This is a genomic window from Deltaproteobacteria bacterium (assembly GCA_003194485.1).
Lineage (GTDB): Bacteria > Desulfobacterota > Dissulfuribacteria > Dissulfuribacterales > UBA3076 > UBA3076.
Genome location: PQXD01000015.1, coordinates 15,413 through 58,427 on the forward strand (window position 1 = coordinate 15,413; position 43,015 = coordinate 58,427).

33 protein-coding genes and 2 pseudogenes are annotated in these 43,015 nt (G+C 51.7%); 20 read left to right on the top strand and 15 right to left on the bottom strand.

Features of this window, described 5'->3' with window-relative positions:
• From C4B57_08790 to C4B57_08825, 8 genes are all read left to right on the top strand, one after another.
• The coding region (locus C4B57_08790) for a hypothetical protein (protein PXF53788.1) at positions 1–1,044 on the top strand (1,044 nt) is incomplete at its 5' end.
• Positions 1,045–1,131: 87 nt separating this feature from the next.
• Positions 1,132–1,482, top strand: coding sequence for a hypothetical protein (locus C4B57_08795; GenBank protein ID PXF53789.1), 351 nt, complete (start codon positions 1,132–1,134; stop codon positions 1,480–1,482).
• Entirely contained in the window at positions 1,479–2,546 is a 1,068-nt protein-coding gene (locus C4B57_08800) for a hypothetical protein (GenBank protein PXF53790.1), read from the top strand. Before C4B57_08795 ends, C4B57_08800 begins: the two co-directional genes overlap by 4 nt.
• A complete protein-coding gene (locus C4B57_08805; protein ID PXF53791.1) occupies positions 2,539–4,515 on the top strand; it encodes a hypothetical protein in 1,977 nt (658 codons plus the stop codon). The genes C4B57_08800 and C4B57_08805 overlap by 8 nt, the downstream gene beginning before the upstream one ends.
• A gap of 117 nt (positions 4,516–4,632) precedes the next feature.
• A complete protein-coding gene (locus tag C4B57_08810) occupies positions 4,633–4,953 on the top strand; it encodes a F0F1 ATP synthase subunit C (protein PXF53792.1) in 321 nt (106 codons plus the stop codon).
• A gap of 120 nt (positions 4,954–5,073) precedes the next feature.
• Entirely contained in the window at positions 5,074–5,373 is a 300-nt protein-coding gene (locus C4B57_08815; GenBank protein PXF53793.1) for a Vacuolar H+transporting two-sector ATPase F subunit, read from the top strand.
• A 22-nt stretch (positions 5,374–5,395) separates the two neighbouring features.
• Positions 5,396–7,543 carry a ribonuclease R gene (rnr, locus tag C4B57_08820; protein ID PXF53794.1) on the top strand — a complete coding sequence of 716 codons (2,148 nt, stop codon included), beginning with the start codon at positions 5,396–5,398 and terminating at the stop codon, positions 7,541–7,543.
• Between the two features lie 28 nt (positions 7,544–7,571).
• On the top strand, positions 7,572–9,605 hold the full coding sequence (locus C4B57_08825; GenBank protein ID PXF53795.1) for a DNA ligase (NAD(+)) LigA: 2,034 nt from the start codon (positions 7,572–7,574) through the stop codon (positions 9,603–9,605).
• Here C4B57_08825 and C4B57_08830 read toward each other — a convergent pair.
• From C4B57_08830 to C4B57_08885, 12 genes and pseudogenes are all read right to left on the bottom strand, one after another.
• Entirely contained in the window at positions 9,602–10,573 is a 972-nt protein-coding gene (locus C4B57_08830; protein PXF53796.1) for a rhomboid family intramembrane serine protease, read from the bottom strand. The two genes, C4B57_08825 and C4B57_08830, sit on opposite strands and share 4 nt — an antisense overlap.
• 3 nt (positions 10,574–10,576) lie before the next feature.
• A complete protein-coding gene (locus C4B57_08835; GenBank protein PXF53797.1) occupies positions 10,577–11,233 on the bottom strand; it encodes a hypothetical protein in 657 nt (218 codons plus the stop codon).
• A gap of 132 nt (positions 11,234–11,365) precedes the next feature.
• Positions 11,366–11,584 (bottom strand): hypothetical protein, encoded by a 219-nt coding sequence (locus C4B57_08840; protein PXF53798.1) that lies wholly within the window; start codon positions 11,582–11,584, stop codon positions 11,366–11,368.
• Positions 11,581–13,014, bottom strand: coding sequence for an amidophosphoribosyltransferase (locus C4B57_08845; protein ID PXF53799.1), 1,434 nt, complete (start codon positions 13,012–13,014; stop codon positions 11,581–11,583). Before C4B57_08845 ends, C4B57_08840 begins: the two co-directional genes overlap by 4 nt.
• Positions 13,015–13,115: 101 nt before the next feature.
• Positions 13,116–13,622: pseudogene (gene carB, locus C4B57_08850) on the bottom strand (carbamoyl phosphate synthase large subunit).
• A gap of 84 nt (positions 13,623–13,706) precedes the next feature.
• Positions 13,707–14,372, bottom strand: a complete 666-nt coding sequence (locus C4B57_08855; protein ID PXF53800.1) for a TIGR00153 family protein — start codon at positions 14,370–14,372, stop codon at positions 13,707–13,709.
• Between the two features lie 41 nt (positions 14,373–14,413).
• Positions 14,414–15,670, bottom strand: coding sequence for a phosphate permease (locus C4B57_08860; protein ID PXF53801.1), 1,257 nt, complete (start codon positions 15,668–15,670; stop codon positions 14,414–14,416).
• A gap of 350 nt (positions 15,671–16,020) precedes the next feature.
• A complete protein-coding gene (locus C4B57_08865; GenBank protein PXF53802.1) occupies positions 16,021–16,800 on the bottom strand; it encodes an imidazole glycerol phosphate synthase subunit HisF in 780 nt (259 codons plus the stop codon).
• Entirely contained in the window at positions 16,790–17,428 is a 639-nt protein-coding gene (locus C4B57_08870; protein ID PXF53803.1) for an imidazole glycerol phosphate synthase subunit HisH, read from the bottom strand. The genes C4B57_08865 and C4B57_08870 overlap by 11 nt, the downstream gene beginning before the upstream one ends.
• 294 nt (positions 17,429–17,722) lie before the next feature.
• Complete coding sequence (locus C4B57_08875; GenBank protein PXF53804.1) at positions 17,723–20,056, bottom strand: 4Fe-4S ferredoxin; 2,334 nt, start codon at positions 20,054–20,056, stop codon at positions 17,723–17,725.
• A 244-nt stretch (positions 20,057–20,300) separates the two neighbouring features.
• Positions 20,301–21,956 carry a glutamate synthase gene (locus C4B57_08880; GenBank protein PXF53805.1) on the bottom strand — a complete coding sequence of 552 codons (1,656 nt, stop codon included), beginning with the start codon at positions 21,954–21,956 and terminating at the stop codon, positions 20,301–20,303.
• Positions 21,935–23,050: a glutamate synthase gene (locus tag C4B57_08885; GenBank protein PXF53806.1), complete on the bottom strand. Its 1,116-nt coding sequence runs from the start codon at positions 23,048–23,050 to the stop codon at positions 21,935–21,937. Before C4B57_08885 ends, C4B57_08880 begins: the two co-directional genes overlap by 22 nt.
• A gap of 370 nt (positions 23,051–23,420) precedes the next feature.
• Between C4B57_08885 and C4B57_08890 the strand changes: the two genes are divergently transcribed.
• From C4B57_08890 to C4B57_08945, 12 genes and pseudogenes are all read left to right on the top strand, one after another.
• On the top strand, positions 23,421–26,621 hold the full coding sequence (locus C4B57_08890) for a carbamoyl phosphate synthase large subunit (protein ID PXF53807.1): 3,201 nt from the start codon (positions 23,421–23,423) through the stop codon (positions 26,619–26,621).
• Between the two features lie 74 nt (positions 26,622–26,695).
• Positions 26,696–27,409 (top strand): histidine kinase, encoded by a 714-nt coding sequence (locus tag C4B57_08895; GenBank protein PXF53808.1) that lies wholly within the window; start codon positions 26,696–26,698, stop codon positions 27,407–27,409.
• A 214-nt stretch (positions 27,410–27,623) separates the two neighbouring features.
• The gene (locus C4B57_08900; protein PXF53809.1) at positions 27,624–29,189 is read left to right on the top strand and encodes an FMN-binding glutamate synthase family protein; all 1,566 of its coding nucleotides are present in this window, start codon (positions 27,624–27,626) and stop codon (positions 29,187–29,189) included.
• Positions 29,190–29,727: 538 nt separating this feature from the next.
• Positions 29,728–31,548, top strand: a complete 1,821-nt coding sequence (locus C4B57_08905) for an aldehyde ferredoxin oxidoreductase (protein ID PXF53810.1) — start codon at positions 29,728–29,730, stop codon at positions 31,546–31,548.
• Positions 31,548–31,922, top strand: coding sequence for a hypothetical protein (locus C4B57_08910; protein ID PXF53811.1), 375 nt, complete (start codon positions 31,548–31,550; stop codon positions 31,920–31,922). Before C4B57_08905 ends, C4B57_08910 begins: the two co-directional genes overlap by 1 nt.
• Before the next feature lie 14 nt (positions 31,923–31,936).
• Positions 31,937–32,131: a heterodisulfide reductase gene (locus tag C4B57_08915; GenBank protein ID PXF53812.1), complete on the top strand. Its 195-nt coding sequence runs from the start codon at positions 31,937–31,939 to the stop codon at positions 32,129–32,131.
• 48 nt (positions 32,132–32,179) lie between these two features.
• Positions 32,180–34,990, top strand: a complete 2,811-nt coding sequence (locus tag C4B57_08920) for a pyridine nucleotide-disulfide oxidoreductase (protein ID PXF53813.1) — start codon at positions 32,180–32,182, stop codon at positions 34,988–34,990.
• Between the two features lie 11 nt (positions 34,991–35,001).
• A pseudogene (locus C4B57_08925) lies at positions 35,002–35,763 on the top strand (hydrogenase iron-sulfur subunit).
• 111 nt (positions 35,764–35,874) lie between these two features.
• Positions 35,875–36,354, top strand: a complete 480-nt coding sequence (locus C4B57_08930) for a hypothetical protein (protein ID PXF53814.1) — start codon at positions 35,875–35,877, stop codon at positions 36,352–36,354.
• A gap of 2 nt (positions 36,355–36,356) precedes the next feature.
• Positions 36,357–36,842 carry an NAD(P)H-dependent oxidoreductase subunit E gene (locus C4B57_08935; GenBank protein ID PXF53815.1) on the top strand — a complete coding sequence of 162 codons (486 nt, stop codon included), beginning with the start codon at positions 36,357–36,359 and terminating at the stop codon, positions 36,840–36,842.
• Entirely contained in the window at positions 36,814–38,679 is a 1,866-nt protein-coding gene (locus C4B57_08940; protein ID PXF53816.1) for an NADH-quinone oxidoreductase subunit F, read from the top strand. Before C4B57_08935 ends, C4B57_08940 begins: the two co-directional genes overlap by 29 nt.
• Before the next feature lie 60 nt (positions 38,680–38,739).
• Complete coding sequence (locus C4B57_08945; protein ID PXF53817.1) at positions 38,740–39,465, top strand: (2Fe-2S)-binding protein; 726 nt, start codon at positions 38,740–38,742, stop codon at positions 39,463–39,465.
• 57 nt (positions 39,466–39,522) lie between these two features.
• Here the strand turns inward: C4B57_08945 and glnA are convergent, their stop codons facing one another.
• The 3 genes from glnA to C4B57_08960 form a co-directional block, all read right to left on the bottom strand.
• Positions 39,523–40,935: a type I glutamate--ammonia ligase gene (glnA, locus tag C4B57_08950; GenBank protein ID PXF53818.1), complete on the bottom strand. Its 1,413-nt coding sequence runs from the start codon at positions 40,933–40,935 to the stop codon at positions 39,523–39,525.
• 190 nt (positions 40,936–41,125) lie between these two features.
• Positions 41,126–41,464, bottom strand: a complete 339-nt coding sequence (locus C4B57_08955; protein ID PXF53819.1) for a transcriptional regulator — start codon at positions 41,462–41,464, stop codon at positions 41,126–41,128.
• A gap of 243 nt (positions 41,465–41,707) precedes the next feature.
• Entirely contained in the window at positions 41,708–42,307 is a 600-nt protein-coding gene (locus C4B57_08960; protein ID PXF53820.1) for a hypothetical protein, read from the bottom strand.
• Positions 42,308–43,015: the final 708 nt, after the last annotated feature.

Genomic DNA, 43,015 nt, shown 5'->3' on the forward strand with positions numbered 1-43,015 from the left:
CCTGGCTATGGTGGTATTTTTACCCATAGCTTGAGAAAAGACGATCACAGCTTGCCTCTGAAGGCTCAAAAGAGCCTCCTGTGCTGCGTCACAAAATTCGCCTGCGCTTATATGAAATATCCAGTGAAACCGGCAATAGGTGGATTCCTTACAGGTCTTATAGGCTATTTCATTCCTGCATCTTTATACACGGGTTATGGCATACTCCAGCAGGCCCTGAACGGCGAACTCCTTGTGGGCTTTCTGCTGGCAGTAGCTGCTGCGAAGATCCTGACAACTGCTTTCAGCATTGCATCCGGCGGAAGCGGCGGCGTATTCGGCCCTTCGGTGGTAATTGGAGGAGCCATTGGAGGGGCAACGGGCCTGTTCCTTGAGAAACTGTGGCCCAGTCTGGTACCAAATCCTGAGGCCTACATCATTGTGGGCATGGCCGGATTTTTTTCCTCTGCAGCCAGTACCCCCTTCTCCACGATAATAATGGTGAGCGAGATGACCGGGAACTACGGGCTCCTGCTCCCGGCGGTGTGGGTATCCACCCTTGCCTTTCTCCTTCGTGGCGAAAGAGGAATCTACGAGAAGCAGATCGCAACTCGATACGACTCCCCTGTACACCATGGAGACTTCATGCTGGGGGTCCTTGCCCGCCTGACGGTCCAAGAGGCCTTAAAGAGGTATAAGTCGTCTCAACCCGGATCTATAAACCAGGATACACCCATACCGGAGCTGATCAGGCATATTTCGGGATCTCCTCACTGTACCTTCCCGGTGGTGGACGACAAAGGCAGGTATCTGGGTGTAGTAACTGATATCAAGATAAGGAATGTAATTGCAGCAAGAGGGCTTGCATCAGACATAAAGGCCTCTGACCTCATGGAATCGAGAGGAACTGTCTATTTATGGGAATCACTCAGCACTGTCCTTACTCAAATGTCGGCCGAAGGATCGGACGAAGTGATAGTCCTTTCCGGCAACGGCGCCAAAAAGACTGTGGCGGGGGTATTGAGCCGTTCGGACATCCTCAGGATCTATGACGAGGCAATATAGGGGAGACGGCATAGAAATGCCGGGATCGGCAGCCGATTACAAATTGACATCCCGGCAACTGATTACTAATCTTTTTAAAAAAGTCTGATGAAACCGGAGATCGATCAAATAATATCCTGTGATGAGGCAGCCAGGGCCGCTGTTGAAAGTGCCAAAAAAGAGGCAGAGGATCTGATAACAAAGGCGAAACAAGACGCCGATACCTTACAATCCGGGATTGAAGCGAGACTTGATGAAGTGAGAAAGAACGAGATCGCTCCCATTCTTGAAGAAAGCCGGATACAGGCACGGAAGACTATGGCACAAGCAGAGAGTTATATCCAGGGGCTTAAAGAACGGGTGGCCCTCGGAAGGGCTCGGATACTCGAAGATTTTATTTCAGAGGCCCTCGGAGAGGCGTGGTCCCAAAAACGGAAATCCCACAAACAGCAATTATGATACTGGCCGCAGCCAGATATGCCTATCCGAACGCAAAAGTGAGGGCCCTTCGCAGCAAACAGCTTACTGCACAAGACCGCCACTTCCTTCTGGAGGCAAGAGATTTTTCTTCCTTCCTGGCATATCTTGCTACTACCCCGTATGGGCGTGAACTTCCAGACCTTGAAGATGAATTACCTGATCCAGGGGTGCTGGAGCGCCGACTGGCCCGGCCCCTTATGGAGGACTATGCCAAGGTTGCAAGGGCCTTGCGCGGGAAAAGGGAGCGGGAATCAGTCCTTGCCCTCTTTTCAAGATTTGAGTCGGAAAACCTCAAGGTCCTCTTGCGTGCAGTGTTTTCCGGCCTCGGAAAACAGGCTGTTTCCCACCTCCTGTATCCGCTGGGAACCCTGAGCACCTTACCATGGGATAACCTCTGGGCATGTGACAATTCGGCGGAGGTTGCAGATATGTTGATCCGTACACCCTTTGGAACAGCACTTAAGCACGCTGTTCCACAGTTTGAGGCCCAGGGAAGACTATTTCCCCTGGAAATGGCCCTGGACCTTTCCTGTTTTCAAAGACTCAAGCAGGCCGTCTCCGGCCTGAGGAGCAGATCTGACAGAAAAGCTGCAAAAGGGATCCTGGGACCCTATGTGGATATACTCAACATCTCGTGGACAATAAGACTCAAAATTCACTACGGGTTGAGTCCTGAAGAGACAGTCAACTACAGCCTCCCCGGAGGCGAGTTGCTCGGCCTTTCACAACTGCATCGCCTGGCACGGGCAGAGGACATCTCCTCATTTCTGGAACAGATTCCCCGTTCCCTTCAGAGAGAGATAGGAGAGGTCAGTGAGTGGGAGGATTTTCCCACGTATCTCGAGACGTGGTTTCTTCGTCTCCTTGCCCGACTCTTTATGGGACCATCATTTCATATAGGCATAGAGATAGCCTTTCTCCTGGAAAAGGAAATGGAACTTACAGCTCTCATTACCTTGATTGAGGCAAAGGCACAGGGACTCTCCCTTGATAAGGCAGTAAAAAAGCTGCCCAGGCAGTTTTCCGGGGCTGCTCATGTTTAGGCCCGTCAAGCTCACGAGGCTGACCATCCAGGCCCCTGAGGACCAGATCTCGGCAGTCATGGCCATCCTGGGAGACCTCCGCCTCCTTCACCTGATCAGGGTGGAAGAGACACACCTCGGTCACCTGGGTTATGTGGCCCATATTGATACACCTCTCCTTGAACACTATGACAGGCTGCTTGCCAGGGCAAACAGGCTGCTGAGAGATCTGGGGCCGGCAGGTCCTTCTCCAGGCATCAGAAAGGTCCCCCGACCGGACAAGGCCGTCTTTCGACTGGAGGAGGAACTTGCGCTCATAGAAAAAGAGGCATTGGAGCCCCTGGAGCGGAAAAAAAAGGCAAAAAACGCCATTTCCGAACATGAAGCCCTGATTGCCAGGTTGCATCTCCTGGCACCTATAAAGATAGACCTTGACCGCCTGTATAACCTGAGATACGTGACATGGAGAGCCGGGCTGATCTCTGAAGAGAATCTCGATAAGTTGGAACAGAGCCTTGTGGATACGTACCACGCTCTCATCCCAATCGGCCGTAAGGAACGAAGGGTAGTCCTGCTGGCCGTATCTCTGAAAGAAGATGAAGAGGTGCTCTTACGGGCCCTTAAGAGCGCCTTCTGTGACCCCCTGGAGCTGCCTCCCGGAATTCACGGTACTATAGAAAAGGTTCTGGATCGCTTATTCGCTGAGATCGAGTATTTAAAGACCGAGTTTGCCGGCCTTGATACCAAATGGGCAGAGCTTGCCCGGAAATACGGTACAAGGCTCAAACGTCTGCGCGAGGAGATACTGCTTGCCCGGCAGCTACTTAAGGCACAGGCCAAATTCGGACAGATCGATCACACATATCTCCTTACCGGATGGATACCGGTTGCACTCTTTGAGGAATTAAGGAAACGGATCATCAAGGCCACATCCGGCAAAGTCCTGGTGGACCAGGTGGAGCCGGAGGACATAAAAGAAGTCCGGTCCGGTATCCTTAAGATACCCATTCTTTTCAATAACCCCCTGCTTATCCGTCCCTTTGAACGGCTGACTACCCTGTACGGCACCCCCTCCTATGAAGAGGTGGAGCCCACGGTCTTTCTCGCAGTGAGCTTCCTTCTCCTCTTCGGGATGATGTTCGGGGACGTGGGGCACGGGGCCATACTTTGCGGCATAGGCTATTACGTATTCAGAAAGATGTACCGTTATACAGATTATGGAATTATACTCATGGAGTGTGGGGTGTCGTCCATGATTTTCGGTCTTCTTTACGGCAGTGTTTTTGGTATGGAAGACCTGATTCCTGCGCTCTGGATGCATCCCATGGAGGAGATCAACCGCTTTATGATGATGTCGGCCTTTCTTGGGATCGGTGTTATCAGCCTGGGACTGATCCTTAATCTCATAAACGTCATCCGTCAGCACCGTTACGGAGAACTCCTGTCGACATCCGGTCTGGCCGGCGCCTTGCTTTACTGGCTGGGTGCGGGCCTTGTTGTACGCTACCTCCTGTCGGGAGGGCTTAGTCCCTTTGAATTGATATTTGCCAAGGTGGCAGCAGGGACGCTGATCATCCTGATGATCCTCCAGAAGCCGATCAGGGCGGTGCTATTACGGTACCACAAGGACGAAAAATGGGGGCGCCTCCCGCCGGGTCTCGGGGGCACTATTTTGGAATCATTTATAGAAGTACTTGATGATCTTCTGAGATACCTTGCCAATACCGTTTCCTTTGTCCGTATCGCGGCCTTTGCCCTCACGCATGCAGGCCTCTTCATAGCGGTATTTTCCCTGGCGGACATGGTACAGAACGTCCGCGGCGGGGGTCTCTTCTACTGGGTGACCTTGATAATCGGCAACGTGTTCATAATAGCCCTTGAGGGCATGGTAGTATCCATACAGGCAATACGACTTGAGTACTATGAATTTTTCAGCAAATTTTTCCGGGGAGGGGGAAAGCCCTTCCGGCCCCTCCTTGAAAAGGAATGATGAATTTTGAATATTGAATTGTGAATGTTGAATTGTGGAAGAAAACAAAGATTCGTAACATTAATTCAAAATTCAGCATTCAAAATTCAACATTTCCAAATTAGGAGGCATCTACCTATGAGGATTAAAAGGCCCTTATTCTGGATATCAAGCTGGCTTTTGACCTTATTTCCGTGCATTGTATGGGCTCAGGAGGCCGTATCCGGGATCGGGACATCTGCAGAAGAGACAAAATGGGGGTATATCTCTGCCGCCATGGCCGTCGGGGCCTCATCAATCGCTGCCGGCATTGCTGTTGCGTTGGTGGGATCTGCCGCAATGGGGGCTGTCAGTGAAAGGCCTGAGATGGCGGGCCGCGCCTTGATTTTCGTGGGCCTGGCAGAGGGAATAGCAATCTATGGACTGATCGTGGCTATCATGATCCTGGGGAAGCTATAGGTGTCGAAACTGGAAACTCGAAATTAGGTAACGCATTTACATCATGGTATTTTTACCAATTTCGAATTTCGAGTTTCAAATTTTGACTTGTCGTGAAGGATGTCTGAGAGTGTTTAGAATATGCACATCCTGGTTATAGCGGATCATCTGACATGTATGGCCTTCTCTCTGGGAGGCATAGATACGCGGACGGTCAAGGCCAGGAAGGATGCCGTGGCTGCCTTGGAATACGCACAAAACAGCCCTGAGATCGGCCTGGTGTTGATCACCGAAAGGATAGCCGACTCCGTTCGCCCGGAGGTAAATGAGATAGTCTTCAAGCTCCACAAGCCCCTGGTGGTGGAGATCCCGGATACTGAAGGCCCCTTACCGGATCGACCCTCTGCCAGAGAACTTATGGTCTCATTAATGAGGACCTAAAAGGGTTATTATAAGTCTCCACATGTCAGAGAAACGCACATCAAGATCCGGCCGGAAATCCGGTAAGCCCTCCCCTCTTTCCCCCGAGCGTATTCTGACAGTGATGCGTAATGCCGGACGGCCCCTCTATCTCCGGGAAATAATACATCTCTCCCATCCGAGGCCTGAAGAAAAAAACAAGGCAAGAGCCATGGTGGCCAGCCTTGTTCGTAAAGGCGTATTAGTCCTGCTCAAGGGCAACAGATATGGCGTCGCCGATCTTATGAAACTGGTTACCGGAAGGCTGTCAGTCCACCCGGATGGTTTTGGTTTTGTGCGGCCTGATGCCGGAAATGGCCATGATGTATTCATCCCTGCGCGGGGTCTCAAGGGCGCCGTCCATGGTGATCATGTAGTTGCAAGGGTGGAAAAGACCGGCAGAAAGGGCGTTGAAGGGTCAATACTCAGAGTGCTTGAAAGGGGCGTGAAGCAGGTAGTGGGGACATTACACAGGGGCAAGAGCGTATCAACCGTACTTCCTGAAGAAAACAGGTTGTTCTATGAAATAATGATTCCCGATAGATATACAGCAAAGGCCGGAAACGGCCAGGTTGTATTGGCGGAAATTAAAAGCTTTCCTTCAGAGGGAAGGAACCCTGAAGGACGGATTATAGAAGTCCTGGGGGATCCTGATGATATGGGCGTACAGACCAAGATAGTCATACATAAGCGCGGTCTTCCGCACATCTTTCCGCCTGAAGCACTGGCTCAGGCCGAGGCCCTGCCCCGGGATGTCATGCCGGAAGATACCAGGGACCGCAAGGATCTCCGGGATATACCCCTGGTGACAATAGACGGGGAGCGTGCAAGGGACTTTGATGATGCCGTATTTGTCAATAAGACCCGCACAGGCTTTGTCCTCACCGTGGCTATTGCCGATGCAAGTCACTATGTGCCGGATGGCAGCCCTGTCGACCAGGCAGGCCTTGAACGAGGCACAAGTGTATATTTTCCCAATTCCGTAGTGCCAATGCTCCCGGAGACACTTTCCGATCACCTGTGCAGCCTGATTCCCGGAGAAGACCGCCTGGCAATTGCGGTCAGTATTTCTTTTGACAGGGAAGCAAACGTCAGGCGTACCAGTTTTTTCAAGGCCGTAATCAGAAGTCATTGCAGGTTTACATATAAAGAAGTGCGCTGCATACTGGTCGACAGAGACAGGGACCTGATAGCCAAAAACAGGAAACATATTAAGCACCTGGAATGGATGGCGGAGTTGGCGAGGGCCCTTTCCAAAAGACGCTGCCGGAGAGGAAGTATTGACTTTGATCTTCCGGAGTCTGAAATAGTCCTGGGCATCAGGGGGAATCTGGAAGAGATCGTCCGCAGGGAAAGAAGCATAGCCCATCGTATCATCGAAGAGTTCATGATAGCCGCAAACGAGGCCGTTGCTCTCTTTCTGACCAAAAAAGAAATACCTGCAATATATCGTGTTCATGAGCCACCAGACCGGGATAAGGTAAAGGAATTTGTAGACTTCGTTCAAAGCCTGGGAATGGATATCAAGTTACCCAAGAAAATAAGTCCGAAATGGTGTCAGAAAGTGCTCAAAGAGGCGTCAGGAAAGTCCCAGGAGTTCATGGTAAATACTGTACTGCTCAGGACTATGCAACAGGCAGTCTATTCATCTGAAAACACAGGACACTTTGGCCTGGCCTCACCTACTTATTTGCACTTCACATCGCCTATTCGCCGCTATCCCGACCTGATAGTCCACAGGATCCTGAAGGCCAACATGAAACGTCCGAGGAGGCGTCCGGTTTACACTGAAGAGCAGCTTGAGACCCTGGGACGGCATTGCTCCGTTCGGGAAAGAGAGGCTATGGAAGCAGAAAGAGAGATGTTTGACAGGCTGAAGGTCCGCTTCATGGCAGACAAAATCGGTGAAGTGTATGAGGGGATAATATCAGGTGTGATCTCCTTTGGCTTTTTCGTTGAGCTCAAGGACATGTTCATTTCCGGAGTCGTCCGCCTGGTAGACATAGTGGATGATTATTATACGCTCGATCAGGACAGGCAGTGCCTGGTTGGGCAAAGGACTCACAGGATCTTCCGCCTGGGCCAAACAGTGAACGTCAGGGTCAAGGCTGTCAATGTCGCCCGGATGCACATAAACTTCGAAGTCGTGTAACCGTTCACGGGTTCAAAGGTTGTCAAAAATGAGCCTATCTTCTGAAATACTAAAGCGCATAGAACAACTCAGGGAAGAGATCAATTACCATAATTACCTCTATTATGTCCTTGACCAGCCCGTCATAACCGATGCCGATTACGACGCCCTGATGCGCGAACTCAAGGAGATCGAAGACAAATATCCTGAAACCGTGACCCCTGATTCGCCTACACAGCGAATCGGTGCACCACCTTCAGAAAAATTTGCCAGCGTATCCCACAGTATCCCTATGCTCAGCCTGGACGATGCCTTCAGCCAGGAAGAGGTCCTGGAGTTTGATCAACGTGCAAAGAGACTCCTGCAGACCGACGAAGAGATTGAGTACACGGTTGAACCTAAGATGGACGGTCTTGCCGTGGAACTGGTTTACGAAAACGGAATGTTTGTTCTTGGATCAACACGCGGAGACGGCTACACAGGAGAAGACGTAACCGCGAACCTGCGGACCATTCGATCCTTGCCTCTCAGGCTCATCGAGAGGCACCTTTCTCCACCCGGCCGCCTTGAAGTGCGGGGCGAGGTCTTTATCAACAAAGACGCCTTCAAGCGTCTTAATAAGAAACGTATAGAAGACGGTGAGCCCCCGTTCGCCAATCCCAGGAACGCCGCGGCCGGCTCCCTTCGCCAGCTTGATCCGAACATTACCGCCGGCCGTCCCCTGAATATTTTTTGTTACGGGATCGGAATAGCGGAAGGCTGTAGTTTCGGAACGCAGTGGGAGGTGCTTTCGTCTCTCAGAAAATGGGGGCTAAGAGTCAACCCCATGGCGGAAAAGCAAAAAGGCATCCGTGGAGCAATACATTATCACCGGCAGATGAACAGAAAAAGGAAAGACCTTGATTATGAAATAGACGGAATAGTCATCAAGGTCAACGACCTTGATTTCCAGAAACGCCTTGGGGCAAAGGCCAAGAGTCCGCGCTGGGCCTTGGCCTATAAATTCGAGGCAGCCCAGGCCGTAACCAGAATTATCGAGATACAGCTCAGCGTTGGGCGTACCGGTGCCGTCACCCCTATAGCCCTGATGGAACCTGTAAAAGTGGGCGGAGTGATGGTAAGCCGTGCAACCCTCCACAACGAAGACGAGATACGCCGCAAGGATGTCAGGATAGGCGACTGGGTTATTGTCCGGAGGGCAGGAGACGTCATTCCTGAAGTGGTCAGGCCGCTGCCTGAGCGAAGGACCGGAAAGGAACAGGTATTTGTGATGCCGCAGACCTGCCCGGTCTGCGGTTCCAATCTGCGCCGCAAACCAGGAGAGGCCGTATGGCGGTGCCCGAATCCCGAATGCTTCCCCAGGCTTGTGAAGCAACTCACCCACTTTGCCAGTAAAGGGGCCATGGACATAGAAGGACTTGGTCCGAAGGTGGCTGAACAACTTATCAGTGCAGGGCTGGTCCGGAGCATTTCAGACCTTTATTCCATCAACCTGAGCGATCTCCTGTCCCTTGATCGTTTTGCTGAAAAATCAGCAGAAAACCTCCTCTCTGCAATAGAAACAAGCAAGGAGACAAGCTTTGCACGATTCTTCTATGCCCTGGGGATCAGACATGTTGGAGACGTCACCGCACAGCTCCTTGCAGACCACTTTGGATCAATGGAGGCGCTTAAGGATGCAAGCGAAGAAGAGCTCATGGCAGTAGAAGGAATAGGCCCTGAAGTGGCCTTCAGCATACGATCCTGGTTTGACGACAACAAGAACTTAAGGCTCACGGAGTCCTTGCTTGACGCCGGAATCAGGTTCACCGATCTCCGTGAGGCAAGGACCTCACCCCTAAAAGACAGGACCTTTGTCTTTACCGGGGGGCTATCTTCCCTCACCCGGGAACAGGCCAAGAACATTGTCCGGGACCTGGGCGGCCAGGTCGCTTCTGCAGTGGGCCGCAAGACGGATTATGTAGTTGCCGGGGGAAATCCCGGGTCTAAACTGCGGAAGGCGCTGGAACTGGGAATACCCGTCCTGAGCGAGGAGGAATTCCTGGCACTGGCCTACAAGAACCAGGAAATAAAAAAACCCTAATCCCTGATATGTACCTTCAGAAAAAGGTCACCATACCCGCCTTCCGGTACCTGCCGTCCCATCCCTTTCAGCCGGAGACTGCTCCCATCTGAGATGCCCTGGGGTACGGTCAGGACAAAGGTCCTTTTTTTATCGCCATCGGCAATATTGACCAGCTTTCGGGTCCCGGAACGGGCCTCACGCCCGCTGACCGTGATTGTATCGTAAAGGTTCGGGCCATCTCCTGTTCCGACTGGACGAATCACCTGCAGGCGCGGTGAAGCACGCTTCCTGGTCAGATCCCTGAACTTCTGTCCTGTGCGTGTTTCCGGCAGCAACTGAAAAAGCTTCAAAAAAATGATACCGGAAACAAATCCGCCGATATGTGCCCACCAGGCAATACCGCCGGCCTGGGCTGAAGAGGTCGTTGCGCTCAAAAACTGAAAGAGAAACCAGAACCCAAGAAACAGGAATGCCGGAATTTCCATAAAGTGGAGAAAGAAAAAGATGGGTACCAGGGTCAGGACCTTGGCCCTGGGGTAGAGTATGAAGTAGGCCCCCATCACGCCTGCGATGGCGCCGCTTGCTCCTATGGTCGGTATCTGAGATGTCCAGTTGAGAACCAGGTGCGATATCCCCGAAGCCAATCCGCACAACAAGTAAAACGCGAGATAGCGAAAGTGTCCGAGCCGGTCTTCTACGTTGTCGCCGAAGATATAAAGGAACCACATGTTACCCAAAATGTGAAAAAAACCGCCGTGTATAAACATAAAGGTAAAAAAAGGTATCACTTGCTGGACAGTTGTGAAGTAAACTGAAATTCGGGGCACGGAATAACGAGCAGGCACAAGCCCGTAAGTAAAAATGAATTCATCGATAGCCCGTCCCTGCGATTGCTCCACAAGAAAGGCCAGGATATTGAGCGCAATCAGGATGCTGTTGATGACTGGATAGGTCTCAGACCTGATGGTGTCCCGGATAGGTATCAAGGATTAAGGGCTCTCCTGCTTTCCCAATCTGGCCTTCACAAAAGGAAGTTGATATTCATAAATATGGGCTCCCTGGCTTGCGGCTCTTAAGACTCCCACCCCAAATCCTATTTCCTCGGAGATATATTCCATTAACAGTGCCAAACCTCCTAAATTGGTCGGCAGGCCGGCCCAAATGTCCCAACTGCGCCAAAAGGTTGCAACATCGAGACGGCCATCATGAACTTTCAGGTCTATCGCCCTGAGGCAGGCCGGGTCTTGAAGATCCAGATCCTCCGGCCGCCCGACAATGATGGAAGATTGATTCGTATTGGGAGTATCTTTGAGAATCTGTATAGCCTTGGCCAGCTGAACGTCTATCCGTGATGCATAGGTATAGGCCTCATTCTTTCCGGGCAGCTTGCCTCCCAGCAAATAGTCAATGAAATACTCTTTCACATATTCCATGGTGTTCGGGGGAGGCGCGGAACATCCCGGAGGAATAATTGGTATCATATCCTGAAGAGGGTGCATGATCTCCAGAGACAGCCAGGGAATCTGAAGCCGGTAATGTTCTTTCTCAAAGGATCCCCTCTCGATATCCTGGCGGTAGGCCTCGGATTCAAAATTGTACAGGATCTGATACCAGGCATCCGAAATGGTGGTTGCTTGCAGATGCATTATGTTTCCTTTTCCAAATCTATTTCACGCGGCGCAAGCGCTTGCGCTGCATGCAGGACTTTCAGCAGTAAATATTCGGTGAACCCGTTATATCCTGCCTTGAAGCGGTTACCTTTTTCCGGGTTTCAAAGCTCACTCATTGCAGACCGAAAGAGGCAGTGCAATCCGGCCCGCGATCGAAACCCTGCAAAAGGCAAACCGCTCCTGCGGCAGGGCACGGATGGCGACTTCCACAGTGGACCACGGGTTCACCGAATATTTACTTTCATCAATATAATAATATTTTTCCTTTTTATCTACAAAAGCCGTCGTCCAGACGGTCTCTTTCGCGCCTGATCTCTGCGGTTTCAATCTCTATCGTGACTTTGGGCGTGTCCGGGTCTCTCAAGCCCGAGCTTTCCAACAGATTCATTTACAGGGATCGGGTATTCCCCATTAAAACATGCCAGGCAGAAGCGCCGGGAGTCTCCACCGGCGGCCTTCAGCATTGATTTAATGTCCAGGTAATGAAGCCCGTCCAGTTCGAGGAATTTGCGGATCTCTTCCACGGATTGCTTGGCGGCTATCAGCTCGTCCGTGGTGGGAAAATCAATGCCATAGTAACAGGGAAAACGGGTGGGCGGGCAACTGACGAGCAAGATTATCTCCTTGGCTCCGGCTTCTCTTATCGCCTTGATCCTCGTCCTGGTAGTTGTACCCCTTATGACCGAATCCTCAATTATTACCACTTTTTTGCCCTTTATGGCCTCTTTTGCAGGATTCAGCTTGATCCTTACCTCGAAATCCCTCATGGACTGACTGGGCTGGATAAATGTGCGGCCGACATAGTGATTTCTTATTACGGCAAGCTCAAGAGGCAGTTTAGCGGCCTGGGCATAACCCACTGCAGCATAATTTCCGGAGTCCGGAAAGGGCATTACCAGGTCTGCATCTACCGTTGTCTCATCTTTAAGGGCGGCCCCAAGGGTCTTCCTGAACGTATAGACATTCTGCCCAAAGATGTTACTGTCAGGACGGGCGAAGTAGATAAACTCAAAGATGCAGTTTGCGCTCCTTTCCGCCTCAACCCCCTGGAATGATCTAAGCCCGTTGGAGTCTATCATCACGATTTCACCAGGTGCCACATCCCTGAGGTATTCGGCCTGAATGAGGTCCAGCGCACAGGTCTCAGAGGCCAGAACGTAAGAGCTATTCAGTCTGCCGATACACAGAGGGCGAAAACCGAGGGGATCCCTGAAGCCGATTAATTTTTTCTCCGTAGCCATGACAACTGAGTAGGCCCCCTTGATGAGCCTCATGGTGGTTGCTATGGCCTCATCCAGACCTCGATCCCTGGCCTTTGCCAACAAGTGAACGATTATCTCGCTGTCCATGGTGGTCTGGAAGATGGAACCGTGCCCTTCGAGCTCTTTCCGGATATAATAGGCATTCACAAGGTTTCCGTTGTGGGCCACGGCAAGAGTATGTCCGGCATGGTATACACAGAAGGGCTGGGCATTCTGCAAGACTGAAGAACCGGAAGTGGAATAGCGTACATGCCCTATGGCTATATGTCCTTTGAGATCCTTTAGCCTGGCCTCGTTGAATACTTCATTTACGAGGCCCATGGATTTATGCTCCTGCACTACTTTGCCGTCGGAGCAGAATATTCCGGCGCTTTCCTGCCCCCTGTGTTGCAGGGCATAGAGGCCGAAATATGTGAGCTTGGCTGCTTCGGGATGCCCGAACACCCCGAACACCCCGCATTCTTCACGCGGTGACCTTGATGGCAGAATTATCATATCATGCTCCTTGGCAGGATGCCGGCTGCTAGGCAGGCAAGAGTCCCCCCCGGATTGACGCAAAGATTGCGAAAAAGAACCCTTTCCGGCCAGGAACTAGCCCTGATAATCAGGGGATAACCGATTCTTTCCGCAACATCTCTTGCCTGATCCATGTCCCTTGCGATGCCGTTCTCAGGCACACGCAGGCCGATATGGCTCATGGCGTCACGGAATTGCTCCCTCTCTTCGGCCTTGCGAATAACCGGAATTGAGGCACCTATCATCTCCACCCCCAATTTTTCCAGGAGTCCGGTCCCGGCAACTTTCACTGCCGTGTTGAGACCTGTCTGGCCCCCGAGGGTCGGGAGAATGGCATGGGGCCTTTCCCGTTCGATTATCTTTGCCACAATCTCAGGTGTAATGGGCTCAATATAGGTGCGGTGGGCCGTTTCAGGGTCCGTCATGATCGTGGCGGGATTACTGTTTACGAGCACGACCTCATAGCCTTCTTCCATCAGGGCCTTGCATGCCTGGGTCCCTGAATAATCAAACTCGCACGCCTGTCCGATAATGATAGGACCCGAGCCGATAATCAGGATCTTGTTTATGTCTGTACGTCTCGGCATGATATGTGGGTTTGCGGGTTATAAAAATGGTGAACCCTGAACCTTTGAACCCCTGAACCCCTGAACCCCTGAACGGTTTACTTATCATTTTGCAATCATGGCCCGCATGCGGTCAGAGGCATTCTGCGCATGATCGGCAATAGCGCCTATATGCTCAACCAGCCTGACCAGGTGATATACTACCAGGGCATCTTTGATGGTGGTGAAAATCTTGAATTTCAGTTCCCGCTCCAGATGGTCGGCCTCTCTTTCATATTGGCGAATGTCCCGTATAAGGCTCTTCATCCTGATCCTTTGCTTTTCGGACCTGCTCTTGAAATACTCTCTGGCAAGGGTTACCAGTTCGGGTAATTTTTCAATGGGCGGAATCACGGCTTCGACCAGGTCATGAATATCTGCAGCCAACTCGGCCGGAATACCTTCGGGCCGAAAGGATAACCAGAACAGGGCCTCTTCTACCTCATCCAGGACCTTATCCTGCTCCCTCAGGTAGTCAAAGAACTCAAACTTATCCACAGGCATGAGGATGCCCCTGGGCAGATGGTTGCGGATATTGCGCTTGATATCATCGGCCTCGCTTTCCAGACGGGCTACCTGTTCTGTCAGGAGGTCGAACCGTTTGCATTCCTGACCGATATGACAAACAACGGCTTCCCTGAAAAGCCGGGTGCATTCTTTGACCTTGTCGGCGTGCTTTTGCAGATCTTCAAAAGGAGATCTGTGAAACAGCGAGCTGATTAATAAGCGCATAAAATATTCCTCCTCCAGGTACCCGTTTTACAATAATAGATTCATAATAAAAAGAGGGCGAGCACCTTGTATATAAGCATGGCCAGGACCATCGTAAAAGGCAGGGTCACTACCCATGAAAATCCTATGTTTTTCAGGATACGCAGATCGAGCGCCCCTATGCCCCGCATGAGCCCTACGCCCACCACTGATCCTACCAGCACGTGGGTGGTTGAAACCGGCAAACCAAGGCGGGAGCATATCAGAATGGTGGTGGCTGCTCCGAACTGGGCACAAAATCCCCGGATCGGCGTAATCTCCGTAATATTTTTTCCTATGGTCTCAAGGACGCGGGTACCAAATACATAAAGCCCCCCGCCCACAGCGATGCCGCCTATAAAAAGCATCCAGAACGGCACCTCCACCTGCAGGGCCACTGACTTGGTCTCGACCACGGAAAAGATGGCCGCAAGCGGGCCGACGGCATTTGCCACATCGTTGGCTCCATGGGCAAAGGCGACATAACAGGCCGCCAGTACCTGAAGCTGGGCAAAGAAACATTCGGCAGGGGAGAACCCCTGGGGATTGGGCCCCAGCTCACACTTAACATGTACCTGCCAGCGTACCCATTTCCGGCCGAACATGGCCGCCAGGGCCGCGCAAGGGATAGTGAGCAACACCGTATAGAAAAAACCTACGTCGAGGTGGAGATTCTTGAGGCCCTTAAATATAAAGGAAAGGATGAGCACCAACATCACAAAGAAGATCATGCCTGGTGCATAGTGAACCGCTGCTGCATATGGATCCCCGGCGGCCATGACCCTTTTTTCAAGAAAATAGTAAATGCCTCCTGCAATCAAGGCCCCTGCAACCGGTGAAATGACCCAACTGAGAGCAATACTGATGATCTTACCCCAGCTGACGGCGCCTGCGCCCACACTTATTATCCCAAAGCCGACCACAGCGCCCACGATGGCGTGTGTGGTGGAGACAGGCAGCCCAAAGTATGTAGCCAGATGCACCCAGAGACCGGCTGCGATGAGTGCGGCAAACATCCCGAGCATCAAATTGTTGGGCGCGTCCATCAGGAGACCCGGGTCAATGATTCCCTTGCTGATAGTGCCGGTTACATACCCGCCTGCAAGTGTAGCGCCGAGCACATTTGCAATTATCGAAATTATTACCGCCTGCCTCAGGGTCAACGCCCGGGAGCCGACCGCGGTCCCCATGGCGTTGGCAAGGTCATTGGCGCCGATATTGGCTGCCATGTAAAGACCGATCAGCGTGGCGATCGATAAGATGATGACATCAATGTTCATATCTTATAGCTTATAACCGTTCACGGAACGCCGAAATTAGAAAATAGAAATTGGAAATTTGGCCATATCTGATAGCTCTTCTGTCAATTTGCATACATCCAGTTCGTAAACTCGTTTCACCTCTGAGGATGGTGCGTCCCCTCTTTTCCGGGGATCGAAATATATTCAGCTTTACTCCGAAATCCATGGCCACTACACGCCACGAGCCAGGTTTGTCAGGCCACTGGAATTGATCAAGATCCATGCCCGGATTGACCAGGCGCCCGTCCTGCCATTTGTCTCGCAACGGCCGGTAAAGGAACGGCCCCTGAATACCATTCCGTCTGCCAGGGCCAATAAGGCTTTCATTTCTACCAGGTATTGCGGACCTTTATGCCGCGGGAGCGCAGTTCGTCCTTGATCTGTTTGATAGTATAGGTCCCATAGTGGACAATAGATGCTATGAGTGCGGCATCTGCCTTGGCATACTTCAACACATCATACATGTGGTCTATGTTTCCGGCGCCGCCGGAGGCAATTACCGGGATATTCACGTTTCCGGAAATAAGCGACGTCAGCGCGATTTCATAACCCTGTTGCGTACCGTCTGCATCGATGGAGTTCAGGCATATTTCACCTGCCCCCGAATCCTCGGCCTTTCTGGCCCAGGCAAGTGCGTCAATGCCTGTATACGTCCTGCCGCCATGGATGACGATTTCATAACCTGACGGAGTTCTGCCGGAAGGCTCGACCTTTTTGACGTCCATCCCGAGGACAATGCACTGGCTCCCAAAGGCCCTTGCCCCCTCGGAAATGATCTCGGGGTCCTTCACTGCTGCGGTATTGACACTCACTTTTTCCGCTCCGGCCAGGAGCACGGCGCGCATGTCCTCAATGGTCCTGATTCCACCGCCCACGGAAAAGGGTATGAAAATCTCCTCAGCCACACGGCGAACAACATCTATCATAATGTCACGCCTCTCACTGGAGGCGGTTATATCATAAAAGACGATCTCGTCCGCTCCCTCTTCATAATAGAACCTGGCCATTTCCACCGGGTCGCCGATATCCACATTCTCTTTAAATTTTATACCTTTTGTTGTCTTCCCGTCTCTCACATCAAGACAGGGTATGATCCTCTTACTCAGCATAATGACCGTTCCATGTACAGAAGTTTTTCAGGATTTTCAGACCAGGGGTTCCGCTCTTTTCAGGATGAAACTGCGTGGCGATCAGGTTCTTGCAGCCGATAATGGACGGAAACTCTATTCCGTAATCAGTAGTCCCGATGACGCATTTGTCTGAAGCAGGCATTGGATAATAGGAATGGACAAAATAGAATTCGTCAGCCGGCTTAATCCCTTCCAGCACCGGATGCCTTTTGACTAAATGAACGCCGTTCCATCCCATATGGGGTATTTTAAGGCGCTCATTTTCCTTGGAAAAAAGGGGAGAGGGAAACATCTTCACATCTCCGCTGATTAATCCTAAGCACTGCGTACTGTTCTCTTCGCTTCTATCCAGTATGATCTGCGCACCCAGACATATTCCCAGGATCGGCTTGCCGGTCTCAAAGGCATGCCTCAAGACTTTGTCCAGACCAAGATGTCTCAGGTCGGCGATTGCCTGACCGGCCGCCCCCACTCCGGGAAAGATAATCCTTTCAGAGCCGAGTACTTCTTCCCTGTCTTGAGTAATACAACAGGGAAACCCCAGCTTCTTAAGAGCACGTTCCACACTCTTCAGGTTTCCGGCCTTGTAATCAATGATCGCAATCAATTTATTTATTATACCTCAGTGATTCCGCTCAAAAAGCTATCATAGCCAACCTAACGTGGTTGTTTTGAAAGATGAACATCGAACATCGAACGTCCAACATCCAACATCGAATAAAAAAACAAATACCCAATACCGAACCTTCAACAGCTATTTCTGTTTCTTCATCTTTTTCCATTCAACATTCGATGTTGGACGTTCGATGTTCGATGTTCATTACTAAACTCTACCAACATGTGAATGTGCCCTCTTTCAGCTCCTATGCAACGCAGCAGATGGGGTATTTCAGCGGAATCATCAAATATTTTCCTCCATCTCCCACACCCCACAGGGGCAAATGGCTGCGCAGAAGCCGCACCCTATGCACTTGTCTTCGATAACTGTATACTCGAATTCTCCCCCCGGCCCCCCTAATCTCTTGATTGCCCCGTGATAGCATGCGGTCTCACACATGTGGCAATCCCTGCAGGCCCCGCAGGAGGCGCAGCGGTCGGCCTCCTGTTCCGGGACAAATTCCTCGCCATGGGAGACCTCGTAATAGACAAGCTTAATCCGGTCGCAGGGAATTGCAGGCCGCTTTTCAGGTTCGTAATCCGTGTGCATCATCATGGCATGGATTGCCTCTGCCGCCCTGCGTCCTGCACCAATGGCATGAGTGATCAATCCGGGCTGCGTGGCGTCACCCACGGCAAAGACCTTCACATCCGAGGTCTGGCCCATTTCGTTCACCACGATATAGCCTCGTTCGGTATGGATCTCCCGGGGAAGGAAATCCAGAATAGGGACCTCGCCAATGGAGATGATGACCGTATCGGCCTCAAGAGACGTACCGTCCTTGAAATATATTGTCCGTGCCGCCTTGTCATAGCGTTCCGTAATTTTGGGATAGAGGATCCGGGTCCCTCTTGACTTTGCCGCCTCCCGCTCCCTTCCGAAACTGGCAGGGGCCTGGATGTCCACTGCCGTAACCGACTCTGCTCCGCAGTTGTAGGCCTCGCAGGCGATGTCCATGCCCACATTTCCGGCGCCGATGATGACGACTTTCTGGCCCGTTAGGTCCGGCTTTTTACCCAGGTTAACGGCCTTTAAGAACTCGATGCCGGCCGTGACATCTTCGTTTCCAGGAAAGGGGATGGTGCGGGGCTGGTGTGCACCGCAGGCAATGATCACGACTTCATGATTCCGGTAAATCTCCCGGAATGCATTCAGGTCAATTCGCTGGCCAAGATGTACATGTACTCCGATCTCTGTGAAGCGGGAGATCTCCTTTTCCAGCACCTCATGGTTCAGGCGTTCTCTGGGGATACAGGATTCCACCTTGCCCCCGAGTTTTCCGGCCGCCTCATAGAGATCTACTTCATGCCCCCTGAGGGCCAGTTGCCAGGCCGCTGACATACCTCCGGGCCCGCCGCCGATGATACCAACTTTACGCCCGGTAGGGGATGCAGGTTTTGGGGCAGGCACATCCAGACTAAGCCGTCCCATAGCGGCGATGTCCACAGGTCTGTCAAATTGTGCGCGGGTACAGGCCTGCATGCAGAGATTCGGGCAGAGCTGGCCGCAGACCGTTGCCGGGAAAGGGCTGTATTTCAGGACGAGGGAAAGGGCCTCTTCCAGACGACCTTCCCTGATAAGGGCCGCGCGTTTATTCGAGGGTATCCCCGAAGGACATGCAGCTACGCATGGAGGGAGATATTTCTCGTTGTTCCAGACCGGTTTGAGCCGGCGGTCTGCGCCGGTCGTGATATAGGGAAGTACCGTCTGCGGGTGCTCGATATATTCTCCGAAGATACCTCCCCGGCCCACATCCTTTTCCCAGACCTGGACATGAAATTCGCTGAGGGGCATCTTCAATCCCGGTCGCGCCGTGCGCTCTGCAGGGGTATAGGCAATTAGTTTTTTCCAGTGCGATGGGTCCTGGGCCAAAAGATCGTGGTACTCAGTCCGGTCTATCGCCTTTAGATACGGCTTTATGTTTTCAGTAAGCCACTCCCAGTCTTTGGAGGTAAGATCCGCAAGTCTGACATCCCTGGCGCTGTATCCCTTAATAGGGCCACGGAAGTAGATGGTACCGCCCACCATGCCCACACAGGGCCGATAGCCCAGAATGTTTTCAGGATTTCGGGGATTTACGCCGCAGACCACCGCAATGCCCCCTGCCTTGAATTCGGCAAAGGAATCACCCACGTCTCTGAAATACCAGGACTGGAGCGGTTCAAAGCGGGGATTCCTTTTAGTCATTGTATCACAACGGGCACCGCCGCCGCCCTGCACATACAGAATCCCCTGTGCACCGGCATTATGTGCCCCATTGGTCACATCCCCCAGCACCGTGATCCTGGCACCGCAGTTGAGCCAGCCCACATCGTCTGAACAGCTGCCTTCAACCACAATCTCCGTCCCGTACATGCCCATACTGCCCAGGCGCTGGCCCACCGGCCCGCGAACGGTTATGGAGACCTTCTCATTCCTGGGCCAGATCCGGCCGCCGATGCCATGTTGCCCCTGTGCCTCGACAACCAGTTGCCGGGCCCCGTCAGTGATGGCCTGCTGTATCCGCTCTTCCAGGGCCTTGGAGGAGACACGGCGGCCGCCGGGATTACCGTTAATTGTCACTTTTTCCGAAGTCATAATTACTAATTATAATTGTTTTAAACGTTCAGAGGTTCAGAGTTCACCGTTCAGGGTTATCTTTCTTCAGTTTCTGATCCGGAAATGAGGAATTTTTCGCAAGAGCCGCTTGCAAAACTCAAGATTTTGTTCGAGGGCAAGGCGCGAGGAGGTGAAAAAGCGCAGTGTACTGGGTGTACATGAGCATTTTTCACCGACGAGCAACGCAGCCCTCGGGCAAAAGATGGGTTTTGTAAGTGGCTCTTTAGCAGGCATAATCAATCTCTAGCCTCTCCGCTATAGCCTTGTCACCTACGCTGAGGCCGTCCGACATGCCGATTGGCAACTGCGTACTCCGGCCCATGGGGGCAAATATCTTTTTCAGCTCTGTCTCAGCGCTCTTGAAGACCTCTACCACACGTTCAGCCACTTTATCAGGGTCCAGCCGGCGGTAAAGCCTGGGGTTTTGAGTGGTAATGCCCCGTGGGCACTTGCCGGTGTTGCAAAGGTTACACCGGTTGTACTCGTCGCCCAGGCACCCGGCTGCGGCCTGCATGATATATTTCCCCATATCTACGGCGCTGGCCCCGAGCATGATCATGGCAGCGGCATTTGCTGCCAGGTTCCCTGTCTTGCCCATTCCACCGGCAGCGATGAGCGGAAGCTCGTTCTGTTTCCCCTGTCTGACCAGATCCAGATAGCAGTCTCTGATATTGGAAGCAATGGGATGCCCCATTTTGTCCATAGAAATATTATAGGCCGCTCCGGTCCCGCCGTCTTCACCATCAATGCACAAGGCAGCGGCATAAGGATTTCTGGCCAGGTTGTTAAGGACCGCCCGGGCGGTCCTGGTGCCGGAGATCTTGGGATAGACCGGCACACGGAAACCCCAGGCCATGGACATGGACTGGATCATCTTGGCCACTGCCTCCTCGATGGAGTATTTAGTCTGGTGTGTGGGGGGGGAGGCGAGATCGACGTACATAGGGACACCGCGGATTCCGGCAATAAGCTTCAGTACCTTGTAGGACATCAGAAGGCCGCCGTCCCCCGGCTTTGCACCCTGGCCGTACTTGATCTCGATGGCACACGGATCCTCAACCATATCCGGCAGGGCGTGAATGATCTCATCCCATCCGAAGTAGCCGGATGCGATCTGAGGTATGAAATACTTCAGGAAGCGGGAGCGCAGGAGCCTGGGCGGCATGCCGCCTTCCCCGGAACACATAACCACCGGCATCCCCTCCACCTCATTGAGATAGGTGATGCCCATTGCCAGGCCCTCCCACATGGGCGGGGAAACGGCGCCTATGGACATGCTCCCGATACGGATGGGGAATATCTCCCTCACAGGAGGGATGAAGGTATCGTCTCCTACTGTCAATAAGTTATCCTTCACCTTGAGGGGCAGCTTCTCAGGGGGCAGGATACGCCCTAAAAGGGTCCGGATATGGAACTCGTGCCTGCCTGCATCCAGGGCGGGGTCTGTCAGCATCGAGATGCGGGTGAACTTGAGCTTGTCCAGAGTGCTTGGGCTGGGATCATTGCGCCTCCCGCCGCGCTTATACGGCGTTCCTCCAAGGTTCTTGTGAAACAGAAATTTGTGCCGCGGATTGTAATACGGGGCGATTGCCGCATTCGGACATACCAGGCTGCACATTCCGCAACCGGTGCAGTAACGTTCAATGTCATTAACCTGGCGGATCCCGTGGGTTATCTTTCGTATAGTGCTGGGCATCAGGGTCCCGGATTCAGAGTACACAAGGCGCCGGGCAAAGACAGCCGGCTCAATAGCCTGCTGCGGGCACACAGCAGTACAACGGCCGCAGCGGGTACAACGGTCTTCCCTCCATTGTATAATGTAAGGGAAGTCTTGCAGCGTCAATTGTCCATTGTGGTCTAGCCGTGAAGCTGGTTCCATACCTGGACCTCCCGGGCATTGGGTGTCACTATTGCCATGTCATATTTTGAAGGAAAAATGTCAGCAGAGCGGTCACGCCGGGAGATCGCCCTGTCCAGCCCGCACATCTCGCTCATAAGTGCGTATTTTCCCTTGGCCCCGCCAACAACCCCTGGCCTGAGCTTTTTGGAGTCCTGTACCATGAAGATTGTTCCATCAGGTATAAAACCGATGACCATGTTGGGACCGTCTATGCACAGAGGCCGAAGACTCTTTTTGAGCAGGCTGACGGCCTCGGCGTCCGCTCGCTCGCGGATCTCCTCGTCCTTCAAGGGGGTAATGACGTCCTTATAATATGTCAGGGGATATTTTAGTTGCCGGTGGCTGAAGTGCAGGATATGAGTGAATACCTCGCTGTCGCTGTTGTAGCCCATGTAACCGGGGAATCCGCGGCTGGTCAGGTACTCCCGGATAGGAACAAAGGCCGTGTTCTCGCCGTTAGTCATGGTGCAATAACCCTGAATAAAGAAGGGGTGGCAGGCATAGAGATAGATGGCGTAGTTTGTATTTTGCCGCCCCTGGGCCAGGATCACCTTGGCCTGCAGGGACGGATCATCCAGGCCGAAGAACTCCCCTAACTGCAACGGATCTCCCACTTCCTTCAATGCGAGACAATCAGGATAGAAAGAAAATATAAATAGGGAGTGATCTTTTTCTCCCATACGCCTCAGGTCCAGCCTGGTCTCAAGCAGGAGTTGTTCCCACTCAACCTGGGCCTTCGGCTCATATGGCGAAGGATACTGATAGGCCTTTGCGAAGTAGTGGTCACGGGGTCCTGTCTCCATGCCCGCGACATGCTTGATCTTCGGCTCCCAACTGTATTTGACCCGAAAGCCTGCTTTCTGCATGTAATCATCCAGCATCTCAAGGCCTTTATGGGTACAGCAGCCGGAAAGGATGGGATAGCTCTTGAGATCCTCAAATGGCCCGCCCAGATCCTTCATGACCAGGCCAAGACCGGAGCCGTCATGTCCTTCTTTCATGGTCTCCAGCGCCAGGATATTTTCCATTGGGGAAAAATATGAACTGGAGGTGATGGCGCTGAGTCGGCACATGCTTCCTCCTTTTGATTGTGATGACACTTCAGGCCGAAAGGGTTAAAATCTGTAATAGAGACTTAATGAATTCTGCCGGGCAATCGTTTTCCCAGCATATTATATTCTTACTTTAGTTCGTGGACATTTTCAATATAGGGGGGTTATTATCAGTTTGGAAATTTTGTAAGCGTTCACAGGGCACAGCATCTGCTTTGTTGTCGGACACTTGAAGTACAGGAAGTACGTCTGCGTATCCTCCGCCTCGCATCTGCAGCACCCTGTAAACGCTTACAGCTCGGTAGGTTGCGATAAAACTGGCGTTGTAACCCCGTGAACGGTTACGAAGTTTTGATGGTTGAATAATGATTTCTAATGAAAGGATAATTTAATGCCAAGACGTGATGACATCAAGAAAGTCATGATTATAAGCTCCGGGCCAATTATTATAGGCCAGGCTTGCGAGTTCGACTATTCCGGCACCCAGGCCTGCAAGGCCCTTCGCAAACTCGGTTATGAGATAGTGCTGGTCAATTCCAACCCTGCAACCATTATGACAGACCCCGGAATGGCAGACGTGACCTATATCGAGCCTTTGAATCTCCAGGCCATGGAGGAAATCATAGAAGTGGAAAGGCCGGATGCCCTTCTTCCAAACCTGGGCGGCCAGACCGGCCTGAACCTTTCTTCAGAGCTGGCCCGAACGGGCGTGCTGGATAAATACGGTGTCAAGATAATCGGCGTTGAGGTCGATGCCATCAAGCGCGGCGAGGACCGGATCGCATTCAAGGAGACCATGGACAGCCTCGGCATAGAGATGCCAAGGAGTAAACCGGCCTTCAGTGTAGAGGAGGCCGAGGAAATTGCCGCTGAACTCGACTACCCTGTGGTCATCAGGCCTGCCTATACCATGGGAGGAACGGGCGGCGGCCTCGTATATAACGTGGAAGAACTGCGAACCATTGCCAGCCGCGGTATCTCGGCGAGCATGGTGGGCCAGGTGCTGGTGGAGGAGTCTGTCCTGGGATGGGAGGAACTGGAACTGGAAGTCGTGCGCGACGCCAAGAACCAGATGATCACTGTCTGTTTTATCGAGAATGTGGACGCCATGGGCGTGCACACGGGCGATTCCTATTGTACGGCCCCCATGCTCACTATCGACCCGGAACTGCAAAAACAGCTTCAAAAATGGTCGTACGACATTGTCGAGGCCATAAAGGTCATAGGCGGCACCAACATCCAGTTTGCCCATGACCCCAAGACCGGCCGCGTGGTGGTGATCGAAATCAACCCCAGGACCTCCCGTTCCTCCGCCCTGGCTTCCAAGGCGACCGGTTTCCCCATCGCGCTTATTTCCGCCATGCTGGCAGGGGGCTTGACGCTGGACGAAATTCCTTACTGGCGAGAGGGGACCCTGGACAGGTACACACCCTGGGGTGACTATGTGGTAGTGAAGTTTGCCCGGTGGGCCTTTGAGAAGTTTGAGGGCTCTGAAGATAAGCTGGGCACACAGATGCGTGCCGTGGGCGAGGTCATGAGCATCGGCAAGAATTACAAGGAGGCCTTTCAGAAATCGATTCGCTCCCTGGAAAACGGCCGCTACGGACTCGGCTTTGCCAAGGACTTTAATGATAAATCGCTGGATGAATTGATGGAACTTCTGGTCGAGCCATCGAGCGAGCGGCAGTTTATCATGTACGAGGCACTGCGAAAGGGAGCCGGCGTGGAAGCGCTCTATGAAAAGACCTTTATCAAGCCATGGTTTATTGAGCAGATGAAGGAATTGGTGGAGCTTGAGGAAAAGATCCTGCAATACAAGGGGACTGCAGTGCCCGACGATCTGCTGGAACAGGCCAAGAAAGACGGGTTTTCAGACCGGTACCTGTCTGAGATCCTTGAAATCCCTGAAAAAGATATCCGGCATCGGCGCACCTCTCTGGGCTTGACAGAGGCGTGGGAGCCTGTGCCGGTAAGCGGCGTCGAGGATGCAGCCTATTATTTCTCCACCTACAATGCCACTGACAAGGTGAAAACGAGCAACAGGCGCAAGATAATGGTATTGGGTGGCGGGCCTAACCGTATAGGGCAGGGGATCGAGTTTGACTACTGCTGTGTTCACGCTGCTTTTGCATTGCGTGACGGGGGATTTGAGTCGATTATGGTAAACTGCAACCCAGAGACCGTCTCAACCGATTACGACACTTCAGACAAGCTCTACTTCGAGCCGCTTACGGTCGAAGACGTATTGAGCATCTACGAAAAGGAAAAACCCGAAGCGGTGATCGTCCAGTTTGGCGGGCAGACCCCTTTGAATATTGCCAATGAGCTGGCTGAGGCCGGTGTCAAAATCATCGGCACTTCACCTGAGACCATAGACCTGGCCGAGGACCGGGACCGTTTCCGGAAGATGATGAGAAAGCTCGGTATTCCTGAGCCCGAATCGGGTATGGCCAGTACACTGGAAGAGGCTATTGGCGTGGCTGAAAGAATCGGCTACCCCCTCATGGTCCGGCCCTCCTATGTGCTTGGGGGGCGGGGCATGGAGGTTGTCCATGACGAGGGGATGCTAAAGCATTATATGGCCGCAGCCGTGGATGTATCGCCGGAACGGCCGATCTTGATCGACAAGTTCCTTGAAAACGCCATTGAGGCTGAAGCAGATGCCATTTCCGACGGCACTGATGCCTTTGTGCCTGCTGTGATGGAACATATCGAGCTGGCAGGGGTCCACTCGGGTGACTCGGCCTGTGTGATACCGCCCATCAGTATTCCTGCCAGACACATTGATACCATCTGCGAATATACAAAAAGGATCGCAGTGGAACTCGGTGTGGTCGGCCTGATGAATATCCAGTACGCTATTGCCGGCGATATGGTATACATACTTGAGGCCAATCCGCGCGCATCCAGGACCGTGCCTCTTGTTTCAAAGGTCTGCAACATTTCCATGGTCCGCCTGGCCACGCAGCTCATGCTGGGCAAAAAGCTTGCAGACCTGAATATCAGGCCCGTATCGATCCCTCACTTTGGGGTCAAGGAGGCGGTTTTTCCCTTTAACATGTTCCCGGAGGTCGACCCGCTCCTCGGTCCTGAGATGCGATCCACAGGGGAGGTGCTGGGGCTGGCGGACTCTTTCGGCCTGGCCTTTTACAAGGCCCAGGAGGCGACTCAACAAAGCCTTCCTTCTGAGGGGACCGTGCTTATCACAGTGTCAGAGAGAGACAAGCATGCTGCCCTGGAGGCGGCGAAGCAGTTTGACAGGCTTGGCTTTAAGATCAAGGCGACTGAAGGGACTCGCAGATTCCTGGCAGACCACGGAATTCAATCCGAGCTGATCCGCAAGATGCACGAAGGGCGCCCAAATATTGTTGACGGGATAAAAAACAATGAGATTCAACTGATCATCAACACACCCAGCGGCAGACTGAGCAAGTACGACGATTCCTACATCCGAAAGGCGGCAATCAAATATAAGGTACCGTATATAACCACTACGGCTGCGGCCGTTGCCGCCGCCAGGGGAATCGCAGCCTGCCGGAGGGGGCATGGTCGGGTGAAGTCGCTTCAGAGATACCATGGGGATATCGGGTAGATATTACGATGAGAAGAACGACCTGCAGGATATTATCCTTTATGTTGAGATATTTCTAAAAAGCGGCATAACAAATGGAAGAAAACAAACCTGAAACCTATGACAAATATATAAAAGCGCTCACGGATATCAGCCGTGCCATTACCTCAGCCCAGTATCTTGAAGATATTCTGAAGCTGATCGTAATGGTAACGGCAAAGGTAACAGGTGTTGAGATCTGTTCGTTGTGGCTCATAGACGAAAGTGTCGATCCGAAAAAGATCCGGCTGAAAGCGACGCAGGCCATAGCCCCGGATTATCTGAAGGACAGATCTTTGACCATGGACGAAGGAGTGGTCGGTTTTGTGGCTACCCACAACCAACCACTTATTATCAGAGACGTGTCAACAGATCCCAGGTTCAAGGAAAAGGAGATGGCCAAAAAGCTTGGCCTGGTATCCATGGTCAGCGTGCCGCTTCAGGTAAAGGATGAAAAGGTAATCGGGGTGCTCAACTGCTTTACAGCAGAACCCTATGAATTTTCAGAAACAGAGGTAAACCTCATTACAGCAGTCGCCAATCAGGCGGCGGTCGCAATTCTCAACACAGAGCTCATGGTGAAAACCAAGGTGATCAGGGAGGAACTGGAGACCCGAAAGCTGGTGGAGCGGGCTAAGGAAATCCTTATGCGCAGACGCAAAATGGACGGGGATGAGGCTTTTCGCTGGATTCAAAAACGGAGCATGGACTCCCGCAAATCCATGCGGCATGTGGCAGAGGCAGTTCTGCTTTCGGAGGAACTGGAGTAGAAAGGTCTTGACAAGATGGATTAGTAGCCTTAAATATGTCCCGGTTGTTACAGATTTGTAAGGTTTCGTACAAAGGCGTAGGAAGCCGTTTTAAAGCACATGGCTGACAAAGGCGTCCGCCTCCCTTATGGGTGGCGGACGTTTTTTTTGCAGCGGAAACTACAGTTCTGCTTAAACTCTACAGTCAATTTCTAAATTAGGAGGATTTTCTGTTATGTCATTTAGCAAACCCAATTACAGTGCTGCCACGCTGACAACAACACGTATGACACCGGCTCCCATATCAGGGATCTGCGTGACCTGTGTTGACGGTTGCGAGGGGCCTTGCGAGATAGGCAGGTCCGCCCTTAAAGGAAGGGAAGTCATCTACCCGACACCCTTTGGTACGATCACGGCTGGTTCTGAAAAGGATTACCCTGTAGATTTCTCCCATTTCAACATTCAGGGGACGGCCGTAGGTGCGGTCGGCATTGAAGCCGATTCGGATAAAGCCACATTTCCGGCCGTAGATACTACTACGGCTGTCGGCGCTGATGGCAGTATCAAGCTGAACTTCCCTGTCTTTACCGGCGCGGTGGGGTCAACTGATATTGCCCGCATTAATTGGGAAGACGTGGCCATAGGTGCGGCCATATCCGGGGTAATAGTCGTAGCTGGCGAAAATATCTGCGGTATGGATTCGAAGGCGGAATTCCAAAATGGAAAGATTTCCAGGTCGCCGGAGATGGAACGCCGCATCAATGCCTTCAATCAGTGGTATGACGGTACCGGAGGCATCATTATTCAGGCGAATGTGGAAGATACCAGATTGGGCGTGCCTGAATATGTAATTGAAAAATTGGGAATTGAGATTTTTGAGCTTAAATGGGGCCAGGGCGCCAAGGATATCGGGGGCGAGGTCAAGCTGCATTCGATCGAGAGGGCCACGGAACTCAAAAACAGGGGTTATATCGTGTTGCCGGATCCGACCAATCCGGCTGTGCAGGAAGCCTTCAGGGCAGGTGGCATCACAGAGTTTGAACGTCACTCACGCCTCGGCATGGTGGAAGAAGAGGCCTTTCACAATTCGGTTAATCACCTGCGTTCAGTAGGCGCAAAATATGTGACTCTCAAGACAGGTGCATATCGTCCTGCCGACCTGGCCAGGGCCATAAAATATTCCTCGGATGCAAAGATCGATCTCCTTACCATAGACGGGGCAGGAGGTGGAACCGGCATGAGCCCCTGGCGCATGATGAATGAATGGGGCATCCCGACAGTACAACTGGAATGCCTGGCCTATCAGATGTGCCAACGGTTGGCTTCCAAAGGGGCCTATATCCCGCCGATCGCCATTGCCGGCGGCCTGTCCCTGGAAGACCATATCTTTAAGGCCATTGCCCTTGGGGCACCCTATGTAAAGGCCATCTGCCTTGGCCGGGCCATTTTCACTGCCGCCATGGTAGGCAAGACTCATGGGAAACTGATGGCTGAAAAAATGGAACTGGAAGGGGAGGATATCGAAGACGGCTATATGCGTCTCTTTGCAGTTGGCGCCCAATTAAAGGAGCGCTTCGGGAAAGATTTTGGCAAGCTCCCTGCCGGGGCCATCGGCATGTATTCTTACATCGACAGGTTGAAACAGGGCCTTCAGCAGCTTATGGCAGGGGCAAGGAAATTCGCCGTCCAGTATATTGACCGTAACGATCTGATGGCCCTGACCAAAGAATCTGCGGAAGTTTCCGGGATTTCCCATGTCATGGACGCAGATGCAGAAGAGGTAGACAAGATTCTGGGATAGTATCCATTCGTAATTTACACGATTGATATGCATGATCATACTTGTTAAAGGGGGTCAATAAATCATGATTAATTCGATATGTAAGCATAACTGCGCATCCTGCTTTGCGTTGCCGGTATGCGCGCTAGGTGCAATAATTGATCAGCAAGGCTCTATTTATGTAGATACTGACAAGTGCATCGGCTGTGGTTGTTGCCGGACAGTGTGCATCACATTTTCTCGTGATGAAGCACTGAAAGACAAGACCGTAGAGTGGCTCAAGGGCGAGGCATAATGTATAAGTGTACAGAAAAGCAGGCATGAGGGGCATAAGCGCCAAGTTATTTTCACCGGATGGGCTTACTAAAAAATGTGTAAATATTCGGTATTGGATATTTGTTTTTCATTCGATGTTGGATGTTGGACGTTCGATGTTCGACGTTCATCTTTCAAAACAACTTAGCGCTTATAAGGAGGCAAACAGAGTCCCTGCGGTCAACCATGCCTGCTTGTGGGCGCTTGGCGGTCTCATACAATGGCAAAGCCGGGAGAATAGGAAATGGATGGATGTATCGGTCGTTGTCTGAGGGTGAATCTGACCAAGGGAAAACATAGTATAGAGGAGATCGATCCGAGACTCCTTAAGAAATTTTTGGGCGGACGCGGTCTCGGAGTAAAGGTCTTTACAGATGAGGTCGATCCTCGGACAGACCCTCTTTCTCCGGACAACAAGCTCATTTTTTCCTCGGGTCCACTGGTCGGAACAGGGGCCATAACAGGGGCATCCTGCAATGTCATAACCAGGTCTTCATTAACCGGGACCCTGGCCTGCGCCAAGATCCGCGGGCATTTCGGCGCTGAGCTCAAGTTCGCCGGATTCGACATGGTCATTATAGAGGGCAAGGCAGAAACTCCGGTCATTCTCTCAATTATTGACGACAAAGTCAGAATACTTCCTGCTCTGGAATACTGGGGACGTTCTACTGCCGAGACTGAAGACCTGTTTAAAAAGAACCTTGGTGATCAATGGATCGCGCGGGAGACATTTCTGATATCGATCGGCCCTGCAGGCGAACGGTTACTCCCATTGGCCAATGTTGTTAACGACCGTTTTCTCTCTGCAGGAGGAGCCGGTACAGGCGCGGTTATGGGATCCAAGAATCTCAAGGCCGTAGCCGTGAAAGGCCGGCATTCCCTGTACGTGGCAGACGGCAGTCGGTTTGTGAAGGTAGTCAATACCCTGATCAACAAGCTGAATAGCGCACCTTTTGTCTCTCAATCCATGTCCCAGTGGGGAACCGCTTTTCTGGTGGGCTTGAGTTATCAAAAGGGGATGCTGCCCCAAAACAATTTCCGCTGGGCGGCCCTTTCGTTGAAAAACATAGGTACAGAGGCGTTAAACAGCGCTTTTATCCTGAAAAGTCGCGGGTGTTTTGCGTGTCCTGTTGCATGTATTAAGAAATCAGTTGTCAAGCACCCTATGTATCGAGGAAAGGGTATGGTGCCCAGCTATCTGGCAATCGGTGCCCTCGGGGTAAACTGCGGGATCAGCGATCTCCCGGCAATCGGTATGGCGAGCATGCTGTGTGCTGAAATGGGCCTCGATCCGGTCGCAACAGGAGGAGCCCTTGCCACTGCCATGGAATTGGTGGAAAAGAAGGTGCTTTCACCGGAGGAACTCAAGATTGATCTCGGGTTTGGTAATGCCGAGACGCTGATACAGGCGCTTCGCTTGATCGCCACGAAAAAAGGGTATGCCAGACGCCTGGGACAGGGCGGGAAGGCCCTGGCCGAATCATCCGGGAGGCCGGATCTTTTTATGGGCGTAAAGGGCCTTTCTCTGGCACCGTTTGATCCTCGCGCCATTCAGGGAATGGGACTCCATTTTGCCACGAGCAACTATGGACCTCATTACCTATACGCCTATACCTATATTGATGAGCTGCTCAACGTACACGAGAACTCAGATCCGTGGGAAATTGAGGGAAAGCCGGCATTGGTCAAACTGCATCAGGACACGACTGCCGTCATGGATTCCCTGGGCCTGTGCAGCAAGCTTTTGAAGGGACTGAAATTAAATAATTATGTCCCACTTGTAAACAGTTGTCTTGGAACAAGTTACAAGGCAGAGGATCTGCTCCTTATCGGGGAGAGGATATGGAACCTGGAAAGGCTGTTTAATCTGAGCGCAGGATTCAACAGCTCACACGATACCCTCCCTGACAGGTTCACCAAAGAACCCATTTCCGACGGGCCTGCTGAAGGACAGATCAGCCGGATAAGCGAAATGATTCCGGAATATTATCATCTTAGAGGGTGGAACGAGAAAGGCGAGCCCCCGCCGGAGACCCTGAAGGCATTGGAACTGGAGGATGAGTAATGCCGAGGATAAAAATTGATCATACCAAGTGCACCGGCTGCAGGCATTGTGAGACCGCGTGCTCCCTGAATCATGTAGCAAATACCGTGAATCCAAGGCGCGCCCGCATACGGGTGATGAAAGAAGGGGATCAGTATTTTCCTGTGATAGCAGGTCCTTTTGTAGATGCTGCCTGTACGTCAAAACAGACCATAGTAATAGGTGACCAGACCTATGACATGTGCGCTTTGTGCAGGGCATCGTGTCCGCAGAAACCCTATTTCATAGAGGCCGAGACCGGTATTCCCTTGAAATGTGATTTTTGCGGCATACCGCCGAACCCGTCGTGTGTGCGCTGGTGCAACACCGGTGCACTGGAACTGGTGGAAGATTAGGAGAGAGTATTCCAATGAAAATTGATGCCTCCAGGGAGGATCTGGTCGGCGCTGCAATGGTTGTCGGAGGCGGAATCGCCGGAATCCAGGCTGCCATGGACCTGGCTGATGCCGGGTTTTATGTCTACCTGATCGAAAGGTCATCAGCCATAGGCGGTATCATGGCGGGCCTGGACAAGACCTTTCCAACCAACGACTGTGCCATCTGAATTCTGGCGCCCAAGCTGGTAGAGGCCGGTCGGTCTCCTAATATAGAAATCATTACAAACGCCGATATTCAGGAAATCTCGGGCACCGCCGGGAATTTCAGTGTCAAGGTGTTGCGACGCCCCCGTTATGTGGATGAAGCCAAATGTACCGGTTGCGGGGTCTGCTCGCAATACTGCCCGGTTACCCTGCCCGATCCCCATAACCAGTACTTATCCCCCAAAAAGGCTATTGATATCCTTTATACGCAAGCCATACCTTCCAAATATTTCGTTAATCCTGATTATTGTCTGTTCCTGAACAGACAGGAGTGTAAGCAATGTACCCGTGCCTGTCAGACAGGGGCCATTGATTTTGACCAGAAGCCGGAGGTCGCCGTATACCATGTCGGTGCGGTTATCCTGTCTGCCGGCTTCAAGCAGTCCGACCCGGCCCGCATAAAGGCCTACCGATGCAAGGACTCTCCCAATATCGTTACAGGTCTGGAATTTGAGCGCATATCAAGCGCTTCCGGTCCCTATATGGGGAAAATCCTGAGACCTTCGGATTCGGAAAAACCCGGGAGAATCGCCTTTATTCAATGTGCAGGTTCCCGTGGCAGTGCATCAGGCAACAGTTATTGCTCGTCCGTGTGTTGCAAATATGCTGTTAAAGACGCCATTGTGGCCCTGGAGCATGAGCCTGATCTGGACATCACGATATTTTTCATGGATATGCGGATGCACGGCAAGGGACTGGAGAGTTTCTATGAACGTGCAAAGGAATCGGGAATACATTTTATCCGGTCCAGGGTCTCCGAGGTAAGACGTGATCCACAAACAGAAGACCTGATCCTGAAGTATGTCACTGAGGACGGCTCCTTGCACCAGGACATATTTAATCTGGTTGTGCTCCCCATGGGTCTGGAGGCCCCTGAAGGCAATTTTACCCTGGCAAAGGCCGCAGCCGTAGAACTTAACCACCATGGTTTTTGCCGGACAGGGCTGTTTGATCCGCTTTTTACGTCAAGAGAAGGGATCTATGTTGCAGGTGGATTCCGGGGACCGATGCCCCTTCCTGACAGTGTCATGCAGGCCAGCGGGACCGCTGCGTGCGTGACCGAGCTCCTTGCCCCGGCCCGCGGTACACTCATATCTGAAAAGACCTTTATTGAAGAACGTCCTGTGAAACAGGAGCCTTTGAGGATCGGCGTGTTTGTGTGCAATTGCGGCAAGAATATAGCAGGTGTAGTGGACGTGGAGGATGTAAAAAAGTATGCTGCCACTCTCCCCGATGTGGTTGTCAGCACTGACAACCTCTATTCATGTTCTGAAGATACACAGGTCTTGATCAAGGAAACCGTTGTCAATGAAAAGCTCAACCGGGTTGTTGTGGCTGCATGCACTCCCAGGACCCATGAGCCGCTGTTTCAGGAAACCATCAGAGAGGCTGGACTGAACAGGTGCCTCGTGGAAATGGTAAATATCCGCGACCAGTGTTCATGGGTGCATGCCCATGAAAAAGAGGAGGCCACACAAAAGTCAAAAGACCTGATTCGCATGGCTGTTGCAAAGGCCAGGTTGATCCGGTCTTTGGATGAACCGGTCATAGACGTTATTCCAAGGGGCCTGGTTATCGGCGGCGGACTTGCCGGTATGACCGCCGCGCTGTCACTGGCCGGGCAGGGGCTTGAATGTTACCTGGTTGAAAAAACAGCCAAGCTGGGGGGCAATCTCCATAATATCCATTACACCCTGGAGGGAGAAAATCCGCAGGACTATCTTAAAACGATTGTTGATCGGGTCAGAAACCACGGGCTTATTCATGTCTTTATGGAAGCTGAGATAGAGAGTGTCAATGGATTTGTGGGCAATTTTCAGACAGTGGTAAAATCCGGGCGGGGTCCTGAAAAAAAGACCGTAGAGCTTCAACACGGGGCCATCATTCTGGCCACCGGTGCTATGGCCTTCAGGCCGGATGAATATCTCTACGGGAAAAGCGGGCACGTAATATTGCAGCATGAATTGGAAGAAAGACTGGCCTCCGGCAGTTTTGTTCCAACCGGGGATGATACGATTGTAATGATTCAATGTGTCGGCTCCAGGGATGACAGCCATATGTATTGCAGCAGTATCTGCTGCAGCATGGCAATCAAGAACGCGCTGAAGATAAAGGAAATCAATCCTTCTGCCAATGTGTATGTCCTTTACCGGGATATGGGGACATATGGATTTCATGAAGCATATTACACACGGGCCAGGGAGCAGGGGGTTGTATTCATCCGGTATGACAGGGACAAAAAGCCTGAAGTTGCCGAAGTTGATGGAAGGTTGCGCATAACCATCAAGGACCTGCTCATTGACAATGATGTCGTAATTCATGCCGATCTGCTGGCTTTAAGCACGGCGATCGTTCCACAGCGGGACGATACCTTGGAGCGTGTACTGGCAATGCCGCGCTCAGCAGACGGATTTTTATTAGAGTCACACGTCCAGTTGAAGCCTGTGGATTCATACATTGACGGGATCTTCATATGCGGCATGGCGCATTTTCCTAAGCCGATCGACGAATCTATTGCCCAGGCCAAGGCAGCGGCGTCCAAAGCGGGTATACTGCTGGCAAGGGGCCATGTCAGGGTTGAGCCGATAGTATCGTCCTGTGATCCGGATAAGTGTATCGGCTGCGGTATCTGTGAGTATTTCTGCCCTTACAATGCGATCAAGATGACAAAGAAGGGCAAGCTCAAAAAAGCCGAGGTCATCGTTGCCGCTTGCAAGGGATGCGGGGTCTGTGCTTCCTATTGTCCGGCCAGGGCCATCAGCATGGGGAGGTTTACAGATGAGCAGATTCTTGCCCAAATCGAGGCGTTTGGGAGGAATTGAGGGACGATATTATGGCGAGTAAACCAAGAATTCTCGGGTTTTTGTGCCACTGGTGTTGCTATGCTGCGGCAGATGCGGCAGGCGTGGCCCGGTTCCAATATCCGCCTCATATCAGGGTAATCAGAGTGATGTGCACCGGCAGGATAGATCCTCTGTTTATCCTGGAGGGATTTCTCCATGGGGCGGACGGAATATTCGTCGGCGGGTGACACCTCGGAGAGTGTCATTACCGGTCCGGTAATTATGAAGCCATAAACAAAATCGCCTTTATCAAGATGATTCTGGAAAACCTCGGAATCGAGACGGACAGATGCGCCCTGGAATGGGTCTCTGCTGCCGAGGCCCCTCGTTTCGTACAGGTGATAACGGAATTTGATGCACGTATCCGGGATCTTGGCCCCATAGGACACAGCGAGGGTCTGGATCGCCAGACCTTGATGCACAAGATAAGGGCAGCCAAAATCGCTCTGGAAGGAAGAAAGGTGCGGATGGCCCTTGCAAGGGAGTCAAAGAAGATGAAAAAGCACGGGACGTATGGCGAGTTCCCTTCGAGAGAAAAACTGTCAACCACTATACAGGATGAAACAACCCTGTATGAGACGCTGTTGTATTTACAGGAAAGGGAACGTCCTGCTTCGGAACTGGCGGAACTGCTGGGCGTTTCTGTAGATCAAGCCGCGTCCTGCGTAGAGACCCTGAGAAAGAAAAAGATGTGGCAACCGTTCGCGGGTTCAGAGTTCAGGGGTTCAAGGTTAGAGAGCGATGAAAATTGAACGGTTTGAAGATATTGAAGCATGGCAGTTGGCCCGAGACCTAACTCGCAAGGTCAACGGAAGAAGGGTAACCCTGAACCTGTGAACCTGTGAACGCTCACAAGATGTGGAATGGAGATCTCCATGGAGACCGTCTTTTTAGATAAGGCAGATCCCAACTTCAAACACGAGATAGCTGAAAAAATAGGCCTGGAGGTAATTAATCCCTGCTATTCCTGTGGTTCATGCACAGGTGTATGTCCGGTGCACGAGGTCATAGACGATTTTGATCCGCGGCGTATCATACACATGATCGTCCTGGGATTGAGGGAGCAGGTCCTTTCATCCGACCTGATCTGGTTCTGCTGTCTCTGCAACTCCTGTTACTTTGTCTGCCCCCAGGGAATACGATTCAGCAGGGTAGCCACTGAGCTACGTAAATTGGCTCTGGCCGAGGGATTTGTAAGCCAGGACTTTCTGAAAGGGCTGGAGCCTGTAAATGATTTTTTACAGGATTTGTGCCGCAGGACAATGTTTCAAAAGGTAAAAGAGGGCCTGATGGATACACATACAATGCCCTGCTGGCGGAAGTATACAATAAGTAAGGGCTGACCATGGATCTTAAGAAAGTTGATAGCATATTAAAAAAGCATGAATACAGGCATTCTGAAATAATCGGCATCATGCAGGATGTGCAGGATATTGAGAACTATCTGCCTGAGGAGATCCTTCGCTATATTTCCGAAAAGCTTGAACTGAGCCTTACCAGGATCTTTGATATCGCCACCTTTTACAAGGCCTTCAGCCTGGTGCCAAGAGGGCGTCACATAATCAAGGTCTGCTGCGGAACGGCATGCCATCTTGCCGGAGCAATGCAGAATCTGGAGCAGATTAAGAGGACTCTGCATGTCAGGGAAGGAGAGACGACAGAGGACCGCACGTTCTCTCTCGAGACAGTCAACTGTCTGGGGACCTGTGCTCTCGCGCCTGTGGTGCAGGTGGATGAAGATTATCACGACGCGGTGATTCCCGGGAAAATAGATAAAATCCTGGCTATTTATAGCTCAAAAGATGAGAGGCAAGAGGTTGCAGCAGATTAGGACCACAGCAGACTTGGAGAGGTTAAGGGGATCTCTTCTTCAGAAGGGAGATCCCGGAAAGATTTTAATTCGAATCTGCAACACTGGTTGCCGGGCAAGGAAGTCTGCGAAGGTTATCGAGGCCTTTGAGAACGAGGTCAGAGAGCAGGGCCTTCAGGATAAGGTGGAAATAAAGAAGACAGGCTGCCATGGTTTTTGTGAAATGGGCCCGATCGTGGTTATTGAGCCGGAGAATATCTTCTATTGCCGCGTAAAACCCGAAGATACCGGGGATATCGTTTCCGAGACCATTTTAAATGGTGGTGTTGTAGAGCGATTGTTGTGGAAGGATCCGGACACCAAAAAATTTATCAAGTGTGAAAAAGATATTCCCTTTTACAAAAAACAAAAAAAGAGTATTTCCTTTAATTGCGGCAGGATCGATCCGACTGATATTGAGGACTATATTGCCGGTGGCGGATATTCCGCCCTCGGTAAGGCCTTAACCACCATGACCCCGGCAGAAGTTGTAGAGATGGTTGTGGCCTCCGGGCTGAGGGGACGGGGCGGAGGCGGATTTCCGGCCGGGATAAAATGGAGGCTCTGCAGCGCTGCTCCAGGTAACATCAAATACATAATTGCCAATGGCGATGAAGGTGATCCGGGCGCCTTTATGGATCGCAGCCTCATGGAAGGAGACCCTCACAGCATTATTGAGGGGATGATTATAGGCGCCTTTGCAATCGGGGCGCGTCATGGATTTATCTATGTAAGGCAGGAATATCCCATAGCAATCGAACACTTGTCTATCGCCATTCAACAGGCGGAGGAGTGTGGCCTCCTCGGCAAGGATATCCTGGGCACAGGCCTTGATTTCACCATAAAGATAGACAGAGGCGCCGGTGCCTTTGTATGTGGTGAAGAGACCGCTCTCATGATTTCAATTGAAGGCAGAAGCGGCACGCCGAGATCCAGGCCTCCATACCCTGCCATTGAAGGATTATGGGGCAAGCCAACGGTCCTGAACAATGTGGAGACCTTTGGCAATATAACCAAGATATTTTCAAAAGGCGCTGACTGGTATTCCAGTATCGGAACGGACAACAGCAAGGGAACAAAGATATTCTCACTTGTCGGCAAGGTAAAGAATACGGGTCTGGTCGAAGTGGAGATGGGGACCACGCTTCGAGAGATCATTTTTGGCATAGGAGGCGGGATCAGAAAGGGCAAGCGTTTCAAGGCGGTCCAGACAGGGGGGCCATCCGGGGGCTGTATTCCCATCAGCAGGATAGATATGCCGGTTGATTATGACAGCCTGAGAGAGGCCGGCGCCATCATGGGGTCCGGCGGCATGATAGTAATGGATGAATCGTCATGCATGGTGGATCTTGCCAGGTATTTCATACAGTTCCTGCTTTTCGAGTCTTGCGGAAAGTGCATACCCTGCAGGGAAGGGCTGAAGCAGATGCATCACATCCTGACAAATATCTGCGAGGGCCGTGGAGAACATGGAGACATTGAGACACTGACCGAACTGGGCCGTTTCATGACAACGACATCCCTGTGCGGGCTTGGCGGGACCGCCTCAAACCCGGTGTTGAGCACTATCCGCTATTTCCGTGATGAATATGAGGCGCATATATACGACAAGAAATGCCGTGCGGGTGTATGTAAGAACCTGTTTGAATATTATATCGACGAAGAACTGTGCAACGGTTGCACTCTCTGTAAAGTAAAATGCCCGGAAGGGGCCATCACGGGCAGGAAAAAGAAGCCGCACATGATAGACCCCCAGAAGTGTATCAAGTGCGGTATCTGTTACAGCCTGTGCAAGCTGGAGGCGGTTCGAGTCAGGTAGGCAATCTGGAGAGACGCTTGCAAAACTCAGGATTTTGCAGGCAGCTCAGGAGAGCAAGTAGTGAAAGTACCTATTATAGTTGACGGGCTGAGGGTCGAGATCGACCGGGGGACGCCGATCATCAATGCGGCCAGGAAGGCCGGTGTCTTTATTCCCACACTCTGCTATCACGAAGCCCTCAAGCCATACGGATCCTGTCGCCTCTGTATGGTTGAAGTCGTTCATAATAAGCAGCGACGTCTGGTGACATCCTGTAATTTTCCCGCAGAAGGAGGCATGGAGGTCTTTACCGATACTCCAAGGGTCAGGCAGATCAGAAGGATGATTTTGGAACTGTTGCTTGCCAGGTGTCCTGAAGTCCCGATGATCCGGACCATGGCGAAACAGATGGGCATCGAGTCCCCCATGTTCAAGAAGAGGGAAGCAAACGAGTGCATCCTGTGCGGTCTCTGCGTCCGCTTCTGCGAGGAGGTCGTCGGAGTTGGTGCAATAGGGCTTGCTAATAGGGGCATCGATCGCGAGGTGGCCACTCCCTTTAAAGTAGCATCGGATATATGTATAGGCTGCGGTGCCTGCAGCTACATTTGCCCCACAGGCTGTATTGAAATGGTGCCTGATGAAAAGAACCCGCGGCTGCGTCGCATGAAAATGGGTAGTCGCTCCCTGGTTTCCTGTCCAAATAACTACCAGTGTGAATCATGCCCTACGGAAGAGAATTTTCTTGCAGAAATGAAAACCGCGATTACCAAATTTCAAAGCACGTTCAGAAAAGCCTCTTCACGGTGAAGGCCACACATCCCTTAAAGAGCTATGGCCCTCAGAATTGTATATCGCATATTATGATTAAATATCGAAGTACAAGAAGAACTCATACGGATGGGGACGCAGCTTGACCGTGTTAACCTCTTTTTCCGTCTTGTAGTCGATCCACATGTCAATGACGTCCTGGGTGAAGACACCGCCCTTTAACAGGAATTCCTGGTCTTCCTTGAGTGCTGCCAGGGCCTTATCCAGAGAACCCGGGGCTGAGGGGATATCGGCCAGTTCCTCAGGGGGCAGGCCATAAATGTTCTTGTCCAGGGGCTCACCAGGATCTATTCTGTTTTCAATGCCGTCAAGGACCGCCATCAGCATCGCAGAGAAGGCCAGGTAGCCGTTGCAGGAAGGGTCCGGGGTCCTGAATTCGATCCTCTTGGCCTTGGGAGAATCTGAGTACATGGGGATACGGACTGCGGCGCTCCTGTTGCGGCTTGAATAGGCCAGGTTAACCGGGGCCTCAAAACCAGGCACAAGGCGCTTGTAGGAATTGGTTGAGGGATTGGTAAAGGCGCACAGGGCACGGCAGTGCTTAAGAATGCCGCCTATAGCGTACATGGCGATGTCAGAAACCCCGGCATACTTGTCGCCTGCAAAGGTGGGCCGGCCGTCCTTCCATATGCTGATATGGGTATGCATGCCTGTGCCGTTATCACCATAGAGCGGCTTGGGCATAAAGGTGACAGTACGGCCGTGGCGGTAGGCAACATTCTTGAGCACATACTTGAACCACATGAGCTGATCACCCATCTGGAGCAAAGGTTTGAATCGCATATCGATTTCCGCCTGTCCTGCAGTGGCTACCTCATGGTGCTGGCATTCGGCTTCAATGCCGACCTGCTCCAGTGTAAGCAGCATCTCGGTCCTCAGATCCTGAAACTTGTCCATTGGAGGAACAGGGAAGTAACCCTCTTTATGGCGGGGCTTGTATCCCAGGTTGGGGCATTCGTCCCGGCCCGTGTTCCAGGTGCCTTCTATTGAATCCACCTCGTAGAAGCAGCCGTTGCTGACATTGTCGTAGCGAACATCGTCAAAAATGAAGAATTCGGCCTCAGGCCCGAAGTATGCAGTGTCGCCAATGCCCGTGCCCCTGAGATACGCCTCGGCCTTTTTGGCTATGTTCCTGGGGTCCCTGGAATACGGCTCCCGGGTCACAGGGTCTACGATATCCCCGATCACGGCCAATGTAGGCTCTGCCAGGAACGGATCTAACCGGGCAGTGGTGGAATCAGGGACGACGAGCATGTCGCTTGCATGAATCGGCTGCCATCCGCGGATGCTCGAGCCGTCAAAGCCGAAGCCGTCTTCAAAGCTGGTCTCATCCAGCTCGCTTACAGGCACCGTGAAGTGCTGCCACAATCCGAGAAAGTCAAGGAAGCGAAGGTCAACTACCCTGATACCCTTCTCTTTAACCATGCCCAATACCTGTTTTGGTGTCATAAGATATCTCTCCTTTTGTATAGTTATTTGAGTTTGAAGTGCCTAAAGTTATGGTGCGCGCTTTCAGCGCGGTTAATATAAACAGATAGAGCGAAGCGATACCTTAACTTTAGGCACTTCAAACTTTAGTTCATTTAAGGCACTGTTCCGGCTTGTCCTGATTAGGTCATGGACAATCAGCATATTAAGGTTAAATAGCATCCTTGCCACGTTCACCGGTCCTGACTCTTACGACTTCTTCCAGTGGAAGCACGAATATCTTGCCGTCTCCAAGTTTACCAGTATGGGCAGACTCTCTGATCGTCGCCACCACCTGGTCCGCCTGAGCCGCATCCACGATTATCTCGAGCTTGACCTTGGGGATGAAATCTATCACGTACTCCGCACCTCTATAGATCTCCTTGTGTCCTTTCTGGCGACCATAACCCTTGACCTCGGAAATCGTCATTCCCCTGATGCCGATCTCGTTCAGGGCCTCCTTTACGTCGTCCAACTTGAAGGGCTTTATAATTGCCTCGATTTTCTTCATGGATTCCTCCTTAATCAAGAGATCGTCAAATAGTTGAGTCGTTGAGTCGGAAAATAAATATGTTAAATCAGCATATTAGAGCTTCAACCACATCAAGTGTCCAATTTTTATGCAAACCATATAAATTCAAATAATAATAACCACTGAACTAATCAACTACTGAACCATTTAACGAGGTCTGTAATCAGGTACATAGGGACGAACATAATATGCCATGCATTTTCTGTCGTCCTGAGGGCTTATTTATAGAGAATACCCGATTTCACTGTGCTGTGTGAGATCCAGGCCCTGGACCTCTTCTTCTGTGGTTACCCTAAGGCCTACTGTCACATCAATAATCTTGAGAATTATTAGACTGCCGATAAACGAATATGCCATGGTTGCTCCAACCCCTGTTGCCTGGATCACAAACTGGTGAGGATTTCCAAAGAACAGACCGTTCGCACCGCCAGGATTCACGGCAATTGAGGCGAAGAGTCCTGTGGCCAATGCACCCCATATTCCTCCAATACCATGTATTCCTGCCACGTCAAGTGCGTCATCGTAACCAAGCCTGGATTTTGCCGGCACAGCCAGATAACACAGCACACCGGCTACGAGGCCGATAATTACGGCCGATACCGGGCTTACAAACCCTGCAGCAGGGGTAATGGCAACCAATCCTGCCACTGCACCGGAGGCGGCCCCAAGGGTTGTGGGCTTTTCCTGGAGTATCCATTCAGCAATGATCCATGAGAGGGCGGCCGCTCCTGTTGCCACCTGCGTATTAAAGAAGGCCAATGCAGCGGTTCCATCGGCTGCAAGGGCACTGCCTGCGTTAAACCCAAACCAGCCAAACCACAATAGGCTTTCGGGGTCTCTGCGTCTGCCATTTCCAAGACAATTACAAGGAAAACGAAATAGTAGGTCAAGCTAGTCAATAACGTCGCGCAATTCCGCATAGGTGAGAGTTCCGCCGGACCTTTTGCAGGAGCTGCTAAAGCCCTAACAGGGAACCTGTGCTTTATAGCCATCTAAATATTCAACTAGCTGTTTTTTAAAAAGAAATTATTTAGCTTGACAGGGGTAAGATAGGATGTCCCCCCTTTGCGTCAAATTTCAAATTTCACTCCCCTTTTCTGACCTTTGACAACAACAATTTTATCCGCAGGGCCAAGGGCCTTTCCAACTGCAGCGTCAGGTGTCCCTGAGGCGATTAATAGCCAACCTCAACCTACGCCTTTTACGAAATTTCCCGGCACGGTTCCGTAACCGTGGCAAACAGGGCGTATCTTGCGCTCGTCATGTTTGCGGGGCATAGTTTCCATATATCACAAATGCAGAAAAAAATAATTTCATGGACATCCCCCAAATCACCTCATCCCCCTAGCTTGTTTCGTAGAAATTCATAAAATAACATTCTGATCTTATTATCGTTCTTGTATCTTTTGAGCGTGTCCCGTAAATCATATCAGCCGAAGATTTCGATTCGGCCAAATTTTGGCCTTATGCCCCTCTGGACTTTCTGGAAATGCTGATTATTGAGATTCATTGTCATAAGAGCCTTATTCC

Excerpts from the sequence above, each read along its gene's own strand:
- C4B57_08795 (PXF53789.1), top strand. The coding sequence starts at position 1,132 with ATGAAACCGGAGATCGATCAAATAATATCCTGTGATGAGGCAGCCAGG.
- C4B57_08800 (PXF53790.1), top strand. The coding sequence starts at position 1,479 with ATGATACTGGCCGCAGCCAGATATGCCTATCCGAACGCAAAAGTGAGG.
- C4B57_08805 (PXF53791.1), top strand. The coding sequence starts at position 2,539 with ATGTTTAGGCCCGTCAAGCTCACGAGGCTGACCATCCAGGCCCCTGAG.
- C4B57_08810 (PXF53792.1), top strand. The coding sequence starts at position 4,633 with ATGAGGATTAAAAGGCCCTTATTCTGGATATCAAGCTGGCTTTTGACC.
- C4B57_08815 (PXF53793.1), top strand. The coding sequence starts at position 5,074 with ATGCACATCCTGGTTATAGCGGATCATCTGACATGTATGGCCTTCTCT.
- rnr (PXF53794.1), top strand. The coding sequence starts at position 5,396 with ATGTCAGAGAAACGCACATCAAGATCCGGCCGGAAATCCGGTAAGCCC.
- C4B57_08825 (PXF53795.1), top strand. The coding sequence starts at position 7,572 with ATGAGCCTATCTTCTGAAATACTAAAGCGCATAGAACAACTCAGGGAA.
- C4B57_08835 (PXF53797.1), bottom strand. The coding sequence starts at position 11,233 with ATGCATCTGCAAGCAACCACCATTTCGGATGCCTGGTATCAGATCCTG.
- C4B57_08845 (PXF53799.1), bottom strand. The coding sequence starts at position 13,014 with ATGATAATTCTGCCATCAAGGTCACCGCGTGAAGAATGCGGGGTGTTC.
- C4B57_08855 (PXF53800.1), bottom strand. The coding sequence starts at position 14,372 with ATGCGCTTATTAATCAGCTCGCTGTTTCACAGATCTCCTTTTGAAGAT.
- C4B57_08860 (PXF53801.1), bottom strand. The coding sequence starts at position 15,670 with ATGAACATTGATGTCATCATCTTATCGATCGCCACGCTGATCGGTCTT.
- C4B57_08865 (PXF53802.1), bottom strand. The coding sequence starts at position 16,800 with ATGCTGAGTAAGAGGATCATACCCTGTCTTGATGTGAGAGACGGGAAG.
- C4B57_08875 (PXF53804.1), bottom strand. The coding sequence starts at position 20,056 with ATGACTTCGGAAAAAGTGACAATTAACGGTAATCCCGGCGGCCGCCGT.
- C4B57_08880 (PXF53805.1), bottom strand. The coding sequence starts at position 21,956 with ATGGAACCAGCTTCACGGCTAGACCACAATGGACAATTGACGCTGCAA.
- C4B57_08885 (PXF53806.1), bottom strand. The coding sequence starts at position 23,050 with ATGTGCCGACTCAGCGCCATCACCTCCAGTTCATATTTTTCCCCAATG.
- C4B57_08890 (PXF53807.1), top strand. The coding sequence starts at position 23,421 with ATGCCAAGACGTGATGACATCAAGAAAGTCATGATTATAAGCTCCGGG.
- C4B57_08895 (PXF53808.1), top strand. The coding sequence starts at position 26,696 with ATGGAAGAAAACAAACCTGAAACCTATGACAAATATATAAAAGCGCTC.
- C4B57_08900 (PXF53809.1), top strand. The coding sequence starts at position 27,624 with ATGTCATTTAGCAAACCCAATTACAGTGCTGCCACGCTGACAACAACA.
- C4B57_08905 (PXF53810.1), top strand. The coding sequence starts at position 29,728 with ATGGATGGATGTATCGGTCGTTGTCTGAGGGTGAATCTGACCAAGGGA.
- C4B57_08910 (PXF53811.1), top strand. The coding sequence starts at position 31,548 with ATGCCGAGGATAAAAATTGATCATACCAAGTGCACCGGCTGCAGGCAT.
- C4B57_08915 (PXF53812.1), top strand. The coding sequence starts at position 31,937 with ATGAAAATTGATGCCTCCAGGGAGGATCTGGTCGGCGCTGCAATGGTT.
- C4B57_08930 (PXF53814.1), top strand. The coding sequence starts at position 35,875 with ATGGAGATCTCCATGGAGACCGTCTTTTTAGATAAGGCAGATCCCAAC.
- C4B57_08935 (PXF53815.1), top strand. The coding sequence starts at position 36,357 with ATGGATCTTAAGAAAGTTGATAGCATATTAAAAAAGCATGAATACAGG.
- C4B57_08940 (PXF53816.1), top strand. The coding sequence starts at position 36,814 with ATGAGAGGCAAGAGGTTGCAGCAGATTAGGACCACAGCAGACTTGGAG.
- glnA (PXF53818.1), bottom strand. The coding sequence starts at position 40,935 with ATGACACCAAAACAGGTATTGGGCATGGTTAAAGAGAAGGGTATCAGG.
- C4B57_08955 (PXF53819.1), bottom strand. The coding sequence starts at position 41,464 with ATGAAGAAAATCGAGGCAATTATAAAGCCCTTCAAGTTGGACGACGTA.